47 protein-coding genes (1 of these 47 running past the window's edge) are annotated in these 56,651 nt (G+C 74.0%); 22 read left to right on the forward strand and 25 right to left on the reverse strand.

What is annotated here, in order from left to right; genetic code table 11:
• Window positions 1–862: 862 nt before the first annotated feature.
• Window positions 863–1,603: a transglycosylase family protein gene (locus ACFVFQ_RS32290; RefSeq protein WP_383422896.1), complete on the forward strand. Its 741-nt coding sequence runs from the start codon at window positions 863–865 to the stop codon at window positions 1,601–1,603.
• A gap of 262 nt (window positions 1,604–1,865) precedes the next feature.
• Here the strand turns inward: ACFVFQ_RS32290 and ACFVFQ_RS32295 are convergent, their stop codons facing one another.
• Both ACFVFQ_RS32295 and ACFVFQ_RS32300 read right to left on the reverse strand, forming a co-directional pair.
• A complete protein-coding gene (locus ACFVFQ_RS32295; protein ID WP_383422898.1) occupies window positions 1,866–3,302 on the reverse strand; it encodes an amino acid permease in 1,437 nt (478 codons plus the stop codon).
• A gap of 93 nt (window positions 3,303–3,395) precedes the next feature.
• Window positions 3,396–4,547, reverse strand: coding sequence for a lactonase family protein (locus ACFVFQ_RS32300; protein ID WP_383422900.1), 1,152 nt, complete (start codon window positions 4,545–4,547; stop codon window positions 3,396–3,398).
• A gap of 247 nt (window positions 4,548–4,794) precedes the next feature.
• Here ACFVFQ_RS32300 and ACFVFQ_RS32305 point away from each other — a divergent pair, with 247 nt between their 5' ends.
• Complete coding sequence (locus tag ACFVFQ_RS32305; protein WP_383422902.1) at window positions 4,795–5,883, forward strand: tetratricopeptide repeat protein; 1,089 nt, start codon at window positions 4,795–4,797, stop codon at window positions 5,881–5,883.
• Here ACFVFQ_RS32305 and ACFVFQ_RS32310 read toward each other — a convergent pair.
• Entirely contained in the window at window positions 5,777–7,201 is a 1,425-nt protein-coding gene (locus tag ACFVFQ_RS32310; protein ID WP_383422904.1) for a lipase maturation factor family protein, read from the reverse strand. The two genes, ACFVFQ_RS32305 and ACFVFQ_RS32310, sit on opposite strands and share 107 nt — an antisense overlap.
• A 423-nt stretch (window positions 7,202–7,624) precedes the next feature.
• Between ACFVFQ_RS32310 and ACFVFQ_RS32315 the strand changes: the two genes are divergently transcribed.
• Window positions 7,625–7,795: a hypothetical protein gene (locus ACFVFQ_RS32315; RefSeq protein ID WP_383422906.1), complete on the forward strand. Its 171-nt coding sequence runs from the start codon at window positions 7,625–7,627 to the stop codon at window positions 7,793–7,795.
• Window positions 7,796–7,865: 70 nt separating this feature from the next.
• On the opposite strand, the gene ACFVFQ_RS32320 is transcribed toward ACFVFQ_RS32315, so the two are convergent.
• On the reverse strand, window positions 7,866–8,441 hold the full coding sequence (locus ACFVFQ_RS32320; protein WP_383422908.1) for a TIGR03086 family metal-binding protein: 576 nt from the start codon (window positions 8,439–8,441) through the stop codon (window positions 7,866–7,868).
• A gap of 175 nt (window positions 8,442–8,616) precedes the next feature.
• Here ACFVFQ_RS32320 and ACFVFQ_RS32325 point away from each other — a divergent pair, with 175 nt between their 5' ends.
• Window positions 8,617–10,179, forward strand: a complete 1,563-nt coding sequence (locus ACFVFQ_RS32325; protein ID WP_383422910.1) for an AMP-binding protein — start codon at window positions 8,617–8,619, stop codon at window positions 10,177–10,179.
• 28 nt (window positions 10,180–10,207) lie between these two features.
• Here ACFVFQ_RS32325 and ACFVFQ_RS32330 read toward each other — a convergent pair whose 3' ends face one another.
• Window positions 10,208–11,047: a nitroreductase/quinone reductase family protein gene (locus tag ACFVFQ_RS32330; protein ID WP_383422912.1), complete on the reverse strand. Its 840-nt coding sequence runs from the start codon at window positions 11,045–11,047 to the stop codon at window positions 10,208–10,210.
• Between the two features lie 511 nt (window positions 11,048–11,558).
• Here ACFVFQ_RS32330 and ACFVFQ_RS32335 point away from each other — a divergent pair.
• On the forward strand, window positions 11,559–12,599 hold the full coding sequence (locus ACFVFQ_RS32335) for a glycoside hydrolase family 88 protein (RefSeq protein ID WP_383422914.1): 1,041 nt from the start codon (window positions 11,559–11,561) through the stop codon (window positions 12,597–12,599).
• Window positions 12,600–12,623: 24 nt separating this feature from the next.
• Here the strand turns inward: ACFVFQ_RS32335 and ACFVFQ_RS32340 are convergent, their stop codons facing one another.
• The 4 genes from ACFVFQ_RS32340 to ACFVFQ_RS32355 all read right to left on the reverse strand — a co-directional run bounded on the left by ACFVFQ_RS32340 (window position 12,624) and on the right by ACFVFQ_RS32355 (window position 16,045).
• Window positions 12,624–13,676: an NAD(P)-dependent alcohol dehydrogenase gene (locus ACFVFQ_RS32340; RefSeq protein WP_383422916.1), complete on the reverse strand. Its 1,053-nt coding sequence runs from the start codon at window positions 13,674–13,676 to the stop codon at window positions 12,624–12,626.
• Window positions 13,673–14,686, reverse strand: coding sequence for a zinc-dependent alcohol dehydrogenase family protein (locus tag ACFVFQ_RS32345; protein WP_383422918.1), 1,014 nt, complete (start codon window positions 14,684–14,686; stop codon window positions 13,673–13,675). Before ACFVFQ_RS32345 ends, ACFVFQ_RS32340 begins: the two co-directional genes overlap by 4 nt.
• A 67-nt stretch (window positions 14,687–14,753) precedes the next feature.
• Complete coding sequence (locus ACFVFQ_RS32350; RefSeq protein WP_383422920.1) at window positions 14,754–15,215, reverse strand: RpiB/LacA/LacB family sugar-phosphate isomerase; 462 nt, start codon at window positions 15,213–15,215, stop codon at window positions 14,754–14,756.
• Between the two features lie 29 nt (window positions 15,216–15,244).
• Window positions 15,245–16,045: a triose-phosphate isomerase family protein gene (locus tag ACFVFQ_RS32355; RefSeq protein ID WP_383422923.1), complete on the reverse strand. Its 801-nt coding sequence runs from the start codon at window positions 16,043–16,045 to the stop codon at window positions 15,245–15,247.
• 260 nt (window positions 16,046–16,305) lie between these two features.
• Between ACFVFQ_RS32355 and ACFVFQ_RS32360 the strand changes: the two genes are divergently transcribed.
• Window positions 16,306–18,393 (forward strand): restriction endonuclease, encoded by a 2,088-nt coding sequence (locus ACFVFQ_RS32360; protein WP_383422925.1) that lies wholly within the window; start codon window positions 16,306–16,308, stop codon window positions 18,391–18,393.
• Window positions 18,394–18,432: 39 nt separating this feature from the next.
• On the opposite strand, the gene ACFVFQ_RS32365 is transcribed toward ACFVFQ_RS32360, so the two are convergent.
• Window positions 18,433–19,224, reverse strand: a complete 792-nt coding sequence (locus tag ACFVFQ_RS32365; RefSeq protein WP_383422927.1) for an alpha/beta fold hydrolase — start codon at window positions 19,222–19,224, stop codon at window positions 18,433–18,435.
• Between the two features lie 459 nt (window positions 19,225–19,683).
• Here ACFVFQ_RS32365 and ACFVFQ_RS32370 point away from each other — a divergent pair, with 459 nt between their 5' ends.
• From ACFVFQ_RS32370 to uvrA, 5 genes are all read left to right on the forward strand, one after another.
• Window positions 19,684–20,304, forward strand: coding sequence for a TetR/AcrR family transcriptional regulator (locus ACFVFQ_RS32370; protein WP_383422929.1), 621 nt, complete (start codon window positions 19,684–19,686; stop codon window positions 20,302–20,304).
• Window positions 20,305–20,609: 305 nt separating this feature from the next.
• The gene (locus tag ACFVFQ_RS32375; RefSeq protein ID WP_383422931.1) at window positions 20,610–21,839 is read left to right on the forward strand and encodes a cytochrome P450; all 1,230 of its coding nucleotides are present in this window, start codon (window positions 20,610–20,612) and stop codon (window positions 21,837–21,839) included.
• A 65-nt stretch (window positions 21,840–21,904) separates the two neighbouring features.
• A complete protein-coding gene (locus ACFVFQ_RS32380) occupies window positions 21,905–22,099 on the forward strand; it encodes a ferredoxin (protein WP_274912218.1) in 195 nt (64 codons plus the stop codon).
• Window positions 22,096–23,445, forward strand: coding sequence for an NAD(P)/FAD-dependent oxidoreductase (locus ACFVFQ_RS32385; protein WP_383422933.1), 1,350 nt, complete (start codon window positions 22,096–22,098; stop codon window positions 23,443–23,445). Before ACFVFQ_RS32380 ends, ACFVFQ_RS32385 begins: the two co-directional genes overlap by 4 nt.
• Before the next feature lie 345 nt (window positions 23,446–23,790).
• A complete protein-coding gene (uvrA, locus tag ACFVFQ_RS32390; RefSeq protein WP_383422935.1) occupies window positions 23,791–26,265 on the forward strand; it encodes an excinuclease ABC subunit UvrA in 2,475 nt (824 codons plus the stop codon).
• A gap of 94 nt (window positions 26,266–26,359) precedes the next feature.
• On the opposite strand, the gene ACFVFQ_RS32395 is transcribed toward uvrA, so the two are convergent.
• Entirely contained in the window at window positions 26,360–27,298 is a 939-nt protein-coding gene (locus ACFVFQ_RS32395) for a LysR family transcriptional regulator (RefSeq protein WP_383422937.1), read from the reverse strand.
• A gap of 84 nt (window positions 27,299–27,382) precedes the next feature.
• On the opposite strand from ACFVFQ_RS32395, the gene ACFVFQ_RS32400 reads away from it, so the two are divergent.
• Complete coding sequence (locus ACFVFQ_RS32400; protein ID WP_383422939.1) at window positions 27,383–28,030, forward strand: LysE family transporter; 648 nt, start codon at window positions 27,383–27,385, stop codon at window positions 28,028–28,030.
• On the opposite strand, the gene ACFVFQ_RS32405 is transcribed toward ACFVFQ_RS32400, so the two are convergent.
• From ACFVFQ_RS32405 to ACFVFQ_RS32425, 5 genes are all read right to left on the reverse strand, one after another.
• A complete protein-coding gene (locus tag ACFVFQ_RS32405) occupies window positions 27,995–30,400 on the reverse strand; it encodes a GH92 family glycosyl hydrolase (protein WP_383422941.1) in 2,406 nt (801 codons plus the stop codon). The genes ACFVFQ_RS32400 and ACFVFQ_RS32405 overlap by 36 nt on opposite strands.
• A 102-nt stretch (window positions 30,401–30,502) precedes the next feature.
• Complete coding sequence (locus tag ACFVFQ_RS32410) at window positions 30,503–31,945, reverse strand: amino acid permease (protein ID WP_383422944.1); 1,443 nt, start codon at window positions 31,943–31,945, stop codon at window positions 30,503–30,505.
• Between the two features lie 120 nt (window positions 31,946–32,065).
• On the reverse strand, window positions 32,066–32,281 hold the full coding sequence (locus tag ACFVFQ_RS32415) for a dodecin (RefSeq protein ID WP_383422946.1): 216 nt from the start codon (window positions 32,279–32,281) through the stop codon (window positions 32,066–32,068).
• A 101-nt stretch (window positions 32,282–32,382) separates the two neighbouring features.
• Complete coding sequence (locus ACFVFQ_RS32420; RefSeq protein WP_383422948.1) at window positions 32,383–32,844, reverse strand: universal stress protein; 462 nt, start codon at window positions 32,842–32,844, stop codon at window positions 32,383–32,385.
• 36 nt (window positions 32,845–32,880) lie between these two features.
• Window positions 32,881–33,627 carry a PAS domain-containing protein gene (locus ACFVFQ_RS32425; protein WP_383422950.1) on the reverse strand — a complete coding sequence of 249 codons (747 nt, stop codon included), beginning with the start codon at window positions 33,625–33,627 and terminating at the stop codon, window positions 32,881–32,883.
• Between the two features lie 145 nt (window positions 33,628–33,772).
• Here ACFVFQ_RS32425 and ACFVFQ_RS32430 point away from each other — a divergent pair, with 145 nt between their 5' ends.
• Window positions 33,773–36,970 (forward strand): cytochrome P450, encoded by a 3,198-nt coding sequence (locus ACFVFQ_RS32430; RefSeq protein ID WP_383422952.1) that lies wholly within the window; start codon window positions 33,773–33,775, stop codon window positions 36,968–36,970.
• A 54-nt stretch (window positions 36,971–37,024) separates the two neighbouring features.
• Here ACFVFQ_RS32430 and ACFVFQ_RS32435 read toward each other — a convergent pair whose 3' ends face one another.
• Complete coding sequence (locus ACFVFQ_RS32435; protein WP_383422954.1) at window positions 37,025–37,573, reverse strand: DUF2165 domain-containing protein; 549 nt, start codon at window positions 37,571–37,573, stop codon at window positions 37,025–37,027.
• A 139-nt stretch (window positions 37,574–37,712) separates the two neighbouring features.
• Here ACFVFQ_RS32435 and ACFVFQ_RS32440 point away from each other — a divergent pair, with 139 nt between their 5' ends.
• Window positions 37,713–38,762, forward strand: coding sequence for a phosphatidylinositol-specific phospholipase C domain-containing protein (locus tag ACFVFQ_RS32440; RefSeq protein WP_383422956.1), 1,050 nt, complete (start codon window positions 37,713–37,715; stop codon window positions 38,760–38,762).
• Between the two features lie 19 nt (window positions 38,763–38,781).
• Here ACFVFQ_RS32440 and ACFVFQ_RS32445 read toward each other — a convergent pair whose 3' ends face one another.
• From ACFVFQ_RS32445 to ACFVFQ_RS32475, 7 genes are all read right to left on the reverse strand, one after another.
• Window positions 38,782–39,810, reverse strand: coding sequence for a trypsin-like peptidase domain-containing protein (locus ACFVFQ_RS32445; protein ID WP_383422958.1), 1,029 nt, complete (start codon window positions 39,808–39,810; stop codon window positions 38,782–38,784).
• 138 nt (window positions 39,811–39,948) lie between these two features.
• A complete protein-coding gene (locus ACFVFQ_RS32450) occupies window positions 39,949–40,878 on the reverse strand; it encodes a phosphatidylinositol-specific phospholipase C (RefSeq protein ID WP_383422960.1) in 930 nt (309 codons plus the stop codon).
• 129 nt (window positions 40,879–41,007) lie between these two features.
• A complete protein-coding gene (egtD, locus tag ACFVFQ_RS32455) occupies window positions 41,008–41,967 on the reverse strand; it encodes an L-histidine N(alpha)-methyltransferase (protein ID WP_383422962.1) in 960 nt (319 codons plus the stop codon).
• Window positions 41,964–42,719: an ergothioneine biosynthesis protein EgtC gene (gene egtC / locus ACFVFQ_RS32460; protein ID WP_383422964.1), complete on the reverse strand. Its 756-nt coding sequence runs from the start codon at window positions 42,717–42,719 to the stop codon at window positions 41,964–41,966. Before egtC ends, egtD begins: the two co-directional genes overlap by 4 nt.
• Complete coding sequence (gene egtB / locus ACFVFQ_RS32465; protein ID WP_383422966.1) at window positions 42,719–44,044, reverse strand: ergothioneine biosynthesis protein EgtB; 1,326 nt, start codon at window positions 44,042–44,044, stop codon at window positions 42,719–42,721. The genes egtC and egtB overlap by 1 nt, the downstream gene beginning before the upstream one ends.
• Window positions 44,041–45,369 carry an ergothioneine biosynthesis glutamate--cysteine ligase EgtA gene (gene egtA, locus ACFVFQ_RS32470; protein ID WP_383422967.1) on the reverse strand — a complete coding sequence of 443 codons (1,329 nt, stop codon included), beginning with the start codon at window positions 45,367–45,369 and terminating at the stop codon, window positions 44,041–44,043. Before egtA ends, egtB begins: the two co-directional genes overlap by 4 nt.
• Before the next feature lie 217 nt (window positions 45,370–45,586).
• Window positions 45,587–46,798 (reverse strand): pyridoxal phosphate-dependent aminotransferase, encoded by a 1,212-nt coding sequence (locus tag ACFVFQ_RS32475; RefSeq protein ID WP_383422969.1) that lies wholly within the window; start codon window positions 46,796–46,798, stop codon window positions 45,587–45,589.
• Window positions 46,799–46,911: 113 nt separating this feature from the next.
• On the opposite strand from ACFVFQ_RS32475, the gene ACFVFQ_RS32480 reads away from it, so the two are divergent.
• From ACFVFQ_RS32480 to ACFVFQ_RS32500, 5 genes are all read left to right on the forward strand, one after another.
• Window positions 46,912–47,556 (forward strand): winged helix-turn-helix transcriptional regulator, encoded by a 645-nt coding sequence (locus tag ACFVFQ_RS32480; protein ID WP_383422971.1) that lies wholly within the window; start codon window positions 46,912–46,914, stop codon window positions 47,554–47,556.
• 193 nt (window positions 47,557–47,749) lie between these two features.
• Window positions 47,750–48,811, forward strand: coding sequence for a glycosyl hydrolase family 18 protein (locus ACFVFQ_RS32485; protein WP_383422973.1), 1,062 nt, complete (start codon window positions 47,750–47,752; stop codon window positions 48,809–48,811).
• A 172-nt stretch (window positions 48,812–48,983) separates the two neighbouring features.
• Entirely contained in the window at window positions 48,984–49,982 is a 999-nt protein-coding gene (locus ACFVFQ_RS32490) for an NADPH:quinone oxidoreductase family protein (protein ID WP_383422975.1), read from the forward strand.
• Window positions 49,979–51,163, forward strand: a complete 1,185-nt coding sequence (locus tag ACFVFQ_RS32495) for an acyl-CoA dehydrogenase family protein (protein ID WP_383422977.1) — start codon at window positions 49,979–49,981, stop codon at window positions 51,161–51,163. The genes ACFVFQ_RS32490 and ACFVFQ_RS32495 overlap by 4 nt, the downstream gene beginning before the upstream one ends.
• On the forward strand, window positions 51,160–52,305 hold the full coding sequence (locus ACFVFQ_RS32500; RefSeq protein ID WP_383422979.1) for an acyl-CoA dehydrogenase family protein: 1,146 nt from the start codon (window positions 51,160–51,162) through the stop codon (window positions 52,303–52,305). The genes ACFVFQ_RS32495 and ACFVFQ_RS32500 overlap by 4 nt, the downstream gene beginning before the upstream one ends.
• 170 nt (window positions 52,306–52,475) lie before the next feature.
• Here the strand turns inward: ACFVFQ_RS32500 and ACFVFQ_RS32505 are convergent, their stop codons facing one another.
• The gene (locus tag ACFVFQ_RS32505) at window positions 52,476–53,045 is read right to left on the reverse strand and encodes a hypothetical protein (protein WP_383422981.1); all 570 of its coding nucleotides are present in this window, start codon (window positions 53,043–53,045) and stop codon (window positions 52,476–52,478) included.
• 213 nt (window positions 53,046–53,258) lie between these two features.
• On the opposite strand from ACFVFQ_RS32505, the gene ACFVFQ_RS32510 reads away from it, so the two are divergent.
• The 3 genes from ACFVFQ_RS32510 to ACFVFQ_RS32520 all read left to right on the forward strand — a co-directional run.
• Window positions 53,259–54,602: a hypothetical protein gene (locus ACFVFQ_RS32510; RefSeq protein ID WP_383422983.1), complete on the forward strand. Its 1,344-nt coding sequence runs from the start codon at window positions 53,259–53,261 to the stop codon at window positions 54,600–54,602.
• Window positions 54,603–54,974: 372 nt separating this feature from the next.
• A complete protein-coding gene (locus ACFVFQ_RS32515) occupies window positions 54,975–56,204 on the forward strand; it encodes a S1 family peptidase (protein ID WP_383422985.1) in 1,230 nt (409 codons plus the stop codon).
• Between the two features lie 142 nt (window positions 56,205–56,346).
• Window positions 56,347–56,651 carry the beginning of an ABC transporter substrate-binding protein gene (locus tag ACFVFQ_RS32520; RefSeq protein WP_383422987.1) on the forward strand. 1,291 nt of this gene lie beyond the right edge of the window, so the window shows 305 of its 1,596 coding nt (coding positions 1–305); the start codon lies at window positions 56,347–56,349; the stop codon falls past the right edge of the window.

Consider the following 56,651-nt stretch of genomic DNA (forward strand, 5'->3'; position numbering starts at 1 on the left):
TACAGGGGCCGCCGCCCGGCACGCCGAGAGCACGCACCGACCACCGCCCGGCCCGCCCTCCGGGCGAACGACGGGAGTTTGACGACAGGACCTAGTGCGCTTGCCCCGCGCACGTGCCACCCCGTTGGCGTGGTGCTTGCCGGCCCCCGCGGCCGGCGGGTCGGTGGGGCGGAGGGGCGCACGGGCGGCGCGGCGACGCGCGGGGATGCGGAGCGTGCGGGCGGGGGTGGGCGCGCACGGGGCGGGCCGGTCGGGGCGGCCTCGGTGCGCCGGGCCGCTGCGCGCCGCGCGACCGGCCGCCGGCCGTCGGGCGACCTGCCAACTCCCGCCGAAACCCAGGCGGTTGCACCGCGTCGCGGGCCGTGCGCGGTGTGTGCGGCCCCCCGCCGCGCATATGCACCGACGCCGGCGTAGCCACGGGGGGTGACGGCCCGAAGTCGAACGGACGGGCGATTGTCGCCCGGTTCGGCACCCCGGGCACGAAGGGTGCGCCCCTACCCGCCGGGCCCGTGCGTCATGCGGAGGATTGCGTACCCCTTCCGACGTCGAGGGGGCGGGCCGCCCGTCGGAGGCGCTACCGCGCGCCCTGCCCATGCCGACGCGGCCCATGGTTGTCTCTTCCTCGTCGAATTCGACGCACGACAGAACGCACCGCAGAACGCACCACAGAACCGCACCACGGAACGCATCGCAGAAAACGCACCGGAGAAAAGTGCACCGCGGGAACCATCCGACGATCCCGAATCCCAGAAATCGCCGAAATCGCTGACACCTCTGCGCGCTCGCCGAAATACCGGCCCGACCGGAACCCCGGAACGAGCGACACATCAGTACGCACAGCACAAGCGACGGGAGCACGAAAATGGAAACTCAGCAGGTACCGGAGACGCAGGAATCGCCCGCGATGCAGGAATGCCGGGCAGCGGAAACCCGCGAACCGGCGGACCGGACCACCCGCGGCGAGGGACTGCGCGGCCGGGGGGCCCGGGGCGTCACCGCGGCCGCAGTCCTGCTGGCCGCCGGCGCGCTGGGCGCGGTCTCCGACGAGCCGGCCGAAGCCGCCAGCACCGGCACCTGGGACCGCCTGGCCCAGTGCGAAAGCGGCGGCAACTGGCGGATCGACACCGGTAACGGTTTCTCCGGAGGGCTCCAGTTCGGCCACTCGACCTGGCACTCCTTCGGTGGCGGCGCCTACGCGGCGCGTGCCTCCCGGGCGTCTCGGGCGCAGCAGATCCGGGTCGCCGAGCGGGTCCTGGCCCGCCAGGGCTGGCGCGCCTGGCCCGCCTGCTCGGCCTCGCTCGGGCTGCACGGCACCCCGCACGGCGGCCGTGTGCACACCCTGCCGGCCCCGGGCCACGCCGCGCCGAAGCACTCCCACAAGCGGCACCCGGTGCCCGCGGAAAAGACCCACAAGAAGCAGTTGCACCGGATTTCCGGCGACACCGTGACGGTCAATGTCGGGGACACCCTGAGCAGTATCGCGGTCGTCCACGGAAAGCCGTGGCAGGAAATCTACCGCAAGAACCTCCAGGTTATCGGCGAGGACCCGAACCTCATCTACCCGGGTACTCATCTGCAGGTCCACGTCTCCGGTACGGAGTGAGGAACGGCGGCTGATCGGCCTCCCTGGCCGTCCCTCGTCCGGTCGAATGCGCCGGGAATTCGACCGGACGAGGCGAGCGGTGAAACCGGAAGAGCCAACGGTATGCAGGGGGAAACGGGAAACGCCCCTCTGAGAAATCCGGAGGAATCCGGGGGGAATTCTCGGTTGCTCCGGGGGTTTCCGAGCCGGCCGTGAGGGGGGAGGGGCGGGCCGTCCGTGGCGCCGCGGACGGCCCACCCGACATCTGGTCCTCCATCCGGCCCTAGGCCCGCCGGACCCGTCGCCGGATTTCGTAGCCGGCCAGTACGACACCGAGCGTGAGCAGGCTCAGCCAGAACTGCGCCCGGCTGTCCGGCAGTACCGCCATCGCACCGATCACCAGCGCCATCAGCGCGATGGTCAGCCGGCTCAGCCACGGATAGCCCCACATCCGCAGGGTCAGCCGCTCCGGCTCGTCGCGTTCCAGCCGGCGTCGCATCCGCAGCTGCGCCACCGCGATCGCCAGATAGACGAACAGGGCAATGGCGCCATAGGAGTTGATGAGGAACTGGAAGACGACATCGGGCGAGACCCAGGCCGCGATCACCGACAGATAACCGACCGAGGTCCCGGCCAGCAGCGCCCGCCGTGGCACCCCGCTCGCACTGACCTTGGTGAAGCCGCGCGGCGCGTCCCCATTGCGGGTGAGCGCGAACAGCATCCGGGACGAGGTGTAGAGCGCGGAATTCAGGCAGGAGAGCACCGCGATCAGCACCAGCGCGTTCATCACCGTGCCGGCCGCGGGCACCGCCAGCCGGTCCAGCACCGCCGCGTACGGACTGACCTCTATCGCCTTCGAGGTCCAGGGCACCACCGCGACCACCAGGAAGATCGACAGCACATAGAACGCGACCACCCGCAGCACGATGGACCGGATGGCGGTGGCCACCGCCCGCTCCGGCTCCACCGATTCCGCCGCGGCGATGGTCACGATCTCCGCGCCGGTGAAGAAGCCGACGCACGGCACGACGGCGGCCAGCACCGCCCCGATGCCCTCCGGCACGAAGCCGCCGTGCGCGGTGAGCTGCGCCAGCCCGCCGGACGAGCCGGGCCACAGCCCGAGCACATACAGCGCGCCCAGGAACAGGAACACCACGATCGCCACGACCTTGATCGACGAGAACCAGTACTCGAACTCGCCGTAGGAGCGCGCCGACACCAGGTTCGTCGCCGTCAGCAGCGCCATCAGCACCAGGCTGACCGCCCACAGCGGGACGCCGGGCAGCCACAGCCGGATGATCCGGCCGCCGGCCACCGCCTCGACGGCGACCACGATCACGAAGAAGTACCAGTACAGCCAGCCCACCGCGAACCCCGCGCGGTGGCCGAGGGTCTCCCGCACATGCGCGTAGAACGAGCCCAGCGCCGGGCGGGCCACCGTCATCTCGGCCAGCATCCGCATGATCAGCACGGTGAGCACGCCGGCGGCCAGGAACGACAGCACCGCGGCCGGCCCCGCGGAGCGGACCACCACCCCGCTGCCGACGAACAACCCGGCCCCGATCACCCCGCCCAGCGCGATCAGTTGCATATGGCGGCGCTTGAGGCCCTGTTGGAGCCCCGTGCCGGCGGCCGCCGCGCCCGGATCCGCGGGGTCGCCGGGCCGCGGACTGGTATCCGGCGCGGCACCGCCGCCGGAGGCTGTGGTTCCCGTACTCATGGGGCGCGACGCTAACGCGCCAATCCTGCAGGAGTGTTGCGGCGGTGTTGCGGGCGCGTCGGCCGCCCACCGCGGACCGTCGCGCCCCGCGGATCACCGCGGCAGCGCGCAGACCGCCATCGGCGCCAAGAACGGCTCGCCCACCCGCACCAGCGTCCCGACCCGGGCGTCCACCGCGAACACCGTCACCGACCCGGACTTCTGGTTCGCGGCGAACAGCCACCGCTCATCCGGTGAGAAGGCGATCTGCCGGGGGAAGTCCCCACCCACCGGCACCGTGTCCAGCAGCCGCAGTCGGGCCCCGCCGGCCTCCACGGCGTAGCGGGTGAGGGTGTTGTCGCCGCGGTTGGCGAGGAAGGCGAACCGGCCGTTGCGGGTCACCAGGAACTGTGCCGGATAACTGACCCCGGGCCGGGTCCCGGTGGACTGCGGCGCACCGGGCACCAGCCGCCCGCTGGGCGGGTCGTAGCCGCAGACCACCGCGGTGTTGTCGACCTCGTTCGCCAGATACGCGAACGTCCCCGAGGGGTGGAAGGTCAGATGCCGGGGGCCGGCGCCGGGACGCAGCGTCGCGTACGACACCTGGGCCAGCGTCCCGGTTCGCGGGTCGAGCCGGTAGGTGTAGACGGTGTCGTTGCCCAGGTCCACGGCGAGCACATGGCGGCCGTCGGGGGCGGTGACGATCTGGTGCGCGTGCGGCCCGGTCTGCCCGGGGCCGGGCGGCGGGCTGCCGTGGACGACCAGGTCCGTGCGCGGCCCCAGCGCGCCGCCGGGGAGGACCGGGTGCACCGCCACGCTCCCGGACAGGTAGTTGGCGCTCAGCAGCCACCGCCCGCTGGGGTGCACCGACAGATGGCACGGGCCCGCCCCGCCGGTGGGCTGGGTGCCGAGCACCGTCGGCGCGCCACCGCCCGACGGCAGGGCGAGCGCCGTCACCGCGCCGTCCTCCTGCTCGTCGACCGCGTACAGCGTCCGGCCGTCCGGCGCCGGTGCCAGGTACGAGGGGTCGGCGACGCCCGGCACGACCCCGGTGGCGGTCAGGGCACCGGTGTGGGGGTCGTAGGCGGCCAGCCCGATACCGGTGCCGCCGCCCGGCTTGGAGGTGTACGTCCCCAGGAACAGCGGTCGTCCGCGTGGTGCGGCCCGCGCCGTCCGCGCGCCCCCGACGGAGAGGGCCACCGCCCCGACCGCCCCGACGAACCCCCGCCGCCCGATGCCACCCCGGACCTCGGCCGCCTCGCCCATACCCCACCTCCGGTGTAGTGCCGGTCAGCCTGACTCTGCCGCCCATCTCCCCGCAAGAGCACCTCACTTGACGCCTCATCAGTGGTACCGAACCCCGAGGGCCCCGTACATCCCGATGATGACCGCCACCCCCGCACGTAGCACTCCAGTCGTACGCCACAACCCATACGCGGACGGATTCGCCGGACCCCCCGCCTTCCGTACGTTTGCGATCAAGGCAAACGCTTGATCGAAAGGTCACGGATCGATGTACGGCAAGGCATTCGCCCCGGAGTACCAGGGCGAACTGGGCTCGGCGCTGAGCGTGAACTCCTCCTACGAGGAGGTACTGGCCACCGCGCACCGCACACTCGCCGCCGCGGACACCGCGCTGGAGCGGTCCAGGGCCCAACTGGCCGTCGCCGAGGCCAACCGGCGGCTGGGCCGAGTGGATGCGGCGGGCACCGCCTGGCGTGCCGCCTACCGCAGCGCCCGCACCGCCGGTGAACCGGCCGCGATGGCCTGGGCGTTGTGGAGCGGCGGCACCCTGGCCCGCCAGTGCGGCACCCTGCCGCTCGCCCGGCGACTGCTCGCCCACGCGGTGGCGCTGGCCGAGACCGGCGGCGACCGGCTGGCGCACGGCTACTCGCTGGCCGGGCTCGCCGAGACCGGCCGCATCCAGGGCGACTACGCCGCCGTCGCCGAGCTCCACGAGCAACTCCTCGCGCAGGCCCGGGAGCACGGCGAGGCCCGGCACATGGTCTGGGCGATGTCCGGCATAGCCCAGATGCACCGCAACACCGGCGACCACGACAGGGCCCTGGAGCTCTTCGAGGAGTCCGCCCGGATCGCCGCCGAGGCCGACGACTTCCGCGGCCGGGCCTGGTCGCTGCGCGGGGTGGCCGACGTGCTCTCGGTCCGCGGCGAACCGGACCGCGCGCTGGCCTTGCTCTCTGAGGCGGAGGCCATTTGCCGCACCATGGACCTCGCCGGCGCGCTCGCCTACAACCACAAGATGCGCGGCAACGTCCTCTACCGCGCCGGCCGTTACGCCGAGGCCCGCGACACCTACGCCCTCGCGCTGGACGAGTTCCGGGAGATGAGCGAGCCGCGCGGCGAGGCGCTCTCCCGGCTGGGCCTGACCAAGTCCCGCGCCCACCTGGGCCGCGACCCGATCGGCACGCTGGCCGAACTCGACGCCCTGGAGGGCGACTTCGCCCGCATCGGGCTCCGGCACGCCCGCGAGATGGTCATCGCCTTCCGGAAAGAGATGACCGCGACACCGGAGGCAGAAATTCCCGCTCCGCGGTCCGGTGCCACCACTCTCCGGTCTCCCGCAGTTCCCACCAGGTCGTGAAGCGGTAACGGAAGACCCGCGCCCGCACCCTGGCCGGCGGCAGGTCCGGGAACGGATTGCGGCGCAACAGCCCCACGGTGTCCCGGTCGTTCTCCAACAGCCGCGCCACCAGCGGCACGAACCACGGCCGGGCGTAGGCCGGCGACAGCGCCGCGAACCACATCAGCCAGTCCAACCGCAGGTGATAGGGGGCGAACTGGCGCGGCAGGCGGGCCGTTTCGCCGGGCTTGCCGTGGAACTCGTAGGCGTGCCAGGTCGTGCCGGGTCCGGAGACCGCGTCTGCCGTCCCTTCGAGGACGATCTCCCGGCGGACCCGGGTGATGCTGCCGAACGCCCCGTAGGAGTTGACCAGGTGCAGCGGCTCGTACGAGGTGTTCATCAACTGCCCCCGGGCCAGGAGGTTGCGCGCCGGGCGGTAGCTGAGCGCGGCGACGCCGACCGCGGCCGCGGTCACCAGTACCTCGAACCACGTCGGCGGGGCGCCCGGCGCCGCCGGGGGACCGGCCCACAGGGGAGCGGCGGCCGACATGGCCAGCGCGATGGTGATCCAGTTCAGCCAGGCGAAGTTGCCGGACAGCACCAGCCAGAGCTGGGTGACCGCCATCCCCAGCGCCGCCCACCCGGCCACCGGCTGCGGGGTGAACAACAGGACCGGCAGCACGAGTTGGGCGACGTGGTTGGCGGCGGTCTCGACCCGGTGCAGCGGCTTCGGCAGATGGTGGAAGAACCAGCTCAGCGGGCCCGGCATCGGCTGCGTCTCATGGTGGTAGTAGAGGCAGGTCAGATCCCGCCAGCAGCGGTCGCCGCGCATCTTGATCAGCCCGGCGCCGAACTCCACCCGGAACAACAGCCAGCGCAGCAGCCACATGAACAGCACCGGGGGAGCGGTGTCGGCGTTGCCGAGGAAGACCGCCAGCACCCCGGCCTCCAGCAGCAGCGTCTCCCATCCGAACCCGTACCAGGTCTGACCGACGTTGACGATGGACAGGTACATCGCCCACAGCACCACCCACAGCAGCATCGCCGCCCCCAGCGGCACCGCGTCCGCCGCCCCCGCCGCGACCGCCGCCGCCAACACCGCCCCGCCCCAGGCCCAGCCCGCGAAGAAGCGGTCCGAGTAGTAGAGCTGGAAGACCGAAGGGGACAGCCGGAACGGCACCCGCGCCGTGAACGCGGGGATCGGCAACAGTCCCCGGGTCCCTAACAGCGCCCGGAACTGCCGGGCCGCGGCGACGAACGCGACCACGTACAGCACCGCGAGCATCCGCTGGAAGACCAGCCGGCCGAGCCATGCACCAGGATCCGAGAACCATTCCACCCACCCATGGGTAGCACCGCGGCCAGCGGCGCACGGACCCGGCGCGCGGGGCGACGCCCTCGCGCATACGCACTACCTTTCCACGCTACGGACCCGCCCCGAGCCGGCAACCGGACGGCCCGGGAGCGCGGCGCGCGAGGGGGACCGTCGCCCGAACGGGTGAATGACGGAGCGTGTTCCGGCGCCCCGGCGCACCCCTTGGCGCCGGGCGGTGTTTCCGCCTTCCCGGGACGGGTGGTTATCGCCGAAAAAGTCGCGCGGTCCACGAGCGGCGCCGATACCCTGGAGGACGACGGACGACCCACCTGGGAGACGCCAACACCATTGGCCCGTCGCGGGAACGCCACGAACCCTGGCCGACCTCCCGGTCCGAGAACAAGGCGCCACCGCGTCGGAACCAATACCTCGAAGAAGGAGTGCGTGGTGGCAGTGCACAAGGCTCAACACAAGCAGCCCCCTTTGAAGCAGGGCGAGCGCCCCGGGCGAATCAAGGAAGTCCGCAATCTTGAGGCGTGGGACCGCTGTTCCCCGGTGCGCCTGGCCGGTTGCGAGGACGATCCCGTCGAACCACATATCGTCCGCGGCATCGACTGACGCAGAGCCCGGCCGCGGGCGCCCGCCGGCCCCGACCCCGCAAGTGGGTCGGGGCCGGTTTCCTCGGTGGTCAGGGCCGACGGCCGAGCAGACAGAGCAGCCGGGTCTGCGCGTCGGCGCCGACCGGGGGTTGCACCGGTGCGGCGAACAACCCGGAACCCTCCAACGCCCCGGCGTACGGCTCCACCTCGCGCAGCGCCGCGGCCACCAGCGACTCCGGCAGCCGCTCGTCGGCGCCGATCGCCCGCGACAGGTCCCAGGTGTGCACCACGGCATCGGCGGTCATCTGCGTGCAGTACGCGTCGGCCGGGGTGGTGCCGTAGGAGAGGTGGACCGAGCGGTGCAGGGCGCCCGGTTCGGCGAACGCCGCGACGGCCGCCGCCGCGGCGCGGTCCCAGGCGCCGACCGGGTCCTCGCCGAGCTGGTCGCCGTCGAAGTCCCCGTCCAGCGCGGCGATGGTGGACCCGTCGCGCACCAGGTGGGGCACCCAGAGCTGCTCCGCGGTCAGGTGGTTGACCAGATCGAACACCGACCACTGGGTGCACGGGGTGGGTGCCTCCCACTGGTCCTCGCGGACGGCGTGGACCCGCGCGCCGAAGAGCGCCAACGCCTCGCCGTGTGAGCGCAGGATGTCGTCGTTTCCCATGGCCCCGAGGATAGGAGCGGCCACCGACGGCGGCGCTCCGTGCCGGGCGATCGGAGCACCGCGCCGCGCGTGCGCCGGGGATGGCGCGGGGCGCTCTGGTGGGCGCCCGACCGCCCGCTGTTCAATGAGCCGGACCGGTGTGCGCCGGTCCTGGCCGCTCCCTCCTGGAGGCACCATGGAAGCCGTCGCACCGTCCACCGTCGGCGCCCCCGCCATCCGCTGCGCCGGGCACGAACGTGGCTATCCGGAGTTCCTCGACCGCGCCGCACGCATCGCAACGGGCCTGGCAGAGCTGGGAGTCGGGCCCGGCGACCGGGTCGCGGTGGTGCTCCGCAACGAGCCCGCGCACCTGGAGATCACCACCACCGCCGCCCTGCTCGGCGCCGCCGCCGTCCCGGTCAACTGGCACTTCCGCGCGGACGACCTGCGCCATGTGCTGACCGACAGCGGCAGCGCGGTGGTCTTCGCCCACACCGACCTGCTGCCCGCGGTGGCCGCCGTGCTGCCCGACGGCGTCCACGTCATCGAGGTCCCGGTGCCGACCGGCGTGGCCGCCGCCTGCGGGCTGGCCGTCCCGCCCGTCACCGGCCGGTACCCGCTGCTGGACGCCTGGTTGGCCGACCGACCCCCGCTGGACCGGCCCGCCGACGCCCGACCGCCCACCGTCATCTACAGCTCCGGAACGACCGGCCGCCCCAAGGGAGTTCTGCGCGAACCGGTCACCCAGGAACTGCTCACCGAGGCGGTCAGCGGCTTCCTCGAATACTTCGCGGTCGAGCCCGGCGGCCGGACCCTGATCCCCGCCCCCCTCTACCACGCCTCGCCCAGCCAGCACGCGGTCCTGGCGCTCGCCGCTGGCCTGGACATCACGTTGATGCCGCACTTCGACGCGGAGGAGTTCCTGCGGCTGGTCGAGCGGCACCGCATCGCCCAGACACAGGTGGTCCCCACCATGTTCGTCCGGCTGTTGCGGCTGCCCAAGGAGGTCCGCGAGCGCTACGACATCTCCTCGCTGACCTCCGTGGTGCACGCCGCCGCGCCCTGCCCGCCCCATATCAAACACGCCATGATCGACTGGCTGGGTCCGGTGCTTCGGGAGTACTACGGCGGCAGCGAGACCGGCGCGGTGACCTGGTGCGACAGCGCGGAGTGGCTGGCCCACCCCGGCACCGTGGGGCGCGCCCAGGGCACCTGCGAGGTCGCGGTCCTCGGGCCCGACGGGGCGGTGCTGCCGGCCGGCACCACCGGCGAGATCTACGTCCGGCCCGCCGACACCTGGCCCCGCTTCAGCTACCTCGGCGACGCGGAGAAACGCGCCGCCATGGAGGCACCGGGCCTGCCCGGTTTCGTCACCCTCGGCGACATCGGCCACCTCGACGAGGACGGCTACCTCTATCTCAGCGACCGCCGCAACGACATGGTGATCTCCGGCGGCGTCAACATCTACCCGGCGGAGATCGAGGGCTGCCTGCTCTCGCTCGAAGGCGTGCGGGACGCCGCGGTGTTCGGCATCCCGGACGAGGAGTTCGGCGAGGCCCTCGCCGCGCACCTGGAGACCGAGGCCGGGGTGCGGCTGACCGCCGCGGCCGTCCGCGACCACGTCGCCCGGCGGCTCGCCGCGTACAAGGTGCCGCGGACCGTGGTGTTCGAGCAGCGGCTGCCGCGGGACGAGTCCGGCAAGCTCTTCAAACGGCAGCTGCGGGACCCTTATTGGGAGGGGCACGGCCGCCGGATCTGAGCCCGGCGGCCGCGGCCGTGCGCGGCGCTCAGCCGGCCATCGCGTCCAGCAACGGGATCAACTGCTGTTCCTCGTAGGTCAGATGAGACTCCAGCTCGTCCGTCAGGCGCTCGACCTCGGCGCGGATCCCGCCGGGGGCGGCGGACGGCTCCGCCAGCGTCCGCCGCAGCTCGGCGAGGAGCGCCGCGATGCGCCGGTGCTCCTCGTCCAGCCGGTCCAGCACCGGGGCGAGCTCCGGCGACCGGCGGCGGAGCGCGGGGAACATCATGCGGTCCTCGCCGGCGTGGTGCTGGTCCAGGCCCTGGCACAGCGCCAGGCAGTTGACCCGCAGCTGGGCGCCGAGCAGCGATCCCGAGGCGGCCAACTCCCGCCGGATGGTGCGCAGTTCCCGTCGGAAGGCGTCATGCACCAGCGTCAGGGTGGCGCCGGGCGTGGCGCCGGCGAAGCGCGGCGGGCCGTTCTCGGCAGAGGTCAGCGCCACCACCGGGAGGGTGCGGTGGGTCTTCGCCTGGTAGGCGGCCCAGCCGGGGTCGGCCTCCACGGCGCGGGCGAAGAGCCGGTCGCGTTCGGCGCCGGTCAGAACCTCGGCCCGCGCCTCGTAGGCGAACACCCCGGTTTCCACGGTGACATGGGGGTGGGCGACGAGGTTGTGGTACCAGGCCGGGTGGTGCGGGGCGCCGCCGGCGGAGGCGATGACGAGGATCCGCTCGCCGTCGGGGAGGTAGCCGACCGGGGTGGTGTGCCGGGCGCCGCTGCGGGCGCCGGTGGTGGTCAGCAGGATCAGCCGGCCGTCCTCGAAGGGGCCGCCGACCCGGCCGGCGTTGGCCCGGAACGCGTCGATGACCTGTTGGTTGAAGTCATGGGGCATGAAGGGGTGTTCTCCCAAGGAAGGTGAGGCGCCCGGAGCGCGCGGGCAGGGCGGAGCGACCACGCGACGGCGGGGGTGCGGCGCGGCGGGGCGCGGCACGGCGGCGTCCATGGCATGGCGGCGTCCGCGGCAGGGCGCGGCGTCCGTGGCACGGAAGGAAGGAAACGCGCGCGAAGCGGCGGCGCGGCAGGAGGCCGGCGCGCGCGGCACAGGCGCGGAAGAGAAGCAGAAACAGGAGGGGTTGGGAGGCGGGGGCGGGGCTCTCACCCGCCGCGCGGTCACGGAGTGACCGGGTGCCTCACTCGCTCATGGCCCATGGCCGACCCGGTAGTCACGGCGCCCACGTTACGGGCACACGCGTGCGATGCGCAATCCGGCCGCCCGTGCGCCGGCGCACCACCGCCCCTTCCGCCGGCGCGAGTTGGCTGCCACGATGTCCCCCGCTCACCCAAGTGCAGAAACGCTGTTCGTGTACGTGAATATCCATCGCTTCCGTCCCGGAGGGGTGTTCATGGAACGCCGGCACGTCCCCACCGTTGCCGTACTGCGCCGGGTCGCCGACCACTGGATCGGCGCGCACCACGACCCCGGCGACAACCAATGGGCCCGGGCCACCTTCTTCTGCGGTCTGCTGGCCCTGCACCGCCTCACCCGCGAACCGCGCTACCTCGCCCACGCGCACGCCTGGGCCGAACGGCACGCCTACGGCCTGCGGGGCGGCCCCACCACCCGGCGCCCCGACGACCAGTGCGCCGGCCAGGTCTACCTCGACCTCTACGCCCTGGACCCGGCGCCCGACCCGGCGAAGCCGGCCGCCATCGAGCGGGCGGTGCGGGCGATGGCCGACACCGTGGAACAGCGGCACGACGACTGGTGGTGGGACGACGCGCTGCACATGGCGATGCCGTCGTTCGCCCGGCTCGGGGCGCTGCGCGAGGAGCCCGCCTACTGGGCCGCGATGCACGCCCTTTACAGCCACACCCGGAACACCGAGGGCGGGCCCGGACTGTACGACCCCGAAAGCGCCCTGTGGTACCGCGACAAGCGCTTCCTGCCCGGCGGGATCACCTCGCCGGGCGGCGGTCCGGTGCACTGGTCCCGCGGCAACGGATGGGTGGCCGCCGCGCACGCCAAGGTGCTGGCGGTGCTGCCCGACACCTTCGCACCGGCCGCGGGCTACCGCCGCACCCTCGCCGACCAACTGGCCGCGCTGCGCGCCGTGCAGCGCCCGGACGGCTTCTGGAACGTCAACCTCGCCGACCCCCGACACCTGCCAGGACCGGAGACCAGCGGCACCGCGCTGTTCGCCTACGCCGTCGCCGCCGCGATCCGGGCCGGCGTGGTGCCGCGCGAGGGCTATCTGCCGATGGCCGAGCGCGCCTGGGCCGGCATGGTGGCCACCGCCGTGCATCCCGACGGCTTCCTGGGCTACGTCCAAGGCATCGGTGACCGGCCGGAGTCGGGCCAGCCGATCACCTACGACTCCACCGCCGACTTCGGTGTGGGGGCCTTCCTGATGGCCGGCGCGGAGCTCGCCGCGCTCGGGGTGTGAGCGCGGCGAGCCGCCCGCCGTCCGCTACTTCTGCGGCAGCACCACCGCCTTGACGGCGTCCGGTTCGCGGGCTCCGGCGGTCAGCGCGCGCTCGGCGTCCGCGAGGCCGTAGCGGTGGGTGACCAGCCGGTCCAGGTCGACCGCGCCGGAGGTGACCAGGGCGAGCGCGGTCGGCCAGGTCCGGGCGTAGCGGAAGGTGCCGGTGACCTCCAACTCGTGGTTCTGGAGGTGGTCGAGCGGCAGGGTGACCTCCGCGCCGCCCATGCCCACCAGGACGACCCGGCCGGCCCGCGCCACCTGGCGGACCGCCTCGGTGGTCGCCGCGCCCGAGCCGGAGCACTCCAGCAGCACGTCGGGCGCGAAACCGGCCTCGGCCAGCGGCCGTTCGGCCACGTTGACCACCTGGGTGGCGCCCAACTCCCGGGCCAGCGCCAGGCGGTGCGGAGTGACGTCGCTGACGACGACCTCCTGGGCGCCGAAGGCCCGGGCGGTCTGGAGCGCCACCAGACCGATCGGGCCGGCGCCGGTCACCAGCACTCGGTCACCTGGGGCGACCCGCGCCTTGCGGCAGGCCCAGACGGCCACCGACAGCGGTTCCAGCAGCGCCGCGGCCTCGTCGGAGACGCCGTCCGGCACCGGGTGCACGAAGTCCTCGTGGGCCAGCACGTATTCGGCGAACGCCCCGTCGGCCTGCCCGGGGATGGCGTAGAAGTGCATCGCCGGGCAGAGGTTGTACCGGCCGGCGCGGCACTGCTCGCAGCGGCCGCAGCAGGTACCCGGCTCGATGGAGACCCTTCCCCCAGGGGCGCGCCGGGTCACCCCGGGGCCGGTCGCGGCGATCACGCCACTGGGTTCGTGGCCCAGGACCAGCGGCCCGTCCGCCCGGAAGCCGCCCAACTCGCCGTGCTCGTAGAAGTGCACGTCGGAGCCGCAGGTGCCGACGGCCAGGACGCGCACCAGGAGTTGGCCTGGGCCCGGTACGGGGACCGGGACCTCTTCGACGGCGAGTTGACGGGGGCCGCGCTGGACGGCGGCGCGCATGGTGGCCGGGATCGCCCGGCCCGCCGCGGCCGTCATGCCGCCGGTCCGCTCGGGACGATCTGCAGCTTGCGTCCGGTGCCCTTCTGGAAGGTCTCCAGGGCGGTGGCGTAGTCGTCGAGTCCGAACCGGTGGGTGATCATGGTCTCGCAGTCGATGACGCCCTTGCCGAGCAGCTCCACCGCCCGCCCGTAGCTGTGCAGGATCGCCATGCTGCCGACGATCCGGATCTCGTCGTTGTAGATCCGGAACGGCGAGAACCGCGCGGACTCCTGGTCGGGCGCGCAGCCGAACTGCTGGAAGGTGCCGCCGCGGGCCGGCCGGGTCAGCCCGTCCTCGATGGCCCGGACGTTGCCGGTGCAGTCGGTGACCACCTCCCAGCCGCGCGGGTGGGCGTCGGCCAGCGCGTCGGCGTTGGTGGCGACGGCGTCCGCGCCCAACTTCCGGGCCACTGCCAGCCGTTCCTCGTTGAGGTCCACCACCGAGACCGAGGCGGCGCCGGAGCGCTGGGCGACCTGGAGGTAGAGCAGGCCCATGGTGCCGGCGCCGTAGATCAGGAAGTTGTCGCCCAGTTTGGGGGCGACGATGTCGAAGCCGCGCACGATGGTCGAGAGCGGCTCGATCAGCGGGGCGTGCGCCAACGGCAGGCCCTCGGGGAGCCGGTAGCAGTTGCGGACCGGGACCGAGACGTACTCCGCGCAGGCGCCGTCGACGGTGATGCCGATGGTGCCCCAGCGCTCACAGAGGTTGCCGTGGCCGATGGAACAGTAGTGACAGGCGCCGCAGTAGAGGGCCGGGTCGGCCGCGACCGCGTCGCCCGCGGCGAAGTCGGTGACCCCGGCGCCCACCGCGACCACCTCACCGGCGAACTCGTGCCCGGGGACGACCGGATACCGGGTCGGCCCGAACTCGCCCGCCAACATGTGCACATCGGTTCCGCACAGGCCCGCCGCCGCGACCTTGACGACCACCTCGCCGGGTCCTGGCGTCGGATCCGGGACGGTGGTGACGCTGAGCCGGTGCGGTTCCTCGATGACTACTGCGCGCATGGACCGTGACCGCCTTTCGGGAGAGGGGCGTTGGGGAGCCGGGGAGGGGAGCGCGGGAGAGCGGGCCTTATGCCGCGCGCAGGTTGCGCGACTCGACCTGCTTGATCTTCTCCACCTTGGGGGCCGAACGGCCGCCGGCGAAGTCGGAGTCCAACCAATGGCGCAGGCACACCAGCGCCGCCTCCACGCCCATGGTGCGGCTGCCGAAGCAGGCGATCTGGGCGTCGTTGGACTTCCGGGCCCGTTCGGCGCTGTAGCTGTCCGGGATCTGTGCGGCCCGGACACCGGGGACCTTGTTGGCGGCGATCGCCATGCCGATGCCGGTGCCGCAGATCAGCACCGCGCGCTCGTGCTCGCCGCGGGCCACGCTGCGCGCGACCCGCTCGGCGACGTCGGGGTAGTCCTCGTCGGCGGTGGCGCTCAGGTCGGTGACCGGATAGCCGTGCTCGGTGAGGTAGGCGGCGATCGCGTCCTTCATGGCGGTGGCGGCGTCGTCGGCGCCGATCGCGATCGGAGGGGTGCGGGTCACGGTGGGCTCCTCGGGGCTGGGTGGGGCGGTCAGCTGCTGGAGATCTCTTCGAGGACCCTGCGCAGGCCCTCGGGGTCGTGGGCGAGCCGGCCCAGGAAGAGCCCGTCGACGGCACCGGCCAGCTCGCCGTGGGTGCCGGGGCCCGCGGTCCCGCCGTAGATCAGCCGGCCGCGCACGTCGTGGTCGCGCAGCGCGCCGCGGATCGCCGCGGCGACCGAGCGGACGTGCTCGGCGGGCGCCGGCTCGCGGGCGCCGATCGCCCACACCGGCTCGTAGGCGACGATCACCTCGCTGCCCGGTGCGGCGCCGGCCAGCGCGGCCCGCACCTGGGTCAGGGTCTCCTCGGCGGCCACGGCCGGGTCCGCCGCGCGCTGCTCGCCGGCGCAGATCACCGGGATGAGGCCGGCCGCGGTGGCGGCCCGGGTCTTGGCGGCCACCGTCTCGTCGGTCTCGCCGAAGTGCCGGCGGCGCTCGGCGTGGCCGACCTCGACGTAGCAGGCGCCGGTCTCGGCGAGCATCCCGGCCGAGACCTCGCCGGTCCAGGCGCCGTGCTCGGCCCAGTGCACGTCCTGCGCGCCGTAGCCGATGCCGGTGCCGGACAGCAGCTCCCGGGCGTCCGCCAGGGCCGGGAAGGACGGCAGGACGAAGAGGTCGACGGGGCGGGGGAGGCGGGCCAACACGGGGGCGAGGGCAGCAACTTCGCCGAGCCAGGCCCGGGTCTGCGCCAGCCCGAAGTACAGCTTCAGCGAGACGCCCACCACTGGGCGGGGCGCGGCGCCGGCGTCCGCCACGTTGTGGCGAAGCACGGCCTCAGGAATCACGTCGCTCATGATGTTTCCAACAGAACCACATGTGAAGTTCTCAAATCAAGACGTGAACTTCACGAGATGTCTGTGATTTTTGCGGCGCTCGTGGCCGGTCCGCGCCACCCTCGCCGGCGCCGCCCGGCCGAGACTCACCCGCCCCCTGATCGCCGGCGCACGCCCCCGATAAAGTCGGCTCACCACAGCAGACCAGGGCAGACCGGCACAGACGCCACCACTGCCGCACGTTCCGGGGGCGCCGCCCCGGGGGGAGGACGAACCGCCAAATGAGCCGCCGTTCCCAGGGATTACTCGGCATCTGGGCCGAGGCACAGCGCCAGCAGCAACGCCGGACGGAGGCCGAACACCGCGCCCGCGTGCAGCAGCAACGGGAACAGGAACGGCAGGCCCGCGCCGCCGAGCGCGCCATGGCCCGGATGCACCGCGAGCGGCAGACCGCCTACCGCCGGCAGCGCGAGGCCGACGCCCGCCGCCGCACCGAGGAACTCGACGCCCGCGTCACCGCCCTCACCGACCTGCTCGCCGACGGCTGCCGGGCCCCCGCCTTCACCGCCGACGCCCTGCTCCGCCCCGAGCGCGTCGAACCCTTCGCCCCCGGCGCCCTCGCCACCCCGGTGACCATGCCCGACCCGGCCCGCTACCAGGCGCCCACCGGCGGGCTGCGCTCCGGCGTCCGCCGCGACCGCGACCGGCAGGAGGCCCGCGCCCGCTTCGAACAGGACTGGTACGCCGCGCAGTCCGCTGAGGCCCACCGCCAGTCCCAACTGGCCGCCTACCGCCAGCAGTACGACCAGTGGGCGGCCGGCGCCCTCGACGCGATACGCCGGCACAACGCCGGGGTCCGGGAGCTGCTCGACGGCCTGCGCGCCGGCGACGCCGACGCCGTCGTCGAGTACTTCTCCGCCGCCCTCTACTCCGGCACCTCCTGGCCCGAGGGCTTCCCCCGCCAACTCAGCGCCGGCTACGACACCGCCGCCCGCCAACTGGTCCTCGACTGGGAACTGCCCGGCTACGACGTCGTCCCCGCCGTCAAGTCCGTCCGCTACCTGCCCACCCCCGACGAGGAGCGGGAGACCGCCCGCCCGGCCGCCCAACGCCGGGCCCTCTACCGCGAGGTCATCGCCCAGAGCATGCTGCTGGTCCTGCACGACCTGTTCGCCGCGGACACCTTCGGCGCCCTGGACTCGGTGGCGCTCAACGGCTTCGTCGACGACGTCGACCCGGTCACCGGACGCCCCGCCACCCTCTTCCTCGCCACCGTCCTGGCCCCCCGCAGCGCCCTCGACTCCTACCACCTGGCCCAGGTCAGCGCCCCGGACTGCCTCACCGAAGGGCTCCGCGGCCAGCTCTCCGCCCGTCCCGACCAGTGCACCCAGGTGCGCCCCGGGCGGCGGCCGGCCGACATCGCCGGCGGCGCCGTGGTCTCGCACGGCACCGACGGCGAGGCCGATCTGCACGCGATGGACCCGCTCGCCTTCGAGCAGTTGGTCGCCGAGCTGTTCCGCGCGATGGGCATGCAGGCCGTCACCACCCAGCGCTCCGGCGACGGCGGGATCGACGTGGACGCCCTGGACCCGGACCCGATCCGCGGCGGCAAGATCGTCGTCCAGGTCAAGCGCTACCGCAACACCGTCCCGCCCACTGCCGTCCGCGACCTCTACGGGACCGTCCAGTCCGAGGGCGCCAACAAGGGCGTCCTGGTGACCACCTCCCAATTCGGGCCCGGCGCCCACCGCTTCGCCCAGGGGAAGCCGCTCACCCTGATCGCCGGCCCCGAACTCGTCGATCTGCTAGGCCGGTACGGGCTGCGCGGCCGCCTCGGACCCGACGACGCGAGCCCCGGCGCCCCGGAGCCCGCCGACGCGGCGCCCGAGCACGTCACCCTCGCCATGAACTGGTCCGGCGCGGCCGACCTCGACGTCTGCGCCCTGGTCTGCAAGGGCGCCGCGGTGCTCGACGACGACCACTTCGTCTTCTTCAACAACCCGTCCACACCGGACGGTTCGGTGCGGATGCTGGCCGGGGTGACCCAGGACCGCGCCGCGCTGCGGGTGCGCTTCGACGCGCTGCCGCCCGGCGCCGACCGGCTGGTGCTGGTCGCCGCGGTCGACCAGGAGACCGACCCGGGCGGCGACCTCGACGGCTTCACCGACGCCCGGATCCGGCTGCTGGACACCGCCGGCACCGAGCTGGACCGGCTCCCGGTCTCCGACGGGCGGCCCGGCGAACGGGCCCTGGTACTCGGCTCGTTCCGCCGCCGCCCCGGCGACGACTGGGAGTTCGTCCTCGGTGGCAAGGGCTACCCCGGTGGACTGGCCGCCCTGGTGGGCGACTTCGGTATCGAGGTGAGCTGAGGCATCGAGGTGAGCTGAGACCGGCCGCCACCCGCGGCGTCAGCTCTGCCACAGCCGGGCGAGGACCTCGTTGACCACCTCGGGCCGGTCCTGGTGCGGGGCGTGGTCGGTGTCCGGCACCCGCACGTGCCGGGCACCGATCATCTCCGCGAGGTACTCCCTGCACGCGGCCAGCGCATCGCCGACGAACGCGCGGTATTCCGGGTTGGCACTCTCCCACGTCCCGTTGATCACCGTCTTGGGCAACTGCGCCCGGATCAGCGGCGCCAGCGGGATCTGCGCGTCCCAGACGGGCCGCTCCCGCATCGCCGTCCGGACCGCCCGCAGCATCCGGGGCGTGACCTCCGGCAGGCGCATCCCGTACGCCTCGGTGGACTGCCGCAGATAGTCCTCCGGGCTCACCTCCCCGAGCTCCCCCGCGTTCGCGAACGCCGCCCGCAGCCGCTCCAACGCCGCCCGTACGACGGGGTGCGCGGCGGCGGTACGCAGCGGCGACGGCTCGATCAGGGTGAGCGAGTGGACGGCCTCCGGCCGCGCCGAGGCGGCCAGCATCGCGGCCGCCGCGCCGTACGAGTGCCCCACCAGGTGGGCGCCCGCTCCGAGCAGCCGGCCGAGGTCCTCGGCGTCCACCTCGTAGTCGCTCCGCTCGACGTCCGGACTGTCGCCGAAGCCGCGCCGGTCCACCAGCTCCAGCCGGAACATCCCGGCCAACGGCCGCTGCCCGGCGAAGCACTCGGTTCCCCAACTCATCGTGCCGTGCACCAGCAGCGCCCGCGGCGCCCCGGGCAGCCCCTCGTCCCACACCGTCACATGCAGCGGTTCCTCGTCCATACCGGGCACCCTAGGTGCGGGCCGGCGCAATGGGGCGCCAACAGGCCGAGGGGCGGCGCGTGTTGTCCGAAGGGGTGTCGTAACCGGCGTACGGGACAGTCGAGTTAGTGGGTCGTGTCGTGTCGTGTCGAGTCGTGTCGTGTTGTGGGGGAGGGGTGTGCTGCGTGCGTGTGCCGGGTGGGTGCCGGCCCCGATGCCGGGCCGGCGAGCGGGCGGTCGGGCGGCGCGAGAAGGCGTCACCGGGGCGCCGCGCGCACTCACGGACGGTGAGCGCTCCTCGTGTCCGGCCTGGTTGCCCGACCTGGTTCGCGGACTGGCTTCTGGGCGCGCCCGCCGGGTCGCGGGACGAGCGGACCGCGATCCTCCGGTACGGTCCGCCCTCGGGGTGTGAAACCCTGGTGAAGGAGTAGAGCCCCCGCCGACCATCAGAGCGGCAGCCCAGGAAAGGACCGGAGGGCAGTGAGCGAGAGTGCGGCCGTCCGGCCCCGTAACCCGCGCGGACAGGGTGAGCGCCTGCGCGAGGAACTGCTGCGGGCGACCGAGCGCCTCCTGGAGGAGGTCGGCAGCGAGGACGCGCTGTCGCTGCGCGCGGTGGCCCGCGAGGCCGGCGTGGCAGCGCCGAGCATCTACCGGCACTTCGCCGACAAGACCGAACTGGTCTGGGCCACCCTGGAGATCAGCTACGAGCGCCTCGCGCACGCCATGACCGACGCCGCCGCGCAGGCCGACGACGGCGACCCGGTGGCCCGGCTGCGCGCCCAGCTCCGCGCCTACTGCCGCTACGCCATAGAGCACCCGGCCAACTACCGGCTGCTCTACGAGACCCGGCAGACCCCGGTCGACCCCGAGCGGCTCGCCGGCCACCCGGCCGGACTCCTGGTGCGCAGCTGGCACCACGCGCTGACCGCCTGTGAGGAGGCCGGCTGGCGGGTGCGCGGCTCGCGCGCCGAGGCGCCGTACCTGCTGTGGTCGGCGGTGCACGGCCGGGTGATGATCTGGCAGGTCATGCCGAGCCGCAAGGACACCAGCCGGCTGGACGGGTTCGTGGAGGAACTCATCGAGCTGCTGCTGGAGCGCTGAGCCGCACTTCGCGGCCGGCCGCCTGCCTCTCCCGCCCTTCTCTCCTCCGCCCTCCCTTTCGCCCCGTGGCGCCGCAAGGCCCCGGCCGTTCTTCGGCCGGGGCCTTTGCGCTGTGCGGCTGCCCGCCGTGCGCTGCTTGCTGCCCGCGCCGCTGGGTGCTGCCGGGTGCTGTCGGGTGTTCCCTTCCTCACGTTTCGACGGAAACCCCGAGGCGTTTACCCGATCATTACGTGTGTAAGTTTACAGTCGTTAGGCGAAGGATCGACTCATGGCGCACACCCCGCGCTGTGCGCACGAGGAGCGAGATGACCGAGATGATCGACACCACAGTTCCCGCGGCCCCGGCGCCGTTGCCCGTCCAGCCCCCGAGCGGCTGCCCCTTCGACCCCCCGGCCGAGTTCGGCGCCCTGCGCGCCGAGGAGCCGATCTCCAAGATCTCGCTCCCCGACGGCAGTTGGTCCTGGCTGGCCACCCGCTACGCCGACATCCGCGCGATCCTCGGCGACACCCGCTTCAGCTCCGACACCACCCTGCATGGCTACCCACTCAGCGGCATGACCGGCGGCGGCAGCACCAAGAACCGCGGCTTCATCCGCATGGATCCGCCGGAGCACACCCGGCTCCGGCGGATGGTCACCCGCGAGTTCATGGTCAAGCGCGTCGAGGCGCTGCGGCCGGAGATCCAGCGCCTCACCGACGAGCTGTGCGACGCGCTGGAGCGCCGAGCCGGTGAGCCGGTGGACCTGATCGAGACGCTCGCGCTCCCCGTCCCCTCGCTCGTCATCAGCCTGCTGCTGGGCGTCCCCTACGACGACCACGACATCTTCCAGCGGCTCACCGGCAAGCTGCTCTCCCGCACCATCGCCGAGGACGAGCGCGAGGCCGCCCGGGTCGAACTCCGCGACTACCTCGACCAGTTGGTCACCGCCAAGGAGAAGGAGCCGGGCGACGACATCCTCGGCCGGCTGATCGTCGAGCAGCAGCAGACCGGCGAGATCACCCACGACCAGGTCGCCGCGTTCGCCTCCCTGCTCCTGGTCGCCGGCCACGAGACCACCGCCAACATGATCGGCCTCAGCGCCCTGACGCTGATGCGCTCCCCGGAGACCGCCGAGCGGCTCCGCAAGGACCCGGGTCTGATCCGCGGCGCCGTCGAGGAGCTGCTGCGCTTCCACAGCATCATCCGCAACGGCCCGCGCCGGGTCGCCACCGCCGACATCGAGGTCGGCGGCCAGCTCATCCGGGCCGGCGAGGGCGTCGTGGTGGCCGTCTCGTCCGGCAACCGCGATGCGACGGTCTTCGAAGACCCCGACCGCGTCGACATCACCCGGCCCAACGCCCAGCACCACGTCGCCTTCGGTTACGGCATCCACCAGTGCCTGGGCCAGGCCCTGGCGCGCGTCGAGCTCCAGGTCGTCATAGCCACCCTGCTCCGGCGCTTCCCCACCATGCGGCCCGCCGTGCCCCTGGACGAGATCCCGTTCCGTACCGACATGGCCATCTACGGCTGCCACTCCCTGCCCGTCACCTGGTGACCGGCCGGTCGCACCGATCGCACCGACCGTCCCACCACTCGTCAACGACCCCACGGAGCCACCCCATGAAGATCACCATCGATGCCGAGAAGTGCTGCGCCGCCGGCCAGTGCGTGCTGGTCGCCCCCGAGGTCTTCGATCAGCGCGACGAGGACGGCGTGGTCGTCCTGCTGGACGCCGAGCCGCCGGCCGAGCAGCATGACGCGGTCCGCGAGGCGGCCGCCATCTGCCCCGCCGCCGTGATCGAGGTCCAGGAATGACAGCCCGCCCGATCGCGGTGGTCGGCGCCTCCGCGGCCGGGATCACCGCCGCCGAGGCCCTGCGCCGGGCCGGTTGGGACGGCCCGCTGACCCTGATCGGCGACGAGCCCCACCTCCCGTACGACCGGCCGCCGCTGTCCAAGCAGCTGCTGCACGGCGCCTGGGAGCCGGAGCGCCTGCTGCTGCGCAGCAAGGAACAGATCGACCCGCTCAGCCTGGACCTGCGGCTCGGCACCCGGGCCACCGGCCTCGACGTCGCCACCCGCACCCTCACCCTCGACGACGGCGAGCGCCTGACCTGCGCCGGCGTGATCATCGCCACCGGCGTGGCGGCCCGCACGCTGCCCGCCGCCGACGGCCTCGCCGGGGTCTTCACCCTGCGCACCCTGGACGACGCGCTGGCGCTGCGCGACCGGCTGTCCGGCGGCGTCCGCCGCCTGGTCGTGGTCGGCAACGGCGTCCTGGGCTGCGAGGCCGCCGCGGTCGCCCGGGAGTTGGGGCACGAGGTCACCCTGATCGGCCGTCAGCCGGTGCCGATGGTCGCCGCGGTCGGTGCGGGGATCGGCGAGCTGCTCGCGGAGGAGCACGCGGCCCGCGGCGTCCGGCTGTTGACCGGTGAGGTCGCCGAGTTCGAGGCCGCGAGCGACCCCGCGCCCGGAGCGCCGGCGCAGGTCGGCGGCGTCCGGCTGGCCGATGGCAGCCGGCTCCCGGCCGATCTGGTGCTGCTCGCCATCGGTTCCGAGCCCGCCGTGAGCTGGCTTACCGACCCGGCGCTGGACACCACCGACGGCCTGGGGTGCGACGCCTACTGCGCCGCCGCCCCCGGCATCTACGCCGCCGGCGACGTGGCCCGCTGGGAGCACCCGCTGCACGGCCGCCCGCTCCGCTTCGAGCACCGGATGAACGCCACCGAGCAGGCCATGGCCGCCGCCCGCAACCTCGTCGCCGAGCTGACCGCCGAGCGCGCCGCCGAGGCCGACGACCCCGCCGAGGGTGACGGCCCCAGTGCGGGTGACGGCCCCGGCGAGGCCGACGGCACCGCTGCGGGGGCAAAGCGGCCCGAGCGCCGCCCGTTCGCCCCCGTGCCGTACTTCTGGTCCGACCAGTACGGCCTCAAGCTCCAGGCGTACGGCCTGACCGCCGGTGCCGACCAGGTCGAGACCACCGTCCTGGACCACGACGCCCGGCGCGCCGTCGCGCTCTTCGGCCGGGACGGCCGGGCCGTCGGCGTGCTGGCCTGCGCCCTGCCGCCGCGCCAGATACGGGCCCTGCGCGCCGCGGTTGCCACCCCCCTCCCCTGGGAGGAGGCGCGCGACCGGGTCCGGGAGGGCACCACCGCCGGCTGACGGCCCGGCAGTTGCTCAGCAGCAGTCGCTGGCCGGCACCCGTTGCCCGAGCGGCTGCTGCGCGAGCCGCTGCTGCCCACCGGCGGCGGCTCACCGGCCCCCCGGGGCCGGACGGCACACTCCCGTCGATCGTTCGGCGGCCACCGTGGACGTCCGGCGCCCACCGGCCGGCCGTCCGGCACCCACGAGGCGACCGTCCGACGCCCACCGGGCGGCCGCCGGGTGGGCACCGACGAAGATCGAGCGCGCGCCCTCAGACCAGACCCAACCCACCAGACCCACCAAGCCCACCAGACCCGAGCACCTCGCACCCGCGCACCCCGCACCGTGTCCGATCATGGAGGGATGACCGACTCGTATGTGCGGGTGCGCGGCGCCCGTGAGCACAATCTCCGCGGCATCGACGTGGACATCCCGAGGGACGCGCTGGTCGCGTTCACCGGGGTGTCCGGATCGGGCAAGTCCTCGCTCGCCTTCGGCACCCTCTACGCCGAGGCGCAGCGCCGCTACTTCGAGTCGGTCGCCCCCTATGCCCGGCGGCTGATCCACCAGGTCGGCGCGCCCAAGGTCGAGGAGATCAGCGGACTGCCGCCGGCCGTCGCGCTGGAGCAGCGCCGTTCCGCGCCCACCTCCCGCTCCTCGGTCGGCACCGTCACCACCCTCTCCAACACCCTGCGGATGCTCTACTCCCGCGCCGGCGACTATCCGCGGGGCAGCACCGAACGGCTCGACTCCGACGCCTTCTCGCCCAACACCGCCGCCGGCGCCTGCCCGGAGTGCCACGGGCTCGGCACCGTCCACCGCGTCACCGAGGACTCCCTCGTCCCCGACCCGTCGCTCTCCGTCCGCGACGGCGCCGTCGCCGCCTGGCCCGGCGCCTGGCAGGGCAAGAACCTCCGCGACATCCTCGCCACCCTCGGCCACGACGTCGACCGCCCCTGGCGCGAGCTCCCGGCCGCCGACCGCGAGTGGATCCTGTTCACCGACGAACAACCCGTCGTCGCCGTCCACCCGGTCCGCGAGGCAGGCCGCATCCAACGCCCCTACAAGGGCCAGTACATGAGCGCCCGGCGCTACGTCCTGCACACCTTCGCCGACTCCAAGAGCGAGGCCCTGCGCAAGCGCGTCCGCCAGTTCATGACCGCCGAGCCCTGCCCGGTGTGCGACGGCCGCCGGCTGCGTCCGGAGGCGCTGGCGGTCACCTTCGAGGGCCGGGACATCACCACTCTCGCCGGCCTGCCACTGGCCACCCTCGCCGAGCTCCTGCGCCCCACCGCGGATCGCCCCGGCGACGACCCCGCCCCCACGCTCGCCCGCGACCTCCTGGCCCGCATCGAGGTCCTTACCGAACTCGGCCTGGGCTACCTCAGCATGGACCGCCCCGCGCCCACCCTCTCCGCCGGCGAGCTCCAACGCCTGCGCCTGGCCACCCAGTTGCGCTCCGGCCTCTTCGGCGTGGTCTACGTCCTGGACGAACCCTCCGCCGGCCTGCACCCCGCCGACACCGAGGCGCTGCTCACCGTGCTCGGCCGCCTCAAGGAGGCCGGCAACACCCTCTTCGTCGTCGAGCACGACATGGACGTGGTCCGGCGCGCCGACTGGCTGGTGGACATCGGCCCGCGCGCCGGCGAACACGGCGGCCGGGTCCTGCACAGCGGCCCGGTCGCCGCCCTCGCCGACGCCGAGCACTCCGCCACCCGCCGCTTCCTCTTCGCCGCCGAACCGCCCCCCGCCCGCACCCCGCGCACCCCCACCGGCACCCTCGCCCTGCGCGGCGTCACCCTCCACAACCTCCGCGATCTGGACGCCGCCTTCCCGCTCGGCGTCTTCACCGCCGTCACCGGCGTCTCCGGATCCGGCAAGTCCACCCTGGTCACCCGGGTCCTCGCGGAGGCGGTCCAGGACCGCCTGGGCACCGCGGACGCCCGCCCGGACGCCGACGATCAGGACGGCACCGGCGCCGCCGCCCCCGCCGCCCGCGCCCAACTCACCGGCGCCACGGGCCTGGACGCCATCGACCGACTGGTCCGCGTCGACCAGAAGCCCATCGGCCGCACCCCGCGCTCCAACCTCGCCACCTACACCGGCCTGTTCGACGCGGTCCGCAAGGTCTTCGCCGCCACCGACGAGGCCCGCGCCCGCGGCTACACCGCCGGCCGGTTCTCCTTCAACGTCCCCGCCGGCCGCTGCGAGACCTGCCAGGGCGAGGGCTTCACCGCCGTCGAACTCCTCTTCCTGCCCGGCACCTACGCCCCCTGCGCCGACTGCCGCGGCGCCCGCTACAACCCCGAGACCCTCCAGATCACCCACCGCGGCCGCACCATCGCCGACGTGCTGGCCCTCACCGTCGACGACGCCGCGGAGTTCCTCGCCGACGTCCCCGCTGCCGCCCGCAGCCTGCGCACCCTGCAGGACGTCGGCCTCGGCTACCTCCGGCTCGGCCAGCCCGCCACCGAACTCTCCGGCGGCGAGGCCCAACGCATCAAGCTCGCCACCGAACTCCAGCGCGCCCGTCGCGGCCACACCCTCTACCTCCTCGACGAACCCACCACCGGCCTGCACCCCGCCGACACCGAGGTGTTGCTGCGCCAGTTGCACGGCCTGGTCGACGCCGGCAACACCGTCGTGGTCGTGGAGCACGACATGGGCGTGGTGGCGGGCGCCGACCACGTCATCGACCTCGGCCCCGGCGGCGGCGCGGAGGGCGGTCGGATCGTCGCCGCCGGCACCCCCGCCGAGGTCGCCGCGTCCCCCGACAGTCGCACCGCCGGCTACCTCGCCCGCCACCGGGAAGGCGCGCCCCGGACCCCCCAGGACTGACGCCCGGGACGGGGCTCCAGGACCGGGACCCCGCGCCCGACCCTCGCCCCACCCCATCGGACAGGCTCCTGGGGCCCGTTCGATGGGCCAGGGCCTAGGCCGCCCCTTCGTCCGCCACCGCCCGCAGCGTCGTCAACACACAGGCCAGCGGCGGCTGTTGGGCGCTGCCCCGCCGCACCACCGCCACGAAGCGCCGCACCGGTGCGGGCTCGCCGCGCAGCGGCACCCGCACCAGGGGCGCGCCGGCCGGCACCGGCGCCAGCCGCGGCAGCAGGCAGATCCCGCAGCCGTGTGCGACCAGCGCCGCCACCGCGTGCCAGTCGACCGCGCCGTGCCGCACCCGCGGCGCGAACCCGGCCGCCGCGCACCCGGCCAGCAACAACTGGTGCTGATCGGCCGGATCGCCCGCCCGGATCCAACTCTCCCCGGCCGCCTCCGCCAACGCCACGCCCGCCGCGGCCCGTTCGGCGAACGGATGCCCGGCCGGCACCAACAGGTCCTGCGGCTCCTGGAGCAGCGGCAGCACGGTGAACCGGGCGTCGTCCGGCGACGGCACCTCGCCGCCCGGCCGCACCCGCGGGCCCGGCGCCGGGATGACCACCGCGAGATCCGCCCGCCCGGAGAGCAGCAGCTCGCACCGGTCCTCTCCCGGATCCTCGCCGATCTCCAGCTCCAGCCGCGGGAGTTCGGCGCGCAGCCGGGCCACCGCCGGCGCCAGGATTCCGGCGACCGCCGTCGCCGCCCCGGTCAGCCGCAGCCGCCCGGCCGCCCCGTCCGCGTACCCGGCGAGGTCCGCCCGGGCCTCCTCCCAGCGCGCGAACAGCGCGTCCGCGTGCCCGAGCAGCGCCCGGGCCGCCGGGGTCAGCCGCACCCGCCGCCCGTCCGGCACCAGCAGCACCACCCCCAACGCGGCCGACAACTGCCGCAGTTGCTGAGAGACGGTCGAGGGCGTCAGATGCAGCGCCTCGGCGGTGGCGGTCACGGTGCCCCGCTCGCGCAGCACCCGCAGGGTGTGCAGCCGGGGATCGATCATGCGCCGATCGTACGGCGGCGCCGCACGGTTGGGTGCACAAATCCCCGATGGACCCGAACGGTGCGCCCGCCCGATGCTGCTGACATGTCCGAGACGCTGGGGAAGTTGGGGAATCTGCTGACCGGGTCGTTCCTGCCGGGGCTGTGGGCGGGCTATGCGCTCGCGGTGCCCGTCGGCGCGCTCGCCGTGCTGCTGGTGAGCGTCACGGCGCGAACGTCCTTCCGGGTCGGCGCCGCCGGAGCGTTGGGCGTGGCGACCGCCGACGGGTGCTACGCGCTGCTCGCGGCGGTCGGCGGGGCCGCGGCCTCCCGGGCCATCGCCCCGGTGGCCGGGCAGCTGCGGGCGCTGGCCGCCGTCGTGCTGCTCGGGATGGCACTGCGGATCGCCGTCCGGGCCCGGCGCCGCGAGGGGGACGGCCCGGTGCCGGGCACGCTGCGCCGCCCCGCCCGGGCCTATCTCGCCTTCCTGGGGCTGACGTTGGTCAACCCCTGGGCGCTGCTGTATTTCACCGCGCTGGTGCTGGCCGGTGGCACCGGTCGGGCCGGTGCCGCCGGCGGCACGGCCTTCGTGGCCGCCGTGGTGACCGCCTCGGCGAGCTGGCAGCTGCTCCTCGCCGCCGGCGGGGCCGCCCTGGGGCGGGCGCTGACCGGGCCGCGGGGCCGAACCGTCACCGCCCTGGTCTCCGCCGCGGTGATCTCAGCGCTCGCCGTCGCCCTGCTGCTGCGCGGCTGAGGCGAGCGCCCCCGGCGTCCCCACCGGCGGTGGGGCGGCCCGGTCGCCGGTGCCCCAACGGGACGGCTCCCGCCCCACGGAGAAGGCCAGTTCGTGGCCGGCGCGCAGCTCCGCGGTGGTGAGATAGGTACGGTCCCGGGGCGCCCCGTCGAGCCGCACCGACTGGATGTACCGGTCGGTGGACGAGGTGCCGGGGGCCGTGAGGGTGAAGTGGCCCGAGGGGTAGTAGCGGCGGTCCAGGGTCAGGTCCACCCGGTCGAAGACCGGGGTGCTCAACCCCCAGGTGTCCGTGCCCGGTTGCACCGGGTAGACGCCGAGCGAGGAGAGCACCATCCACGCCGACATGGTGCCCAGGTCGTCGTTGCCGGTCATCCCCGAGGGGCTGTCGGTGAACAGCGTGAGCGCGGCGTGCACCACGTCCGTGGTCTTCCAGGGGCGGCCGGTGGAGAGGTAGGTGTACGGGGCGATCAGGTCCGGCTCGTTCTGCGGGTTGTACTTGTCGGAGTTGTAGTAGTCGTAGGGGCCGTTCACCCACACTGTGCGGGCCGTTCGCGCCGGGTCCGCGAGCAACTGCGGATAGGCGAAGAAGGAGTCCAGTCGCGCGGTGCCCTTCTCCTTGCCGCCGATCAGCGCCAGCATCCCGGCCAGGTCCTGCGGCACCAGCCACTGGTACTGCCAGGCCGTGCCCTCGTGGAAGCCCTCGCTCTTGGCCGGGTCGGCGGGCCCGGTGAACGCGCCGGCACCGTCCCGGGCCCGGAAGAATCCGGTCGAACGGTCAAAGACCTTGCGGTAGTTGAGGGCCCGCTGCGCAAACCGCGCGGCGTCCGCCCGATGGCCCAGGTCCCGCGCCATCTGCGCCAGCATCGCGTCCGACAGGGCGTACTCCAGCGTCGCGGACGCCCCGTGGTCGTAGTCGGAGTCACCGGGCTTGGCGTGCGGTCGCCCCTTGAGGTAGGGCGCGTAACCACGCTTCAGATAGGCCGGGTTGGCCTCCCGCCCCAGGGACGGCGACGCGGCCGGCGGCACCCCGTCGGCGTTCTTCTTCAGCGCCGCGTACGCCTCCTCCTCGTGGCCCGCCAGCAGCCCCTGCCGATGGGCGTTGGTAAGGAACGGGGTCACCGGGTCGCCGGTCATGATGTTGGTCTCGACGGTGCCGTAGCCCCACTTGGGAAGCCAGCCACCCTCCTTGCCGACCCGCAGCACCGACAGCGCCATGTCGCGCGCCTCCCGCGGCGCGAGCAGCGACAGCAACTGGGTCTGGGTGCGGTAGGTGTCCCACAGCGACCAGTTCTGGTAGTAGGTGAACCCCCGTGCGCGGTGCGGGCGTTGGTCCCAGCCGGTGTAGCGGCCGTCCACGTCGCCGCCGATGTTCGGGGCGAGGAAGGAGCGGTAGAGGGAGGAGTAGAAGGTGCGGCGCAGCGTGCGGTCGCCGCCCCGGACGCGCACCAGGCCCAGCCGCCGCTCCCAGGCCGCGTCCGCCGCCGCCCGCGTCCGCGCGAAGGAACCCCCGCCCTCCGCCCGCAGGTTGCGCGCCGCGCCCGCCGCGTCCACATAGCTCAGCGCGGTGGTCGCCTCGACGACGCGGTCCTTGCGGGTGTCGAACCGGACGTAGGCGCCGTTCCGCCCGGGTGCGGTGGAGCCCCGCGAGCCGGGCGTCACGGCGTCGCCGCGCCAGGTCCCGTACGCGGTGAACGGCCGGTTGAAACGGGTCAGGGTGTAGACCGTGTACGGCCGGGTGTCCTGGCAGAAGCCGCGGCCGGTGATCGCGGTGCGCACGGTGCGGGAGTCCAGCACCTCGACGCGGGTGGCGACCGTCTTGTGCAGTGACTGGCCGGCGTTGAGCAGGACGTTGGCCCTGTCGGTGGCCGGGAAGGTGTAGCGCTGCCGTCCGGTGCGGGCGGTCGCGGTCAGCTCGGCGGTGATCCCGCCGTACGAGGTCAGCCGCACGCGGTAGGAGCCCGGGCGGGCCGACTCGCCGTGATGGGTGTACGCGGCGGCGTACTTGGCGTAGTCGGTCTCGGTGACGTCGCCGGTGGTCGGCAGGATCGGCAGGTCGCCGCCGAGCCCACAGCCGACGCCGGAGAGGTGCACCGAGCTGAAGCCGCGGATGTGGGTGTCGTCGTAGTCGTAGCCGGTGGTGTGCCCGGTCTCGGGGGAGAGCTGCACCATGCCGAACGGCACCGCGGCCCCGGGGTAGGTGTTGCCGTCGTGCTGGCTGCCGATGAAGGGGTTGACGAGGTCGGTGAGGCGATCGCCGGACGGCTCGGGCGGCGCGGCGCCCGCGATCGGGGCGGTGAGCACGCTCCCGAGGAGCACCGCTGCCACCGCCGCGCCCGCGGCGCGCGAGTGCCCGCGTCTGGACCAGGGCATGGGAAGACCTCCCGAAGAGGGCCGACAACGTTGTCGGGGCGGGCTCATTCTTGGGCCCGCACCCCGACCCGTCAAGAGGGCCCCGGGGTGGCTGACGATGCGTCAGATATGCCCGGACTCCGTCGACTCCGGCGCCCTCGCCAGCTCCGACTTCCGGTACGAGTACGAGAAGTAGATGACCAGCCCGAGCAGGAACCAGACCACGAATCGCACCCAGGTCTGCCACTGAAGGAACGTGATCAGCCACAGCGAGAAGCACACCCCGAGCGCCGGCACCACCGGCATGCCCGGCGTGCGGAACGTCCGCGGCAGCTCCGGGCGCTTGTAGCGCAGCACGATCACCGAGATGCACACCACCACGAACGCCAACAGGATGCCGATGTTGGTCAGTTCGGCGGCTTCACCGATCGGCAGGAAGCCGGCGATCAGCGCGGAGGCGACCCCGACGATCCAGGTGACCCGGACCGGCACGTGGTGGGTGGCGCTGGTCTTGGCGAACCACTTGGGCAGCAGCCCGTCCCGGCTCATCGAGAACCACACCCGGGTCACCCCCAGCATGAAGGTGAACATCACGGTCAGGATGCCGATGATCGCGCCGACCGCGATCACGTCCGCCAGCGCGTCCAGCCCGACCGACTTGAACGCGGTCGCAAAGCCGCTCTCCGGGTCGATGTGCCGGTAGTCCTGCATGCCCGTCAACACCAGGCAGGCCAGTACGTACAGCACCATCGAGATGGCCAGCGAGTACAGGATCGCCCTGGGCATGTGGCGCTGCGCGTCCCGGGACTCCTCGGCCGCGGTGCTCATCGCGTCGTAGCCGAAGACCGCGAAGAAGACGGTGGCCGCGCCGGTGAACGCGCCGCCCACCCCGAACGGGAAGAACGGCCGGTAGTTGGCGGTGTCGATGTGGAGGAAGCCCACCGCGACCACCAGCAGCACCACCAGCACCTTCAGCCCGACCACGAGCGTCTCGAAGCGGGCGGCGTTCTTGATGCCCAGGGTCAGCAGATAGGCGATCAACAGGCAGAGCACCGAGGCGAAGAGGTCCACCCGGTGCCCGGGCCCGGTGCCGGGCGCGCCGAGCATCCAGGCCGGCAGGTGCAGCCCCAACTCGCCGAGCAGGAAGGCGAAGTAGCCGGAGATGCCGATCGCCACCACGGCGACGATCGCGGTGTACTCCAGCAGCAGGTCCCAGCCGATGAACCAGCCGGCGAGCTCGCCGAGCACCGCATAGCCGTAGGTGTAGGCCGAGCCCGCCTTCGGGATCAGCCCGGCGAACTCGGCGTAGGAGAAGGCCGCGGCGGCGCTGGCCACGCCCGCGATGAGGAAGGAGATCAGGACCGCGGGGCCGGCCTTCTCGTGTGCGACGGTGCCGGCCAGCGTGAAGATACCAGCGCCGATGATGCCGCCGACCCCGATCGCGGTGAGCTGCCACAGCCCCAGCTCGCGGGTGAGTTGTTGGGCGGCGCCGCCCTCCGGCTCCTCGATGTGCTCGATGGGCTTGCGGCGCCATACGCCCTGACCCGCTCGCAACAGGCGTGCCATGGATGATCCTCCGTACGCTCGGTGCGTTCCGTCGTGGTGCGACGGCGGATCATCATGGACTGCCGGAGGCGCCGGACGAAGGCGGCGCGGCGGCGGGGGCGCCAATCGGCCCCGGGGCTGCTAGTCGGCGTCCTCCAGGCGGAAGCCGACCTTCAGGCCGACCTGGTAGTGGTCGATCCGGCCCTCGACGATGTGGCCGCGGACCTGCGTGATCTCGAACCAGTCGAGGTTGCGCAGGGTGTCCGAGGCGCGCCTGATGCCGTTCTGGATCGCGGCGTCCACGCTGTGGTGGGACGTCCCCACGATCTCGGTCACGCGGTACGTGCGGTCGGTCACGGTGGTCTCCCTCGTCGGGGCGGCGCTCCGCCCGTCCACCCTCCACCGTGCCTCAGCCCGGCCCGGCCCACCAGCGGAGCCGGACCCGGGCCGGCGGGGGCCTACGGCACGACCGTGACCGGCCACCGCCCGGCCTTGACCAGCCGCACCGCGACCGACCCCATGATGCGGTGCCCGGCCGACTCCGAGGCGCCGACCACCACTGCGTCCGCCTTCAGCTCGTCGGCCATCTGCACCATGCCGTTGTACGGGTCGCCGCGCAGGGTGTGGAACTCCCACCGCAGGTGGTAGATCCCGTCGATCCGCTCGGTGGCCTCGCGGATCTCGGCCATCAGCTCCTCGGCGACCTCGTTGGTGGCCTCCATCACCGGCGCGCCCATCGCGGCGCCGGTCGCCAACACCGGCTGGACGTAGACCATCACCAGCTTCGACCCCTGTCGCCTGGCCAGCCCGGCCGCGTACGCCGCGGCGCGCCAGGACGAGTCGGAGCCGTCGACGCCGACGACGATGACCTTCGGGCCGTCCGTTCCGCGCTCGAACGGCGCGGTTGCGTTGTCCTCCACACCCGCGAGGTTATCCGCACGCGTGTGCTGTCGGCGTCAGGGGCTGGGGGGTTGGGCGCCGCCGGCCTCCGGCGCGGCGGGCGCGGGCGGCCAGCGGTCCGGGTCGAGCACCCCCAGCACATACGCCCTGGCGACCAGCGCGGTGCGGCCCTGGACGCGCCAGCGGCGGGCCAGCCGGGTCAGGTGGTAGTTCACCCCGTCCACGGTCAGCCCCAGGGCGCTGCCGATCGCCGCGGTGGTCGCGCCGCCCGCCGCCAGCGCCAGGATCCGGGCCTCTATGGGGCTGGTGGTGGCGCGCGGCGCGGGCGGCGGGGCGGCGGCCGCGGACCCGGTCTCCTCCCGCAACAGGGCCAGCAGCGCGGGCGGTTCGGCGGACGGGTCGCCGACCGGGTCGATCGTCAGCTCCCCGTGCCGATCCGGCTCCCCGGGCGCGGTCCGCCAGCGCACCCGCACCGGATAGCGGGATCGGCGGCCCAGCCGCAGCGCCTCCATGATCCGGACGATCTGCGCCGGGTCACGGGGCCGGAAGCGGTCCAGCAGGTTGCGGCCGCGGAGTTGGCCGGGGGCCGCGCCCCACTGCGCGGCCATCGCCGGATTGGCGATCAGCATCTCGCCGTCGGCCCGGCACACCGCGATCGGGGTGGGGACGCGGTACAGCAGCATCACGAAGTAGTCCCGGAACGGGTTGACCGCGGCCGGGGCGGGTGGGTCCGCCGCCCCGGGGCACTGCGCCCTGACGTCCCCGTCGTCCCCCGGCACACCGCCGCCCGTCGCCCTGTCCATCGCCCGGTTTCCGCCCTTCCTCCCGCACCACCGGCCGCCCTTGCCCATCCGTGCCACGGACGCAAGGGTGCCCGGCGAGGAACCACTGCACAATCATGCAGTTCGCCGGGTAAGGGACGGCCATCGGGCCGGTCACGCTGGAGTCATGACCGACACCATCGCGCCCCAGAAGGGCGACCGCGCCACCGCCGCCGCGAGTCTCCCGGTCGCCGACCTCACGACGACCGGGATCAGCAACACGCCCATCCAGCAGGCCATGGAGCTGGCCCGGGTCCACGGCCCGGCGTATCTGCGTCAGTTCGGCGCCCGCGAGACGCTGTTCCTCTCCTCCCTCGACCTGGTCACCGAGGTCTGTGACGAGACCCGCTTCGCCAAGGGCGTCTCGGTGGTCCTGGAGGACGTCCGGGAGTTCGCCGGTGACGGTCTGTTCACCGCCTACAACGAGGAGCCGAACTGGGCCCGGGCCCACGAGGTCCTGATGCCGGCCTTCGCGCTGGGTTCGATGCGGACGTACCACCCGGCGATGCTGAGGGTCGCCCGCCGGGTGACGGCGGCCTGGGACCGGCGGCTGGCCGAGGGCCGCCCGGTCGAGGTCGCCGAGGACATGACGCGGATGACGCTGGACACCATCGGACTGGCCGGATTCGGCTTCGACTTCGAGTCGTTCTCCCGGGACACCCCGCACCCCTTCGTCGAGGCGATGGTCCGCTGCCTTGAGTGGAGCATGACCAAGTTCGCCCGCACGCCCGGCGGCGACCACTCCGCCGCCGACGCCGCGTTCCGCGCGGACGCCGACTACCTCGCCTCCGTCGTCGACGAGGTGATCGCCGCCCGCACGGCCGGCGGGGAGCGCCGCGACGACGACCTGCTCGGCCTGATGCTCGCCGCCACGGAGGCCGGCGGCGCGCACCAGGGGCCGGTCCTGGACCTCGCCAACATCCGCAACCAGGTCATCACCTTCCTGATCGCCGGCCACGAAACCACCTCCGGCGCCCTCTCGTTCGCGCTGTACCACCTGCTGAAGGACCCGCTCGCGCTGCGGATGGCGCAGCGCGAGGCGGACGAGCTGTGGGGCGACGACCCCGACCCGGACCCCACCTTCGAGGACATCGGCAGGCTCCCGTTCACCCGCCAGGTGCTGAACGAGGCGCTGCGGTTGTGGCCCACCGCCGCCGCCTTCACCCGCCAGGCCCGCACCGACACCGTCCTCGGCGGCCGCTATCCGGTAGCCGCCGGCCAACTGGTCACCGTCCTCACGCCGATGCTGCACCGCGACCCGGTCTGGGGCGACAACCCCGAAGCGTTCGACCCGTTCCGCTTCACCCCACAGGCCGAGGCGGCCCGCTCCCCGCACGCCTACAAGCCGTTCGGCACCGGTGAACGCGCCTGCATCGGGCGGCAGTTCGCGCTGCACGAGGCGACCATGCTGCTGGCCCTGCTGGTGCACCGCTACCGGCTGGTCGACCACGCCGGCTACCGGCTCCGCATCAAGGAGACCCTCACCCTCAAGCCCGACGGCTTCACCCTCGCCCTGGCCCCGCGCACCCCCGCCGACCGGGCCGCGGTCCGCGCCGCGCTCGCCGTGCTGCCCGGCGGGTCCTCGGAGAGCGAGCCCGCAGCCCCCGCGGCCGACGACGGCCTGCCCACCCGCGTCCCGCAGGGCACCGGGCTGCTCCTGCTGCACGGCAGCAACTACGGCACCTGCCGGGAGTTCGCCGAGCGGCTCGCCGACGAGGCCACCGGCCTGGGCTTCGCCCCCGAGGTCGCGCCGCTGGACGCACACGCCGGCGGCCTGCCCACCGACCGCCCGGTCGTCCTCGTCGCCGCCTCCTACAACGGCCAACCGACCGACGACGCCGCCGCGTTCACCGCCTGGCTCACCGCCGCCCCCGAAGGAGCCACCGCCGGCGTGCACTTCGCCGTGCTGGGCGTCGGCGACCGCAACTGGGCCGCCACCTACCAGCAGGTCCCCACCCTCCTCGACGACCGACTGGCCGCGCTCGGCGGCGAGCGGCTGCTGCCCCGCGCCGAGGCCGACGCCTCCGGCGAACTGACCGGTGCCGTCACGCAGTTCGCCGCCGCGCTCCGCACCGAGCTGCTGATCCGCTACGGCGACCCGGCCACCGTCGGCGCCACCGACGGCGCCGGAGGCGAGGCCGCCGACCCCGGCTACGCCGTCTCCGAGCTCACCGGCGGTCCGCTCGACGCGCTCGCCGCCCGCCACGACCTCGTCCCGATGGTCGTCACCGAGGCGCACGACCTGACCGCCGAGGGCTGGCCGCGCCCCAAGCGCTTCCTGCGGCTGGCCCTCCCGGACGGCGTCACCTACCGCACCGCCGACCACCTCGCCGTGCTGCCGGCCAACACCCCCGAGGCGGTGGACCGCGCCGCCCGGGCGCTCGGCGTCGACCTCGACATCGTGCTGTCGCTCCGCCCGCCCACGGGCCGCCCGACCCGCGCCACCCTCCCCGTCGACCGCCCCCTGACGGCACGCCAACTCCTCACCCACCACGTGGAGTTGGGTGCGCGTCCAAGCCGCGAGCAGGTGGCGCTGCTCGCCGCGCACAACCCCTGCCCGCCCGAGCGGCACGCCCTGGAAAACCTGCCCGAGGACGACCCGCGCACCGTCGTCGAGCTGATCGAGGCGCACCCGGCGCTGCGCGGCGCGCTGCCCTGGCCGGCGGTCCTGGAACTGCTGCCCCCGCTGCGCCCGCGGCACTACTCGCTGTCCTCGTCGCCCGCCGCCGACCCCCGGCACGCCGAGCTGATGGTCTCGCTGCTGCCCGGCGGCACCGGCTCCACGTATCTGCACACCCTGCGCCCCGGCGACGTCCTGTTGGGCCGGGTCCAGCCGTGCCGGGAGGCGTTCCGGCTCGATCCGGCCGACGCCACCCCGGTCATCATGGTCGCCGCCGGCACCGGGCTGGCGCCGTTCCGCGGCGCCGTCGCCGACCGCGTCGCCTCCGGTCAACGGGGCCCGGCGCGGCTCTACTTCGGCTGCGACGACCCCGCCGGCGACTTCCTGCACGCCGCGGAGTTCGCCGCCGCCGAGCGGGCCGGCGCGGTCGCCGTCCACCCCGTCTTCAGCGCCCGCCCCGAGCACGGCCACCGCTTCGTCCAGCACCGGATCGCGGCCGAGGCCGAGGAGGTGTGGGAGCTGCTGCGGGCCGGGGCCCGGGTCTACGTCTGCGGCGACGGCAGCCGGATGGCCCCCGGCGTGCGGGACGCCTTCCGCGCGGTGCACCGGGCCGCCACCGGCGCCGCACCGCAGGAGTCCGAGGCGTGGCTGCGCGAACTGACCGCGGCCGGCCGCTACATCGAGGACGTCTACGCCGCCGGCTGACGCCCGGTCACACCCCGGCGGCGGGCGCGGGACCCCCCCGCACCCGCCGCCGGCTCACTTGCCCGACTTCCCGGACTTCCCCGAGCGGGGCGCCGGCGCTGACTTCCCCGACAGCTGCACCACCAGCAACACCACCCCGGTCATCAGGAAGTTGCGGACCGCGGCCTCCACCCCGTTCCACGCCTTCGACTGCCACATCGCGAACCACTCGCCGCCGATCGCCCAGAACCCGGCGCCGAAGAGCAGCAGCATCATCAGCAGCCCGGTGGTGGCCAGCCGCCGCGCCGCCGCGCCACCGGAGCCCCGGCGCAGCGCCCCCACCGCGGTCGCCGTCACCAGCACCAGCGCCGCCACCGACTCCCAGGCGATGATGCCCACGTACGCGGCGTCCTGCACCGAGTGCGAGGTGATGGCCCGCCACATCAGGTCCGGGTCCTTGAAGGTGGTGTCCATCGCCAGGACATGGCGGACATATGCCTGATTGGTCCCGAAGTCGGTGATGTTGCCGAAGGCGACCAGCGCGATGTAGAGCGCGACGATCCCCGTCAGCACCACCGCCGCCCATGACAGCCCGCCCGCCCCGCCGTTCCCCCGGTTCCGCATCCGTACACCCTTTCGTTTCGTGGTTCGCGACGCCGACCGTATCGCGTCCCATCCGGTGCCCGCTGAGCGCCTCCTGCCGCGCCGTCAACTCCCGTACGCTGCTGACTGACCAGGCAGGACACGAGGGGAAGCGGGGAACATGAACCGGAAGCGGTGTGCGGGAACGGTCGCCGTGGCGGCGGCGGCGATGATCGCGGCGCCCGGCGCGGCAGGCGCCGAGACGACCACCACGACGACCTCCACCGGCTACGGCGCCAGCACCGCCGTCGGCGTCCACAACGCCTACGAGAAGGCCAAGTACCCCTACTTCGCCGACGCGTTGGACTCCGGCGCCGCGCTCATCGAGGTGGACGTGTGGACCAACGGCCTGGGCGGCACCTGGCGCGTCTCGCACAGCAACCCGATGGGGAACAACAGCAACTGCGTGGGCGCCACCACCGCCGACGAACTGCGCACCAAGGACCGCAACCAGGACTTCGCCGGCTGCCTCGCCGACCTCCGCGCCTGGCACGACGCGCACCCCGGCCACCGCCCGATCCTCATCAAGGTCGAGATGAAGGACGGCTTCAACGCCAAGAAGGGCCGCGGCCCGGCCGAGTTCGACGCACTCGTCCGCGACAAGCTGGGGGACGCCGTCTACGGTCCCGGCGACCTCGCGGCCGGCCACGCCACCCTGGACGAGGCGGTCCGCTCCGGCGGCTGGCCGTCCCGCGCCGACCTGGCCGGCACGTTCCTCTTCGAGCTCATACCGGGCACCGTCGAGGAGCACAACCCGCTCGACCGGCTGTGGACCGACGTCGAATACGCCGGCCACCTCAAGGACCTCGCCGCACGGGGCGAGTTGACGCGGTCCACCGCGTTCCCCGCCGTGCACGGTGCCGCCCCCGGTGACCCCCGCGAGCGCTACGCCGATCCCGCCCTGCGCCCCTGGTTCGTGGTCTTCGACGGCGACGCGGCCACCTACCTGGGCGGCACCATCGACACGTCCTGGTACGACACCCGCCACTACCTGCTCATCATGACCGACGCCCACAAGGTCCCGCCGGCCCTGGATCCCACCCACCCCACCGAGGCCGACGCCCGCGCCCGGGTCGCGCAACTCGCCGCCGCACACGCCAGCTTCGCCACCGCCGACTGGTACCCGCTGCCCTCCGTCCTGCGCACCGTGCTGCCGCGCGGCGGCGCCTGACCGACCGCGGGCCACCCGGTCACCCCCGGGTGGCCCGCCGATACAGCGCCGCCACGTCCGCCCCGAAGCGGCTGCTGTACGAGGTGGCGTCGTCGCCGCCCTCGTCCTGGCCGCCGATCACCCCGATCAGCGAGCCGGTGCCGGTCACCTGGTCGACGTCGGTGAGCAGCGGGCCGCCGCTGGTCCCGGCCGGGAAGCCGGCGCAGGGGAAGCGGACCTGGTTCGGTCCCTCGGCCTCCGCGGTGTGTCGGCAACCGACCGGGGTGTCGCTGTCCCCGGGGTAGCCGGTCAACTGCGCCGGCCGGCCCGGCGGGGCGTCGAACCGGATCCGCTCGGCGCCCGTCACGTCCTCGATCCGCTGCTCGGTGCTCCCGTGCCGACGCACCCGGAGGAACGCCACGTCGTGGTCCGGGTCCCGGTCGCTGATCCAGCGCGGGTCCACGTCGATCCGGGTCGGCACCCACAGCCCGTACGGCGCCAGCCCGTCGTGCAGGCCGGGCGCGAAGACCAACCGGGTGCGAAAGCCGCCGTCGTGGACGCAGTGCGCGGCGGTGGCGATGAGGTTGCCGGCGGGGGAGTGCACCACGCTCGCCGTGCAGTAGTGCGTGGCATCGCCGTCGTCACCGGGGGAGAACAGCGCACCGACCGGCGGGGCGGGCGTCGCCGGGGTGGCCACCAGGGGCCGGGAGGCGGGCAACGGGGCGGCGGTACCGCCGGCGGGACGCGCCACGGCCGTCGCCGCGCCCGGCAACTCCCGGTAGGCACCGGCCAGTACCGCCGCGGCCGCCCGGTCACCGCTGGTCCGCGATGCCCGATAGGTCCCGGTGACCGGGTCCCCGGGCGCCACGTACGGGTCCTGCCGGGCGGCCTTCAACGCCAGCGCCGCGCCGCCCACGACGACCGTCAACGCCCCGAGCACCGCGGTCACCCGCAGCGGCACGCCGGCCCGGGCCCGCCCGGTGCGGACCGGCCCGCCGGATGCGCCCGGCGCCGCTCCGGGTGCCCCCTCCTGATCCGCCGCCTCGGGCCCGCGTTCGCTCGTCTCCACCAGTGCCGCCTTGCCGTGACTCAAGCCGGCACCGCCTGCCCTCGCACCGCGGGACGGGACGACGGGGGCGACGCCGGAACCAGACATTTCAACCAGTCTGATGCACGACGGCCCGCGCAGGTTCGGTCCGACGGCCGATCACGTGCCCGGCTGCGCCACCAGGGTGACGCCGCGCCCGGCCAGGTTGTGCCCGATCAGCGTCTGGGCCAGCCCGAATTCGTTGGGGAAGTCCATCGGGACGATGCCCAGCCCCCGCCACGCGCTGCCCGCGCCCTCCAGCAGGCTCTTCACGCGCGGGTTGAGGCGGTCGGCGTTGGAGCGCGGCGGGAGCAGGGCGGCGGTGGAGACGTAGTTGACGAACAGCTTGCCCGGCTGGTCGACCGCCTTGCGGAACTGCGCCTCGACCTCGGGGTACTTCCCGATCGGCTCGGTCATGTAGTCGTCCTGGATGTCGAAGAGCGCCGGGTCGGCGTACCGCACCCCGCCCAGCCCGTCGGCGTCCGCCAGCAGCACGACCCGGCCGCGGGACTGCCCCAGCGTCGGCAGCCCCGGATCCAGCCGGAACAGCGAGCGGTACCCCTTGGCGTCCAGATAGCTGCCGAAGATCCCGCGGAACTCCTCGGCGGAGACCTCCGAGTACTCCTGCTTGACCCGCATCAACACGGTCTCGGACGGATGCGCCCGCAGGAAGTCCCGGCAGGCGTTGAGCACATCGCCGAACATCAACTCCTGGTAGAACGCGCCGTGGTGGATCGCGAAGACCCCGTCGATGGCCCGGCAGCGGACGTCCAGGAACCGTATGCCCGAGGCTAGTTGCTCGGCGATCGAGGTGTTCTGGCAGGCCACCCAGGGGCCGCCGATCCGGGCGCCGGAGTCGTGGGTGCCGGGGACGGTCAGCCGCTGCACCGGCGTGGCGTCGCCGAGCGCGGACATCCAGTCCTGCGCGGTGACCGTGGCCGGTGCCGCGGCCACCGCGGTGCCCCCGCCGCCGAGGCCCGCCAGCACCCCGGCGGCGGACAGCCCCGCCGCGCCCCTGAGGAAACTCCGCCGATCCAGCGCCGTGCCCATGCCCTGCCCCTGTCGTCGAGCCCGTCCGGTCCCCCGCGCGGCGAGGCGCGCCCGGCTACGCGTACGGAGGTGCGATCGGGGCATCGAACCACATCGACGGGGAGGTGGGCACCCGGCGGCCGGAAACGGTCAGATGCGCAGCGCCAGCGACAGCGCGTACCGCCCGGCGCTGTCGGTCCACCACTCCGTCAACTTCAGTCCGGCAGCCGCGAGTTCGGAGCGCACCCCGTCCTCCCGGAACTTCGCGGAGACCTCGGTGCGCAGCTCCTCGCCGGCCGCGAACGGCACCGCCAGATCGACGCCGGGGATCTTGACGGTCAGGTCGTCGCGGGCCCGCAGCCGCATCTCGATCCACTCCCGCTCCGCGTTCCACCGCGCGACGTGCTCGAAGTCCGCCGGGTCGAAGTCGCCGCCCAACTCCCGGTTGATGACCTCCAGGACGTTCTTGTTGAAGGCGGCGGTCACCCCGCGCGCGTCGTCGTACGCGGCGACCAGCGTCGCCTCGTCCTTGACCAGGTCGGTGCCGAGCAGCAGCGCGTCCCCGGGGTCGAGCAGTTCGTGCACGGAGTCCAGGAACGCGGCCCGCTCCTGCGGCAGCAGGTTGCCGATGGTGCCGCCGAGGAACGCCAGCAGCCGCGGCCCGGGCGTCTTCGGCAGCGTCAGGCCCCGCTGGAAGTCGGCGACCAGGGCGTGCACGGTCAGCCCCGGATGCTCGGCCAACAGCGCCTCCCCGGCCGCCCGCAGCGCCGACTCGCTGACGTCGACGGGCAGATAGCTGTGCAGCCCGGTCAGGGCGCGCAGCAGGTGGCGGGTCTTGTCGGAGGAGCCGGAGCCCAGCTCGATCAGGGTGCGGGCGCCGGTGGCGGCGATCCGGTCCGCGGTGGCGCGCAGGATCTCGCGCTCGGCGCGGGTCGGGTAGTACTCGGGGAGGGTGGTGATCTCGTCGAACAGCTCGCTGCCGCGGGCGTCGTAGAACCACTTCGGCGGCAGCTGCTTGGGCGTGCGGGACAGCCCCTCGGCGACGTCGGCGCGCAGCGCGGCCGCGGTGGCATCGGGGGGCAGGGTGCGGGTGATGCTGAGGGGGCTCACGTTGCGGGCTCCTTGAGCGGGGTGAGATGGACCTCGGTGCGGGTGGCGCGCAGCAGCGTGCGGTCGGGGACCTCGGTCCAGTGGGGGGAGGTGTCGTAGGGCTCGGAGGCGACGACCCGGCCGCCGTCGGGGAGGGTCAGGTGGAACAGGGTGTCGCCCCAGGTGGTGGCCGCGATGCCGGTGCCGTCGGTCAGCAGCAGATTGAGCCGGGAGCCGGGCGCGGCCTCGGCGACCTCCCGGACGGTCTCGGCCAGCGCCTCGCCCGGGTCGTCGCCGCGGGCCAACCGGTGCTGTACCAGGGCCCACAGGAACGCGGTGTCGTTGCGGGCCGCCAACCGCAGCAGCTCCTGCGCGGGCAGCCCGGCGGCCAGCGGTGCCATGGTGTCCGGCCAGCCGGTCACCGCGCCGTTGTGGCTGAAGAGGTACCGCCCGGCGGCGAACGGTGCGGCGGCCGCCTCGGCGTCCGCCCCGGCCACGGTGGCGTCCCGGACGGCGGCCAGCAGCGCCCCGGAGCGGATCACCCGCCCCAGGTCGGGCAGTTGCTCGTCGGCCCAGATCGGGCCGGCCCGCCGGTAGCGGGCCGGCAGCGGGTCGTCGGGCGCGTACCAGCCGACGCCGAAGCCGTCCGCGTTGACCGTGCCGTGCCGCTGGTGGCGCGGCGCCCAGGACTGCCGGTACAGACCGTGCGGCGGCTCCAGGACCACCCTTCCGAACGGGATCTGTGGCCCCAGATAGGCGAGATGACGGCACATCAGGCATCGCCCCCGGCCGCCGGGTCGGCGTCCCGGGCGGTGCGGAACCCGGAGAAGATCTGCCGCCGCACCGGAAGGTCCCAGTTGCGGAAGGTGCCGCGGCAGGCGACCGGGTCGACGCCGAACGAGCCGCCGCGCAGCACCTTGTACGGGCCGCCGAAGAACACCTCGGAGTACTCGCGGTAGGGGAAGGCGGCGAAGCCGGGATAGGGCAGGAAGTCGCTGGCCGTCCACTCCCAGACGTCGCCGATGAGTTGGCGGACGCCGAGCGGCGAGGCGCCTTCGGGGTAGCTGCCGACCGGGGCCGGCCGCAGGTGCCGCTGCCCGAGGTTGGCGCGCTGAGGGGTCGGGTCCGCGTCGCCCCAGGGGTAGCGCCTGACCCGCCCGGAGTCCGGGTCGTGGCGGGCGGCCTTCTCCCACTCGGCCTCGGTGGGCAGCCGCCGGCCGGCCCACCGCGCGTAGGCGTCCGCCTCGTACCAACTGACGTGCAGCACCGGCTCGTTCGGCGGCACCGGCTCGGTCAACCCGAACCGGCGGCGCAGCCACTGCCGCCCCTCGCGGCGCCAGAACAGCGGGGCCCGCAGCCGGTGTTCGCACACCTGGGCCCAGCCCTCCGGCGCCCACCACCGCGGGTCCTCGTAGCCGCCGTCGTCGAGGAAGCGCTGGTAGGCGGCGTTGCTGACCGGGGTGGTGTCGAGGAAGAACGGCGGCACCGTCCGCTCGTGCGCCGGACGTTCGTTGTCCAGCGCCCACGGCTCGGTGGAGGTGCCCATCAGGAACGGGCCGCCGGGGACGAGGACCTCGGCCGGCAGCGGACCGTCGGGCGCGGGCGGCGGCTCCGGCGCGCTCAGCACCGGCGGGCCCTTCCGCAGCTGATGGGTGATCAACATCGTTTCGTCGTGCTGCTGTTCGTGCTGGGCGATCATTCCGAAGGCGAAGCCGGCGGAGTGCAGCGGGCCGCCGTGCAGCGCGGTGCGCTCCAGGACGTCCAGCACCCGGCCGCGCACCTCGGCGACATAGCCGCGGGCCTCGGCCGGGTCGAGCAGCGGCAGCGAGGGGCGCTCGGCGCGCGGGTGCTCGAAGGCGTCGTAGAGCGAGTCGATGTCCGGGCGCAGCGGGTCGCGGCCGCCGACGGCGCGCAGCAGCCACTGCTCCTCCTGATTGCCGATGTGCGCCAGGTCCCACACCAGGGGCGACATCAACGGGGAGTGCTGGGCGACCAGGTCGGGGTCCTCGACGCTGGTGGTCAGCAGGCGGGTGCGGTCGCGGGCGGCGAGCAGCGCCGCGGCGGCCCGCTCCCGGAACGGCTCGGGGTCCATGGTCACTGACTGTCCTTCCCGAGGAGGGGGCGGCCCCTGGCCGCGGTGCCGGGCACGTCGCCGGCCGGGTCCGGGTCGCCACCGGCGTCCGTCGCGACCAGCGCGTCGAGCTGGTCGTCGGCGGGGCACCGGCCACGCGCCACATAGCGTTCGGTGAACTCCGCGACCGCCGCCCGGATTCCCGGGGCGGCGCCGAGCCGCGGCAGCGCCTCCTGCGCCGCGCCGAAGCAGGCCACCGCGGCCGCATGCAGTTCGGGGTCGGTCAGACCGGCCCGGGCCGCGGTCCGCCACAGCGGATTACCCGGCGGTGGACGCCAACCGGCGGTCTCCGCAAGCGGCTTGACGGTGCGGTAGGCGAACTCGGCGGCCGCCGGGTCGTCGAACAGCGCGGCGGTGACGGCCAACGGCACGATCCACCCGTCCGGCCCCGGCTGCGCGTCGATCATCCGCAGCTCCAGATGACCGCGCGGTCGCACCGGCGGGAACAGGGTGGTGAGGTGGTAGTCCAGGTCCTCCCGGGTCGGCGGCCGGGGCACGCCGGTGCGCAGCCACTCGCGGAAGGTCAGCCCCTCCGGCGCGTCCCAGGGGCCGTCCGGGCGCCGGACGCACATCACCTGGGCGTCCAGCGCGTAACGGGCCCACGCGGCGCGCGGGTCGGCGTCCTGGGGCGGGGCGAGCGTGCGGCCCGGGTCGAGCTGCGCCCAGATGGCCTGGCGGGTGGTGCGGTAACCGGTCGGACACCCCTCGGCGAGCGGGGAGTTGGCGAACGCGGCGGCCAACACCGCGCCCAGCAGGTGCGCCAGCAGCCAGCGCCGGCCGAACCCCAGCGGCCCCGGCTCCTCGTGGCCGGCGTCCAGACAGACCTGGACGGAGGCGGTGCCGCACATCATGGACCGGCCGGCCGGGTTGCGCCGGTCGAAGTACGCCTCCATGGCGTCGTAACGGGGAGCCCTCAGCACCCGCCGCGGGGGGTGCCAGGGGTTGTGGCCGTGGCCCGAGAGCTCCAGGCCCAACTCCCGTAGGACGGGGCGGATTCGGGCGAGATCGGCCCTCACCGCCTCGACGCAGGCGGTGAGGGAATCGGCGGGCAGCGAGCTGAGCTCCAGCTGACCGCCGGGTTCGAAGGTGAGGGCGGAGTGCAGCGGCAGGGCGCGCAGGGCGTCTTGCGCCGCGTGCATCCGGGTCGGTGGGACCGGACATCGGGGGTTGCGGGCGTCGTGCACCAGAAGCTCGATCTCGACGCCTATGTGGCGCGGGGGACCCGTTTTGAAACAGATCCCGCGCAGGTGGGCCTCAAGTTCCGCTTCCGACACTGCCGGTCGTACGGGCATCGCTTCCCTTCCCCTCCGGGGCGGCGGCTGGATTGCCGCCCTCCACCTAAGCCGTTGCGGGCGGTCCGCTCAAGAGCGCCTGCCCGCTGCGGACCGCCCGGGGTGGGGGACCGGCCAGGTGAGGAGGGGGCGGGCGGCCGGGGAAATTGGTACGCCCGTTCGGGTGTCGCGGGGCCGCGGCCGGGAGCGCGTCCGCCCTCCCGGCCGCGGGGCGCCGCTACTGCCGGTACCCGGCGAGGAAGCGCCCGATCCGGCTGATCGCCGCGTCGAGGTCGTCGGCGTGCGGCAGGGTGAGGATCCGGAAGTGGTCCGGGCGCGGCCAGTTGAAGCCGGTGCCCTGGACGACCTGGATCTTCTCCCGCAGCAGCAGGTCGAGGACGAACTTCTCGTCGTCGTGGATCTTGTGGACCGCCGGGTCCAGGCGCGGGAAGGCGTAGAGCGCACCCTTGGGCTTGACGCAGCTCACGCCCGGGATCTCGTTGAGGCGCTCCCAGGCCCGGTCGCGCTGCTCGCGCAGCCGGCCGCCGGGGAGCACCAGGTCCGTGATGGTCTGCCGGCCACCGAGCGCGGCCTGAATGGCGTACTGCGCCGGGGCGTTGGGGCACAGCCGCATGGAGGCGAGGGTGTCCAGTCCCTCCAGGTAGTCCGCCGCGTGCTCCTTGGGGCCGGAGACCACCAGCCAACCGGAGCGGAACCCGGCCACCCGGTACGCCTTGGACAGGCCGCTGAAGGTCAGGCAGACCACGTCCGGGGCGAGGACCGCGGCGTGGTGGTGGACCGCGTCGTCGTAGACGATCCGGTCGTAGATCTCGTCGGCGAAGACCATCAGTTGGTGGCGGCGGGCCAGGTCGAGCATGCCCTCCAGCACCTCGCGCGGATAGACCGCGCCGGTGGGGTTGTTGGGGTTGATGATGACCAGCGCGCGGGTCCGGTCGGTGATCTTCGAGGCCAGGTCGTCGAGGTCCGGCAGCCAGTCGGCGGACTCGTCGCACACGTAGTGCACCGGCTTCCCGCCGGCGAGCGAGGTGACCGCCGTCCACAGCGGGAAGTCCGGCGCGGGGATGAGGACTTCGTCGCCGTCCTCCAGCAGCGCCTGCACGGCCATGGAGATCAGCTCCGAGACGCCGTTGCCGAGGTAGATGTCGTCGACGCCCACCTCCGTCAGCCCGGCCTCCTGGTAGCGCTGGGCCACCGCGCGGCGGGCGGAGAGGATGCCCCGGGACTCCGTGTAGCCGTGCGCGCGGGAGAGGTTGCGCATCACGTCCTGGAGGATCTCCTCGGGACACTCGAAGCCGAACAGTGCCGGATTGCCGGTGTTCAGCCGCAGCACGCTGTGGCCGGACTCCTCCAGCGCGTCCGCGTGCTCGATCACCGGTCCGCGGATCTCGTAGCAGACGTCGGACATCTTGCTGGACTGCTTGAACTGCATGCGGCGGCCTCCCGCTTCCTGCGCCCACCGCGGGTCGCGGTAGCACTCGACACCGTACTTGGTTTTCCCAACTTCCAACTTGGAAAATCCAATCACATGTCTATGCTGGTGTCATGCCGCGCCGAAGTTATGACCAGTACTGCGCCGTCGCCCGGGCCCTGGACGCCGTGGGCGACCGATGGACGCTGCTGATCGCTCGGGAGCTGCTCGGCGGCCCCCGGCGCTACACCGACCTCCACGCCGACCTCCCCGGCGTCAGTACGGACATGCTCGCCTCCCGCCTGAAGGACATGGAGCGCGACGACCTGCTGACCCGCCGCCGGCTCCCCCGGCCCAGCACCGCCTCGGTCTACGAACTCACCCCGCGCGGCCGGGCGTTGCTCCCCGTCCTCGCCGCGCTCGCCGACTGGGGCGCCCCCGCGCTCGACGAGCAGCGCCCCACCGACGCGGTCCGCGCCCACTGGTTCGCCGTCCCGCTGCTGACCCGCCTCGCCCGGCACTTCGCGGACACACCGGTGCGGGTCATCGACATCGCCCTGGACGAGGGCGCCTTCCACATCGTCCTCGACCCGGACGACCCGACCGCCCCCCACTACGCCGACGGCCCCGCCCCCCACCCCGACACCGTCCTGCGGATGACCGCCGCCACCTGCGCCGCCCTCGCCCACGACCGCTTCTCACTCGCCGAGGCCCTGGCCGCCGGCTGGATCGACCAGACCACCCCCGACAACCACACCCCACGCCCCGCCACCACCTGACCGACGGGCCCCTTGCCGCCGCCCGCGCCTGCGCCGCTTTCCGCCCGGCACCGCCGAGGCCCGGGCTCACCGACTCCGCCGCCTCCTCGACGGCGGCGGCGCACCGTAGGGCCTCCCCCAACGGGCCCGCCCCGGAGCGCCATTCGGCCCCGTAGGCGGCGCACCGGGCGCCGTCACGGGCCACGCTCGGGACATGAGACGAGGATGGCGGTTCCCGGGACGGTCCGGTGGGGCGTGGCTGCTGGCTGCGGTGTTGATGGCGGGCGCGGTGCCGTCGTCCGCGGCGGTCGGGGCGGTCCGGCCGGGGGAGCAACGGGCGCGGATGTCGGCCTGGTTGCCGTTCTGGGGCGACGTCGACGGCGCCTACCGGGACGCGCTGGCCCACGCCGATCAGCTCCGCACCGTCAGCCCCTTCTGGTACGAGACCACCTCCGGGCGCGCGGTCACCGGCCGACCCGGCGCCGTCCGGCCGGACTTCGTGGCGGGGCTGCACCGCGCGGGCCTCGCGGTCGTGCCGACGGTGACCGAGGCGCCGGACGCCGCGGCCATGGCGGCGCTGCTGCACGACCCGGCCCGCCGCCGGGCCCACCTCGACGCGCTGCTGGCGGTGGTCCGCAGCCAGGACTACGACGGCATCGACCTGGACTACGAAACCATGGCCGTCACCGGCGACGCGGCGACCCGTCAGCGGGTGCGCAGCGGCTACGTCGCGCTCGTCGGCGAGCTGTGCGCCCGGCTGCACCGGCGCGGCAAGACGTGCGTGGTGACGGTGATGCCCGCGCACCCGGCCTTCGACTACCGCCGGCTGGGCGCGCTCGCCGACACCGTGCGGTACATGGGCTACGACCTGCACTGGTCCATGGGCGAGCCGGGACCGCTCTCCTCGAAGGACTGGTACGCGCAGATCCTGCGGCAGGCCACCGCCGATATCCCGCGCGACCGGATCGAGTTGGCCTTCCCGGGCTACGGCTGGGACTGGGTGCCCGGCAGCGGCCGGCGCGCCACCCACCGGACGTGGTGGGAGGCCGAGGCGCTGCGCAAGCGGGTGGGCGCCCGCTACGCCTTCGACGCGGCCTCCGGCACCCCGCACTTCCGCTACGAACAAGACGGCGAGCACCACGAGGTCTGGTACCAGGACGCCCGCGGCGTCCGGGCCCAACTGCCGCTGTTGGCGGCGTACGGGGTGTGGGGGAGGGGGCTGTGGGCGCTCGGGTTCGAGGACCCGGGCGTCTGGGACGTCTTCCGCGGCGGGTAGACGCAGCGCGGCGGCTGAGGAAGGCGCCCGCCCGCGGGTGGCCGGGTGCGCCCCCTACGGGTCCGGCCGGAACTGTTCCTTCGCTGATACCGACCGCTTAGTATGCCCCGTGGCGAGGGCCGGATCCGGCCCCGCACCGGCCCGGTCGACCCAACGTCTGTGGAGGCAACAGGTGAAGGCATGGCGCGTGCACGCGAACGGGGAGCCGCGAGCGGTGATGCGGCTGGAGGAGGTGCCCGATCCACAGCCGGGCCCCGGCCAACTGCTGCTGCGGGTCCGGGCCGCCGGCGTCAACTTCCCCGACGCGCTGCTGTGTCGGGGCCAGTACCAGGTCCGGCCCCCGCTCCCGTTCACCCCCGGCGTGGAGATCTGCGGCGAGGTGCTGGCCGCGGGCGAGGGCGCGACCGGTGAGGTCGGCGCGCGGGTGCTGGCCCAACCGGCGCTGCCCGGCGGCGGCTTCGCGGAGCTGGCGGTGGTCGACGCCGCGACCGTCCGGCCGGCCCCCGAGGCGCTGGACGACGCCGAGGCCGCCGCGCTGCACATCGGCTACCAGACCGGCTGGTTCGGCCTGCACCGCCGGGCCCGGCTCCAGGCGGGCGAGACGCTGCTGGTGCACGCCGCCGCCGGGGGCGTCGGCAGCGCCGCCGTCCAACTCGGCAAGGCCACCGGCGCCCGGGTCATCGGCGTCGTCGGCGGCCCCGAAAAGGCCCGCGCCGCCCGCGAGTTGGGCTGCGACCTGGTGCTCGACCGACGCACCGACGACCTCGTCGCCGCGGTCAAGGACGCCACCGACGGGCGCGGCGCCGACGTGGTCTACGACCCGGTGGGCGGCGACGCCTACGCCAAGTCCACCAAGTGCATCGCCTTCGAGGGCCGGATCGTCGTCGTCGGCTTCGCCGGCGGCGCCATCCCCACCCCCGGCCTCAACCACGCCCTGGTCAAGAACTACGCGATCCTGGGCCTGCATTGGGGCCTCTACAACACCAAGGACCCGGCCGCCGTCGACGCCTGCCACGAGGAGCTGACCAAGCTGGCGGCCCAGGGCGCGGTCAAGCCGCTGATCGGCGGGCGGGTCCCGCTGGCCGACGCCGCCGATGCCGTCCAGCGGGTCGCCGACGGGGACTCCGTCGGCCGCCTCGTGGTGGTCCCCGGAACGGGGGAGAGCCGATGACCGACGCCGCCGACCTGCGCCGCCGCACCGCCGACCTGCTCGCCACCGTCCCCCCGGGCACCACCGACCGGTTGGACTTCCTGCGCGCCCGCTTCGACGCCGGCCTCGCCTGGGTCCACTTCCCCAAGGGGCTCGGCGGCCTGGACGCCCCGCGCGCCCTCCAGGCCGTCGTGGACGCCGAGTTGGCGGCCGCCGACGCCCCGGACAACGACCCCGGCCGGATCGGCATCGGCCTCGGCATGGCCGCGCCGACCATCCTCCGCTACGGCACCGAGGAACAGAAGCGGCGCTTCCTGCGACCGCTGTGGACCGGCGAGGAGGTGTGGTGCCAACTGTTCAGCGAGCCCGGCGCCGGCTCCGACCTCGCCGCGCTCGCCACCCGCGCCGTCCCGGACGCCGACGGGAACTGGCTGGTCGACGGCCAGAAGGTCTGGACCTCCAGCGCCCACCTGGCGCGCTGGGCGATCCTGGTCGCCCGCACCGACCCGGCCGTGCCCAAGCACCGCGGACTGACGTACTTCGTCTGCGACATGACCGACCCCGGCGTCGAGGTGCGTCCGCTGCGCCAGATCACCGGCGAGGCGGAGTTCAACGAGGTCTTTCTCACCGGCGTCCGCATCCCCGACGCCCACCGCCTCGGCGCGGTCGGCGACGGCTGGCAGGTCGCCCGGACCACGCTGATGAACGAACGGGTCGCCATCGGCGGCGCCCGCACCCCGCGCGAGGGCGGAATGATCAAGGTGGCCGCGACCGCCTGGCGCGACCACCCCGAACTGCGCACCCACGATCTCCACCAACGCCTGCTGAAACTCTGGGTGGACGCCGAGGTCGCCCGCCTCACCGGCGAACGGCTGCGCCAGCAACTGACCAGGGGCCAACCCGGCCCCGAGGGCAGCGGCATGAAGCTGGCCTTCGCCCGTCTCGCCCAGCAGATCAGCGGCTGGGAGGTGGAGTTCCGCGGCGAGGCCGGACTCACCTACGACGACTGGACGCTGCGCCGCCCGGAGGGCGTCGACTTCACCGGCCGCGAGGCCGGCTACCGCTACCTGCGCGCCAAGGGGAACTCCATCGAGGGAGGCACCTCCGAAGTGCTGCTCAACATCGTCGCCGAGCGCGTCCTGGGCCTCCCGCCCGAACCGCGCACCGACAAGGACATCGCGTGGAAGGACCTCCCCCGATGACCCCCACGACCTCCGCCCCCGAACCGGACCTCCTCTACACCGCGGAGGAGGACGCCCTGCGCGCCGCCGTACGGGCCCTGCTCGCCGACCGCTGCGATCCGGCCACCGTGCTCGCCGGCCTGGAGACCGGCCGGCCCCACGACCCGGGCCTGTGGCGGGCGTTGGCCACCGAGATCGGCGTCACCGGCCTGCTGGTTCCGGAGAAGCTCGGCGGCGCCGGCGCGACCGCCCGCGAGGCCGCCGTCGTCCTCGAAGAACTGGGTCGCGCCATGGCCCCCGTGCCGTACCTCACCAGCTCGATCCTCGCGGTCACCGCCCTCCTCGGCTGCGACACCGACCGCGCGGAGGTCGCCGAGCCCCTGGCCGCGCTCGCCGAGGGCCGGGCGCTCGGGACGCTCGCCGTCCCGCTGACCACCGCCCCCGGCGACACCGGCCCGGCCCCCGTACGGGCGGACGCCGCCGGCCGGCTCACCGGGCGCGTCACCTCGGTCGCGGACGTCGCCGGCGCCGGGCTGCTGTTCGTCCCGGCCGAGGGCCCCGACGGACCGGAGCTGCACGCGGTCGACGCCGCCGCGGACGGGGTGCGCGCCGAGCCGATCACCCCGCTCGACCTCACCCGCCCCCTGGGCCACCTCACCCTCGACGCCGCCGCCGGCCGCCTCCTGGCCCGCGGCGACCGGGCCCGCGCCGCGCTCGACCGCGCACTGCTCACCGGCGCCGGACTCCTCGCCTCGGAACAACTCGGCCTCGCCGACTGGTGCCTGGCCGAAACCGTGCGGTACACCGGCGAGCGCACCCAATTCGGCCGCCCCGTAGGCTCGTTCCAGGCCCTCAAACACCGCATGGCCGCCCTCTGGCTCGACGTCGCCTCGGCCCGGGCCGCCGCCCGCAACGCCGCCGACGCCCTGTCCGGCAACGGCCCCGAGGCGCCACTGGCGGTCGCCGTGGCCCAGTCCTTCTGCGCCCCGGTGGCCGTCCGCGCCGCCGAGGAGTGCATCCAACTCCACGGCGGCCTCGGCATGACCTGGGAACACCCGGCGCATCTCTACCTCAAGCGCGCCAAGGCCGACGAGCTCGCCCTCGGCACCCCGGGACGCCACCGACAGGCACTGGCGGAGCTGGCGGACCTGGCGGCACCGTAGAGAAGAGGGGGCGACCGATCCGGTGAGCTAACTCCCGCGCCGGCCAGACCAGTTGGCACGGGCGCATCGGGCCGCTACCGCTACCGCTACCGCGACGGCGCGGCCGGACCGAATGGCCCGGCCGCGCCGCAGAAAACCGAAACACTCCCCCCAACTCCCCTCCCGCCCCCTCAGTTGGTGATCGCGAACGGTCGACTGAAGGCGGTCGTGGTGTGGTCCCCCGCGGCCACCTCCAGGGCGTACTTCGAGCCGGGCGGGACCGCGGGGAGGGTCACCAGGGCCTCGCCCGATGCGGCGGCGCCGGCCTTGGGGGAGACCAGGGCCACGCGTTGTATGCGGCCGTGGCCGGCGGCGGCGCTGAGCCAGACGTCCACCTCGCTGCCGGTGGTGTTGGTCCAGGTGACCGGGAAGCTGCCGTTGGGCCGCAGGCTCATCGGGCCGGCGGGTGCGGTGATCCGGATCCGGCCGGCGCCGGGGGGTGCCGCCTCGGGCCGGGGGCCGGTGAGGCTCCCGAGCGCGGCGGTCGCGGCCCGGGCCGCCGGGCCGCCGGGGCCGTCCGGGCGCGGCGCCCCGTCGTGGGCGACGGCGGCGCGGCCGGCGGTGCTCGCGCGGGCGGGGGTGGTGGGCCGCCCGGTGTCTGCGTGGTGGGTGGGGGCCAGTTCGAGGACCAGCGTGCAGCCGACCGCGGTGGCGGCGACGGCGATGGCGAGGGAGTTCGCCGCCTCGGCGACCCTGCTCATCGTGTCCTCCTTTCCTCGGGGAGGGGTGAGCCGGAACATCCCCGGCGACCTTGATCATCAAAAAGCCGCGCCCGGCGACCACCTGCATGGGCAGCTCCGGCGCGACAGGGCCCGCACGGGGCGCGATACTGCCCGGCACACCGCGGCGATCAGTAAAGAATTCGTAAACTGGCGAGGGTGTCTTGAAAGTGCGGTTCGGGTAGCGTCGGAGCCATGAAGACCGCCTCCCGCCGTGTGCTGATCGGACCGGTGCTCCTGCTGCTGGCCGCCCTCCTCGCGATGGTCACCGCGGCCGCACCCGGTGCACACGCCGCAGGTGGACTGGACGAGGCGGCCGCCGCCCTGCGAAAGGGCCCCGTCTACGTCGACCCCCGCGCCTCGGGTCAGTTTTCGGCCAGCCAGGCGGACGCCCTGGCCAAGAAGATCAAGGACTCCGGCAAGCCGGTCTTCGTCGCCGTCCTGCCCCGCACCTCCGACTACCAGCCGTCCACGCTGCTCCGGGACCTGCGCACCAAGGTCGGCATCAGCGGCGTCTACGCCGTGGAGTTCGGCGACGGCTTCAACGCCGGCGCCGACCCCCGGGTGATGCCGCGCACCGCCGTCCAGAACCTCGTCGGCGCCGTCAAGCGCTCCCAGTACCCCACCGTCTCCGAGCGCCTCAACAGCTTCGTCGACACCGCCACCACCGAGGCCCGCGGCCACGCCCCGGCCTCCTGGGGCGGCACCGGCGGCGGCATCGACACCGGCACCGTCGTCGGCCTCGGCGCGCTGATCGCCATCGGCGGCGGTGGCGCCTACGCCATCGCCCGCCGCAACCGCCGCAAGCGGGCCGAGGAGGAGCGCGCCGCCCTCGAAGACCTGCGGGTCGTGGTCGACGAGGACATCACCGCCTTCGGCGAGGAGCTGGACCGGCTGGACTTCGACCCGGGCGAGCCCGGCGCCGACGACGCGATGCGCGCCGACTACGCCCACGCCCTGGACGCCTACGAGGACGCCAAGTCGGCGATGGCCTCGGCCGAACACCCCGGCGACGTCCAGGCGGTGACCAAGGAGCTGGACGAGGGCCGGTTCGCCCTCGCCACCCTCGCCGCCCGCCGCGAGGGCCGGCCGCTGCCCGAGCGCCGGCTGCCGTGCTTCTTCGACCCCCGGCACGGCCCGTCGATCGCCGACGCCACCTGGGCCCCGCCCGGTGGCACCCCGCGCACCGTCCCGGTCTGCGCCGCCGACCAGAGTCGCCTGGCGGACGGGCGCGAACCGCTGGCCCGTACGGTCCGCACCCCCCAGGGCGACCGTCCCTACTGGGACGCGGGCCCGGCCTACGCCCCTTGGGCCGGCGGCTACTTCGGCGGCGGCCTGCTCCCCGGCCTCCTCGTCGGCACCGCGCTCGGCCACATGATGATGACCACCCCCGCCTACGGCGCCGACTTCGGCGGCTACGGGGGTGCCGAGGGCGGCGACGTCACGGGCGCCGACTTCGACCCCGGTGACTTCGGGGGCGGTTTCGGCGGCGGCGACTTCGGCGGCGGGGGAGACGGGGGCTTCGGCGGGGACTTCTGAGCGGCCCACCCCGGCCCGACCCTGCCCGACCCGCGATCTCACCTGGGAGGCCCTGGCCCCGTCCGTCCGACTCCCGGGCGCCCCGCCCCTCCGGCACGGTCGCAGCACGCACCCCCGCCACCCCGTATGACGGACATTCAGGTGTCCCGGCTCCCGGATGGCGGCGGCCGAGCAGGGGACGTTCCGCGGTGCCCCCGGTGGTGCGCCGATCCCGACCGGGCCGCGGACGGCGGGGACTTGAGGGTGCGCGGAGGAACTCGGCGGGCGTGGGTGCCGACCGGCTCCCTGGTGCTGCCCGCCACGGTGTCGACGAGTCTCGTTGCACGTCCGAGTCCGGGCCCGACGTGTACTCGACACCGCGAGGAGACCCCGATGGAACGCCGCACCTCCCAGGCCACCCTCGTCAGCGCGGCGGCCGCCGCCGTGTTGGCGGCCGTCGTCCCGACCGGCCCGGCGCGGGCCCTGCCGCACTCCGATCCCAGCCCGAAGCCCGCCTCGCGCGCCAGCATGCTCGACGCGATGCGCCGGGACCTCGGGCTGTCGTCGGCCCAGGCCAGGACCCGGCTCGCGCAGGAGGCCCAGGCGCAGCAGGCCGCCCTCGCGGTGCGCCGGGCGCTGGCCGCGCCGCCCGCCGGGATGTGGTTCGACAAGGCGGCCGGCCGCCTCGTGGTCGCCGTCACCGGCCCCGCCGACGCCCGCCGGGTGCGGGCCGCCGGCGCGCTGCCGCGGACCGTCCGGCACAGCCGGGCGACGCTCCGCGGGGTGGTCCGGCAGATCGCCGACCAGGCCGGCCGGGGCGTCCCGGGCGTCACCGGCTGGGGCATCGACGAGCGCGCCAACGCGGTGGCGGTGCGCGTCGACCGCTCCACCCGCACCCTGCGCACCGCCGGCTTCGAGAGCGCGGTGCGCCAACTCGCCGCCCGCTCACGGGTCCCGGTCACCGTCGAGCGCGACGACCAGGCGCCGCGCCAGCAGAACGGCACCGTCGTCGGTGGCGAGCGCTGGATGCCCGGCGCCGACGGGATCTGCTCCATCGGCTTCTCGGTGACCGGCGCCGGCGGCGCCCGCGGCTTCGTGACGGCCGGTCACTGCACCCTCAAGGCCAATCAGCCCGCGTTCGGCAAGGACGGCACCCGGCTGGGCACCTCCAACCCGCAGGGCACGCACAGCGTCAACGGCTACGAGGGCGACTTCGGGTTGGTGGCGGTCGACCAGCCGGGCTGGCAACTGAGCCCGAAGGTCGCCGGCCAGGGCGGCACCCCGGTCACCGTCACCGGCTCCCAACAGGGCATCGTCGGAATGTCGATCTGCCACTCCGGCCAGACCAGCGGCTGGCACTGCGGCGAGATCACCCGCACCGACCAGACCGTCGACTACGGCAACACCGTCATCTCCGGGCTCTCCTTCACCAACGCCTGCTCGGCGGCCGGGGATTCGGGCGGCTCCTACGTCACCCAGCCCGGCGCCCCGAAGGCCATCGGGGTGCACTCCGGCGGCGGAGCGGCGACCTGCGACACCGGCGGCGACACCGTCACCATCTTCCAACCCATCGACAAGCCCCTCCAGAAGTGGAACCTGAGACTGGTGACCGGCACCCCCTGACGCCCCGGCCGGGCCGTTGAGGACCGACGCATTCCGGCCACCCGGGACCGATTCATGACCCCACTTTTACGACTGCTTTAATGGCAACCGCACAAATGCGAGCCATTCGCAACAACAGTCGATCTCCAAGAGGGGTGTGGGCATGACCTCCCGGTCCATACGGCGAGTGGCCGCCACGGCGCTGGCGGCCACCATGGCGCTCACCGCGGCGGCCTGCGCCGCTCCGGACGAGGGCCGGGGCAGCGGCAAGCCCACCGACACCGCGGTCGTCGGCATCGCCTTCGAGCCGGAGACGCTCAGCCCGCTGCTGGGCTACGGCAAGGACGGCAACTCCAAGATCTTCGACGGGCTGCTCACCCACGACGCCGACATGCGCCTGACGCCCGCGCTCGCCGCCGAACTGCCCAAGGTCACCGACGGCGGGAAGACCTACACCTACACCCTCCG

The sequence above is a fragment of the Streptomyces sp. NPDC057743 genome, from assembly GCF_042798755.1.
In the GTDB taxonomy this organism is placed as follows: Bacteria; Actinomycetota; Actinomycetes; order Streptomycetales; family Streptomycetaceae; genus Streptomyces.

What these genes read in the sequence shown, in the direction of transcription:
- ACFVFQ_RS32290 (WP_383422896.1), top strand. Translation starts at nt 863, where the DNA reads ATGGAAACTCAGCAGGTACCGGAGACGCAGGAATCGCCCGCGATGCAG.
- ACFVFQ_RS32385 (WP_383422933.1), top strand. Translation starts at nt 22,096, where the DNA reads ATGACAGCCCGCCCGATCGCGGTGGTCGGCGCCTCCGCGGCCGGGATC.
- ACFVFQ_RS32360 (WP_383422925.1), top strand. Translation starts at nt 16,306, where the DNA reads ATGAGCCGCCGTTCCCAGGGATTACTCGGCATCTGGGCCGAGGCACAG.
- uvrA (WP_383422935.1), top strand. Translation starts at nt 23,791, where the DNA reads ATGACCGACTCGTATGTGCGGGTGCGCGGCGCCCGTGAGCACAATCTC.
- ACFVFQ_RS32380 (WP_274912218.1), top strand. Translation starts at nt 21,905, where the DNA reads ATGAAGATCACCATCGATGCCGAGAAGTGCTGCGCCGCCGGCCAGTGC.
- ACFVFQ_RS32295 (WP_383422898.1), bottom strand. Translation starts at nt 3,302, where the DNA reads ATGAGTACGGGAACCACAGCCTCCGGCGGCGGTGCCGCGCCGGATACC.
- ACFVFQ_RS32325 (WP_383422910.1), top strand. Translation starts at nt 8,617, where the DNA reads ATGGAAGCCGTCGCACCGTCCACCGTCGGCGCCCCCGCCATCCGCTGC.
- egtC (WP_383422964.1), bottom strand. Translation starts at nt 42,719, where the DNA reads ATGTGCCGTCATCTCGCCTATCTGGGGCCACAGATCCCGTTCGGAAGG.
- ACFVFQ_RS32375 (WP_383422931.1), top strand. Translation starts at nt 20,610, where the DNA reads ATGACCGAGATGATCGACACCACAGTTCCCGCGGCCCCGGCGCCGTTG.
- ACFVFQ_RS32495 (WP_383422977.1), top strand. Translation starts at nt 49,979, where the DNA reads ATGACCGACGCCGCCGACCTGCGCCGCCGCACCGCCGACCTGCTCGCC.
- ACFVFQ_RS32300 (WP_383422900.1), bottom strand. Translation starts at nt 4,547, where the DNA reads ATGGGCGAGGCGGCCGAGGTCCGGGGTGGCATCGGGCGGCGGGGGTTC.
- ACFVFQ_RS32435 (WP_383422954.1), bottom strand. Translation starts at nt 37,573, where the DNA reads ATGCGGAACCGGGGGAACGGCGGGGCGGGCGGGCTGTCATGGGCGGCG.
- ACFVFQ_RS32485 (WP_383422973.1), top strand. Translation starts at nt 47,750, where the DNA reads ATGAGACGAGGATGGCGGTTCCCGGGACGGTCCGGTGGGGCGTGGCTG.
- ACFVFQ_RS32450 (WP_383422960.1), bottom strand. Translation starts at nt 40,878, where the DNA reads ATGGGCACGGCGCTGGATCGGCGGAGTTTCCTCAGGGGCGCGGCGGGG.
- ACFVFQ_RS32400 (WP_383422939.1), top strand. Translation starts at nt 27,383, where the DNA reads ATGTCCGAGACGCTGGGGAAGTTGGGGAATCTGCTGACCGGGTCGTTC.
- ACFVFQ_RS32515 (WP_383422985.1), top strand. Translation starts at nt 54,975, where the DNA reads ATGGAACGCCGCACCTCCCAGGCCACCCTCGTCAGCGCGGCGGCCGCC.
- ACFVFQ_RS32440 (WP_383422956.1), top strand. Translation starts at nt 37,713, where the DNA reads ATGAACCGGAAGCGGTGTGCGGGAACGGTCGCCGTGGCGGCGGCGGCG.
- ACFVFQ_RS32320 (WP_383422908.1), bottom strand. Translation starts at nt 8,441, where the DNA reads ATGGGAAACGACGACATCCTGCGCTCACACGGCGAGGCGTTGGCGCTC.
- ACFVFQ_RS32430 (WP_383422952.1), top strand. Translation starts at nt 33,773, where the DNA reads ATGACCGACACCATCGCGCCCCAGAAGGGCGACCGCGCCACCGCCGCC.
- ACFVFQ_RS32345 (WP_383422918.1), bottom strand. Translation starts at nt 14,686, where the DNA reads ATGCGCGCAGTAGTCATCGAGGAACCGCACCGGCTCAGCGTCACCACC.
- ACFVFQ_RS32335 (WP_383422914.1), top strand. Translation starts at nt 11,559, where the DNA reads ATGGAACGCCGGCACGTCCCCACCGTTGCCGTACTGCGCCGGGTCGCC.
- ACFVFQ_RS32365 (WP_383422927.1), bottom strand. Translation starts at nt 19,224, where the DNA reads ATGGACGAGGAACCGCTGCATGTGACGGTGTGGGACGAGGGGCTGCCC.
- ACFVFQ_RS32505 (WP_383422981.1), bottom strand. Translation starts at nt 53,045, where the DNA reads ATGAGCAGGGTCGCCGAGGCGGCGAACTCCCTCGCCATCGCCGTCGCC.
- ACFVFQ_RS32330 (WP_383422912.1), bottom strand. Translation starts at nt 11,047, where the DNA reads ATGCCCCATGACTTCAACCAACAGGTCATCGACGCGTTCCGGGCCAAC.
- ACFVFQ_RS32410 (WP_383422944.1), bottom strand. Translation starts at nt 31,945, where the DNA reads ATGGCACGCCTGTTGCGAGCGGGTCAGGGCGTATGGCGCCGCAAGCCC.
- ACFVFQ_RS32355 (WP_383422923.1), bottom strand. Translation starts at nt 16,045, where the DNA reads ATGAGCGACGTGATTCCTGAGGCCGTGCTTCGCCACAACGTGGCGGAC.
- ACFVFQ_RS32405 (WP_383422941.1), bottom strand. Translation starts at nt 30,400, where the DNA reads ATGCCCTGGTCCAGACGCGGGCACTCGCGCGCCGCGGGCGCGGCGGTG.
- ACFVFQ_RS32475 (WP_383422969.1), bottom strand. Translation starts at nt 46,798, where the DNA reads ATGCAGTTCAAGCAGTCCAGCAAGATGTCCGACGTCTGCTACGAGATC.
- egtA (WP_383422967.1), bottom strand. Translation starts at nt 45,369, where the DNA reads ATGCCCGTACGACCGGCAGTGTCGGAAGCGGAACTTGAGGCCCACCTG.
- ACFVFQ_RS32305 (WP_383422902.1), top strand. Translation starts at nt 4,795, where the DNA reads ATGTACGGCAAGGCATTCGCCCCGGAGTACCAGGGCGAACTGGGCTCG.
- ACFVFQ_RS32480 (WP_383422971.1), top strand. Translation starts at nt 46,912, where the DNA reads ATGCCGCGCCGAAGTTATGACCAGTACTGCGCCGTCGCCCGGGCCCTG.
- ACFVFQ_RS32500 (WP_383422979.1), top strand. Translation starts at nt 51,160, where the DNA reads ATGACCCCCACGACCTCCGCCCCCGAACCGGACCTCCTCTACACCGCG.
- ACFVFQ_RS32395 (WP_383422937.1), bottom strand. Translation starts at nt 27,298, where the DNA reads ATGATCGATCCCCGGCTGCACACCCTGCGGGTGCTGCGCGAGCGGGGC.
- ACFVFQ_RS32510 (WP_383422983.1), top strand. Translation starts at nt 53,259, where the DNA reads ATGAAGACCGCCTCCCGCCGTGTGCTGATCGGACCGGTGCTCCTGCTG.
- ACFVFQ_RS32425 (WP_383422950.1), bottom strand. Translation starts at nt 33,627, where the DNA reads ATGGACAGGGCGACGGGCGGCGGTGTGCCGGGGGACGACGGGGACGTC.
- ACFVFQ_RS32340 (WP_383422916.1), bottom strand. Translation starts at nt 13,676, where the DNA reads ATGACGGCCGCGGCGGGCCGGGCGATCCCGGCCACCATGCGCGCCGCC.